Source organism: Nitrospirota bacterium (assembly GCA_016214855.1).
Taxonomy (GTDB): Bacteria; Nitrospirota; Thermodesulfovibrionia; order Thermodesulfovibrionales; family UBA6898; genus UBA6898.
Window position 1 is genome coordinate 1 of the sequence record JACRMT010000012.1, and the last position, 57,671, is coordinate 57,671.

Consider the following 57,671-nt stretch of genomic DNA (forward strand, 5'->3'; position numbering starts at 1 on the left):
ACGTCATACGTTGCTCTTGACTGCTTCTCTGTCTCGGTGATACCCTTCTTCATGGTGGTGGCTCCTTCCTTTGTTGTTTGGTCGCAACTTGAAAGGATACACCGCCTTCTATCTATTTACACACTTTTTGATTGTATCTCAGAAATTTATCAACCTTGGCTGCCGTTGTTGGGTGCGACGAAGAACAGACTAAAGATCATCTTATAGCTATTGGTGCTCGTGGCTCGGAGAAAAATGACGGCAAATGGGGGCTGATTTCTCAGCACCCGCTATCGGAAATCCAACGAAATGATGCATAACAAGCCCAATTACTCGACTATTGAAAAGCGGCGCTCCTTTGTCGTTTTTTTCATCTCTATGATAATTTTGGCGTGCATGTGCTCGGCCAATGTGCATGCCGCCAATATTCAAATTTTCAGGACAAATGAATTCGAGATTTCATATCCTACCTCTTGGCAAAAGCTTGAAGTGCGAAACCCTACAATGGCGGTTCTTATCAGCAATGGTACGTCAACTCTCGACATTAATGCGACCAATTTTTCTGGCAACAAAAATGAGTTTATGTCCGATATGAGAAAAAATGGAAAAGAGCAGATACAACTCCAGATGAGAAAACGCTTTCCAGATGCCTCTGTTGTGGAATTACGGGAGACATTTCTGGGCAGCTTTCCAGCCTACACGTATAAGACAAAATATAGCATCAAAAACTATGATAACGATATTTCCATTGCCAATATTCAGATATTTTGTATAAAAGATAGACGGATTTTCCTTGTCACTTTCGAGTCATTTGATAATGATTACGCCGCAAACCATAGCCAGTTTCTTGCCATTATCGGCAGCTTCAACTTCAGATAATTACCGCCGATATCTTCTGCTGTTATGCAAAACTGCTAAGGACACACAGACTTTGAAATCGCCTCCCAGAGCGAATCGGGTGGTATGCTTTTTTCCCACTCATAGCCAGAATCGTATCGTCTTCCCGCACAATCAATATAAAATTCTTGTTTAATAGCATCACATTTAACCCAACCCTTAATAAAATTTTTGTCTGGTCCGGTTTCAAAGCCAAGTGTTTTTTTTGAGCGCGGATAATTAAGAGTTTCAGTGTCAATGTAGCACCCTCTCCCTTTGTTGTTCATAACAAATTGCCAATTCGAAGCTGAAGCTACCGCAGTCGTCACAATTAAGAAACCTATCACTATTGCTGTCTTCATTGATCTACTCCTCCTTTAGAATAAATATATATATGATCATTTCGCGCACAACTTATATTTTTTATCGCAGCGATAACCAATTGGGCAGTCAGTATTAAAATTGCAGCCATTCTGGTCCATATTAGGTCCTATACTGTTAAGACTATGTGCTCGGTAAGTCGGCAATCCATATTTATCAACCTCTTTCATGCACTCACCCTTGGACTTTAGCGGTGCTTTAACGCATTTGTAGCCCAGTCCACAACTGAAATCACTGCTGCACTCTTTACTACTTTGACTATAAACATCCTGCAAATCTCCAGATTTGTAAGAACTGCCTATGCCAGATGGATTAGTGCTATAGTTATATCTATCTAATGCAGGAAGGCCATTGGACTGTCCAAAGCTTGATATCCCCGGTGTGCTGTTCGGCTTCTGGCATCGTAATTTGTATTGCGCTATTGCCTGATACCTTGCCATTATATCCCCATAGAAACCTTGACCAAGACGTATTTTTTGGCTAAACAACTGTTGTTCAAGACTTTCACACTCAGTGTCGTTACCAAGGGCATTCTGTGCATCAGTCGGATTTCCATATTTAGTCAAATCGGCATCTGAATATGCCGCAATAGTAGAATTTTCACTCTGGGCCGGTTGCTGAGCCAAAGGCTGAATACGATTAGAGGTTTGTTTTTTAATAACACCCTCTTTGATTACAGACCCCGCCATCGGCAGATCATCAATTTTGTTTCCCGCATGTAACCAGCTGTTGCTCCAAAGATCGACAATCTCATTTACAAGTAAGTTATAAAATAATTTCATTCTCTCGGTTTCAGTCTTACCCTCAAACTTCATTGCATGCTCAGCAAAATCGCTATTGGTCAGCTTTGAATAATTGGGCTGCTCATCATAGCCATCATAGATCAGAGCTGCTTCCTTAATTATGCGTACTGCATCACATGAATCGTATGTTCTGATTGGCAAATACTTCAAGAAAGGGTAGATCGTAATGCCGGTTAGCATCCGCTCAAGATAATCATTTCTCTTAGGATCTTGCTCCCTTAGAGTTTCGGTAAGATTCTTAAAATAGTCTTCATAACTTAATCTATCATTTTTCGACTGAGCATGAACCGTCTGAATGCTATCGAGCATTTCACCTTCAAGAGGCTTAATGATAGTTCTGAACCCACTTGGCGATATATTAATGGCATCTGTTATGGCTCGTTTGTGTAAAGCCTTTACGCAGTTAGAAGAGGCAGCATAGGAGTTAGACAAGCCGAATAAAAGTAAACATAGTAGTGATATTAGATTAATTACCGCTCTTTTCGTCTCCATCTATCCCCCCCGCTTTATCCTAAGATCAGCGCTCGATAGCTTCTTGACGTTAATATTATCATCTATGAGGTTCATTTTGGAAATGAACCTCATAGAGAAGTTATAAAAATTCGCTTTTTGATTCCTGCCTTTATGGGGCCGTTTAGAGCCACTCAATAAGCATGAGCGGTTGGCGACACCTGAGCCTGCTGGCAATTCAATGAAAACTCCAGGATAGTATTTGAACTCGGGCGGTTCATAGCTGCCAATTTGGCACAGTCACAGTCGCGAGATTCCCGATTGGTTTTTTCTTTATTTCAATTGCGATGAGATTATTCTCATCATGGCCACGCTTGTGTATGACTATGTCGGGAAAAATACGCCGCCTACCACCTTCAAGTCCTTTTCACAGAAGGATTCCACTCCACAAGGGAGTGCAAGCGGACGCGCCGGAATAACGAAGCATAGGACAATACTTCTGCATCTTTCAATAGCTGCCTAAGCGTCGCGGTGATATTCCTGTATCGACTTGATATTGATCTTCTTTTTCTGGAGCTGTTCGATCGCAGTAACGACTGCCTTTGCCCCTGAGACAGTGGTGGTGTAGGGCACACCATACTGGAGCGCACTTCGTCTGATCGACATGGAGTCCATCTTTGCCTGCGCCCCGCTTACCGTGTTTATGACAAAGACGACCTCTTTGTTCTTTATGAGATCAACGATATGAGGCCTGCCTTCGGTCACTTTATTGATCACCTCAACATCGTGCCCCTTTTCGTTAAGGAACTTAGCCGTGCCTTTGGTTGCAACGACCGTGAAACCTGCGGCATAGAGTCTGGTCACAAGGTCACAGATGCCGGGCTTGTCTTTGTCCCTGATGCTGATCACGATCTTGCCGGAAAGCGGGAGCTTGTTGTTGCTCGCTGCCTGGGCCTTTGCGTAAGCCCTGCCAAAGTCATTGTCTATGCCCATAACCTCGCCGGTTGACTTCATCTCCGGCCCGAGTATGGTGTCAACACCGGGGAACTTATCAAAGGGAAATACAGCCTCTTTTACCGCAACATGTTTTATCTGCACCTCGGTTGTTATGCCGAGTTCTTTCAGGGTCTTGCCGGTCATCACCTTTGCTGCGAGCTTTGCAAGCGGAACGCCGGTTGCCTTTGAGACGAACGGCACGGTCCTTGAACCGCGAGGATTCACTTCAAGGATATAGATCTCATCCTTTTTCACGGCGAACTGCACATTCATAAGGCCGATGACGCCAAGGTCAAGTGCAAGCTCTTTTGATTGTCTCTTTATCTCATCGATGATCTCTTTGCTCAGGGAATAAGGCGGCAATGAGCAGGCAGAGTCTCCTGAGTGGATGCCTGCTTCTTCAATATGCTCCATGACGCCGCCGATGATGACGTCCTTGCCGTCAGAGAGCGCGTCAACATCAACTTCTATGGCATCGTCGAGATATTTATCAACAAGGATCGGGTGCTCAGGCGATGCCTTGACCGTGCGCGCCATATAGTTCCTGATAGAGTCTTCGTCATACACGATCTCCATGGCCCTGCCGCCCAGAACATAGGACGGCCTCACCATGACCGGGTACCCTATGATATTTGCAGCAGCCACTGCCTCTTCGACCGACATGACCGTGTCGCTCTCCGGCTGTTTCAGGTTCAGCTTGTGCAGGAGCGTCTTAAAGCGCTTTCTATCTTCAGCCCTGTCGATCGCATCCGGAGATGTGCCTAATATCTTTATACCCTCTCTTTCAAGGGGCACGGCAAGCTTGAGCGGCGTCTGGCCTCCGAACTGTACGATCACGCCGATCGGTTTTTCCGCATCAATGATATTGAGCACGTCCTCGATCGTAAGCGGCTCAAAATAAAGCCTGTCTGCGGTGTCATAGTCTGTGCTGACAGTCTCAGGATTACAGTTCACCATGATCGTTTCGTATCCGAGCTCCCTGAGCGCGTACACGGCATGCACGCAGCAATAGTCAAATTCTATTCCCTGTCCGATCCTGTTCGGGCCGGAACCGAGGATAACGATCTTCTGTTTGTCTGTAGGCGCGGCCTCTGAATCAAAAAAGCTTGCAGGCTTGCCAGTCTGCAGGCTATCCAGCCTGTAAAACGGTCGTTCATAGGTTGAATACAGATACGGCGTATATGCGGCAAATTCTGCAGCGCAGGTGTCGACCATTTTATACACAGGCCTAATGTTATTATCTCTTCTGAAGTTCCTGATCTCAGCCTCCTGCAGTCCGAGGAGCTGCCCCAGTCTTCTATCAGAAAAACCATACTCCTTCGCCTGCCGCACAAGGTCTGCCTTTGCTGATAGCTGACCGCTGATAGCTGACCGCTTTATCTCTTCTTCCATCTCAATGATCTCTCTCAGATTGTTCAGGAACCAGGGGTCGATCATCGAATGCTCGTAGATCTCCTGAACGGTCATGCCTGTGCGCAGGGCCTGTGCAACATACCACATGCGCTCGGCGCTCGGGATCTTCAGTTTTTTCTTGATCTTCTCGAAATCCCCGGCAACTTCTTCAAGGCCGTAGCTGCCGTTTTCGAGGCTCCGCAGGGCCTTCTGGAGGGACTCCTTAAAAGTCCTGCCTATGGACATCGCCTCTCCGACTGACTTCATCTGCGTGGTCAGCAGCGGATCAGCCTCGGGGAACTTTTCAAAGGCAAACCGTGGGAACTTTGTGACCACATAGTCAATGGTCGGTTCAAAGGATGCAGGGGTTTCGCGTGTGATATCGTTCCTGATCTCATCAAGCGTGAGCCCAACTGCCAACTTTGCCGCTATCTTGGCAATCGGGAAGCCGGTTGCCTTGGACGCAAGCGCAGAACTGCGTGAGACCCGGGGATTCATTTCTATGATGATCATGCGGCCTGTCTCCGGATTGAGCGCAAACTGGATATTCGAGCCGCCGGTGTCAACACCGATCTCGCGGATGATCGCGATCGAGGCGTCACGCATGCGCTGATACTCCTTGTCCGTTAGCGTCTGGGCTGGGGCCACGGTTATCGAATCGCCGGTATGCACACCCATGGGATCAAAGTTCTCGATCGAGCAGATGATGACCACATTGTCCTTTGTGTCGCGCATCACCTCGAGTTCGTATTCTTTCCATCCGAGGCACGATTCTTCAACCAATATCTGACTCACCGGGCTGAGCTTAAGCCCTTTGTCGAGCAGCTCTGCATACTCCTCGATGTTGTACGCAATGCCTCCGCCTGTGCCGCCGAGCGTAAAGGCAGGACGCATGATCGCAGGGAATCCGATCTGGTCGATCGCATCGAGTCCTTGCTTCAGTGTCGAGACGGTCGAACTCTTCGGAAGGTCAAGGCCGATCTTGAGCATGGCCTGTTTGAACAGCTCTCTGTCTTCAGCCTTTTTGATCGCATGAAGTTTTGCGCCGATAAGTTCTACCTTATATTTATCAAGAATGCCGCCTTCTGCAAGTTTTACTGCAAGGTTGAGCGCGGTCTGGCCGCCCATGGTCGGAAGAATGGCATCAGGCCGTTCTTTTTCGATGATCATTTCGAGGACCTCGACGGTCAGCGGCTCGATATAGGTAACATCAGCGGTCTCAGGGTCTGTCATGATCGTGGCAGGATTGGAGTTGACGAGAACCACCTGATATCCTTCGTCACGCAGGGCCTTGCATGCCTGGGTGCCGGAATAGTCAAACTCGCATGCCTGGCCGATCACGATCGGCCCTGAACCGATGAGCAGTATCTTCCTGATGTCTTCTCTCTTGGGCACAATTACCTCTCAGATACTAATAAGTTCATAGGTAAGCTGACACAGTTCAAAAATCTCCCCTCACCCCTCTTTACCAAAGAGGGGCATGATACCTCCCTTTGACAAAGGGAGGATAGGAGGGATTTTCCAGTCGATGTCTTCATGCTTTTGAACTCCTTAGCATATACATTAGATTTTCAGAAATTCCTTTATCTCGTCATACACAGAGATCACGTCCTGCATGCTGCGCTCTGCAAATATTGTTCTGTCTGTTCCGTCAGCACGTTTGAGCTTGAGCGAGTAGAAGACCGTTTCTTCGCCGAACCCGGGTATCGCCGCATTGTGCTGCGCCGAGATCTTCTGAACAAATTCCACACCGTCACGGTTAATAACCTCTGTCTTCTGCGTATCTATCCAGAGGCTCGAAATATCTGCAGTCGGGATCGTCTCCAGGACCTTTTTTCGAATGCCGTACCGCGTTATTTTGGCCTTTGCTTCTTCCCTGTCTATCACGGTCTCAAGGAACTGCTCCCTGAAGACATATTTTCTGAAGAGCGGGAAGGTCCCGATAAACAGAACCATGGCGATCGCGTAAAACAGTATCTCCTTTCCAAAACTCATCACCAGAAAAAAATAGGCTATACCTGCAAGCGTAAAAGATGCGAGCCAGGACGAAAACTCCCTATTGTATACGCCGCTATGCAGCACGCTGCCCTGGCCGGCAATAAAGTTTGCTGTCCTGAAGACAAGCCTTGCTTCGTCCTTTGACAGGCTGTATGGTAACGCCGCAGTCACCGGTGGTAGCCCCTCCTTACCAAGGAGGGGTTGGGGAGGTTTTGGCAGATATTCCAATACCCCACCTAACCTCCCCTTGCAAAGGGGAGGACTTTATTAATCTGTAACAGGGTGTATGTGCCGGTCTGTTTCTCAATCAAGCCGCACCTTTTTCTATCATCTGCCTGAACTGCGTGAATATATGCGTCGAGTCATTGGGGCCGGGCCCAGCCTCCGGGTGGTGCTGGACAGAAAAGACCGGGAGTTCAACATGACGCATGCCCTCCTCAGACCCGTCGAACAGATTCCGGTGCGTCAATTCGACCTTGCCCTTGAGGCTGCTGATGTCAACGCAGTAGTTATGGTTCTGCGAGGTTATTTCGACCTTCCCTGTTGCAAGGTCCTTGACCGGATGGTTGCCGCCGTGATGGCCGAATTTTAATTTATAGGTCCTGCCGCCCAGGGCAAGGCCGAGGATCTGGTGGCCGAGGCAGATGCCGAAGACCGGCAGTTTTCCGATGAGCTTCCGGGCGTTTTCAATGCCGTATGTTATACGCTCGGGATCGCCCGGACCGTTGCTCAGAAGCACTGCATCAGGCTTCATTTCGAACACAGCTTCAGCCGGTGTCTGGGCAGGCACAACCGTAATATTGAACCCTGCATCAGCAAGATTCCTCAGAATGTTCATCTTTATGCCGAAGTCGTAAACGACCATTTTTTTCTGCTGTGCGAGACTGCTGCTGACTGCTGACTGCTGATTGCTGACCGCTGAACATGCCCATTTCCAGCAGCCTTCTTTCCAGTCATAGATCTTTTTTGTGGAGACCTCTTTCACATAGTCAAAGGCAGAGATGCCGGGATGGGCCTTAACCTTCTCCAGAAGCGCAAGCGGGTCTGCGCTGTCTGTAGAGATAATGCCCATCTGGGCCCCATGGTTCCGCAAATGACGCGTGAGCGCCCTGGTGTCAATGGCCTGTATGCCGACGATATTGGATCTTTTCATGTATTCGGTCAGACTTGATGATGACCGCCAGTTCGAGGGGTACTCGCAGGCCTCTTTTACGATAAAGCCTTCTGCCTTGATGCCTCCAACAGATTCGATATCCTCTTCATTGACTCCATAGTTGCCCATCTGCGTATAGGTCATGGTGACGATCTGTCCCTTGTATGAAGGATCAGTCAGGATCTCCTGATACCCGGTCATTGAGGTATTGAAGACCACCTCGCCGATCGTCTCACCTTCTGCGCCAAAGCTTTTCCCTTCGAAGACTGTGCCGTCCGCAAGGACGAGCAGCGTTTTCACTCCCATCGGTATATCCTTCCCTTTGCAATGGTGACGGCGGGCTGTGCCTTCAGGGTCCACCCTTCAAAGGGCGTATTCCTGCCCTTTGACCTGAAGTCCGCTCCACTGACTGTATATTCTTTGTTCGTGTCGATGATCACAATATCTGCGTCTGCCCCGGCTCTGATCGCACCCTTTTTATCCGCTATGCCGAGGATCCTTGCCGGAGCAGCGCTCATCTTTTCGACAAGCTGGCTGAGCGTAAGTATCCTGTCATCCACAAGCCTCATGCTCAGGCCGAGCGAGGTCTCGAGACCGGAAATACCTGAAGGTGCGTTGTCAAATTCTCCGGACTTCTCATCTTTATGGTGCGGAGCATGATCTGTTGCTATGGCATCTATCGTCCCGTCCTGCAGGCCGTCTCTGATCGCGTCCACGTCTTTCTTCCTGCGCAGGGGAGGGTTCACCTTTGCATTTCCGTTATACCCGACGACAGCCTCTTCTGTGATCGAGAAGTAATGGGGGCAGGTCTCTGCTGTGATCTCGGCAACACCCCGCTTCTTTGCCGTTCTGAGAAGTTCGACCGAGCCTGCTGTTGAGACATGGGCAATATGGAGCCTGCCGCCGGTGAGTTCGGCAAGAGCAATGTCCCGGCTGATCATGACCTCTTCTGCCTGGGCAGGGATGCCTTTCAGTCCGAGGGTAATCGAAAGGAGCCCTTCATTCATCACGCCGCCCGCTGCCAGGGACATATCTTCAGCATGGGATATGATGAGGGCCTTTCTGATCCTCGAATACTCGAGGGCCCTTCGCATGAGAAGGCTGTCCATTACCGGCCGCCCGTCATCAGAGAAGGCTACGCAGCCGGCATCGTACATCATGCCAAGTTCTGCCAGTTCCTCACCCTTCTGGCCCTTGGTGATGGCGCCGATCGGGAATATGGTGCAGGAGCCCTCCTGTATCGCCTTTCTGAGGATAAACTCGGTAATACCAGGGTTATCATTCACCGGGTTCGTGTTCGGCATGCAGCAGACCGACGTGATACCTCCCCTGACAGCCGCTTCAGTGCCGGTCTTTATGGTCTCTTTATATTCGAACCCCGGCTCCCTCAGATGCACATGCATGTCAACAAGGCCGGGCATAACGATCATGCCGGATGCATCGATGATCTCCTGTTCAGGGTTCTGGGTTCGAGGTTCTGAACTGTTCGCTTGCCCTTTGCCTCTTGCCTTTAGCCGCTGCAGTTCCTTTATCTTCCCGTCTTCAATGAGGATGTCGCAGATCTCATCTATCTTCCGGGTCGGGTCAATGAGATGTCCGTTCTTTATGAATATCTTCATGCCTTTACTCCTGAGACAAGATAAAGCACTGCCATGCGTACAGCAATGCCGTTGGTCACCTGGTCCAGGATCACGGAACGGCTACTGTCAGCAACCTCTGATGCTATTTCGATGCCGCGGTTCATGGGGCCGGGATGCATGATGATCACATCGTCTTTTGCCCGGGAAACCCTTGCAGCGGTCAGCCCCCAGTTCCTGAAATATTCGTGGGTAGAAGGGAAGAAGCCCCTGCCCTGCCGCTCAAGCTGGATCCTGAGCATCATGATCACATCAGCGCCCTCAAGTCCTGCATTCATATCAAAGTACACGCGCACGCCGAGGTCTTTCAAATAGTCAGGCACAAGCGTCGGAGGACCGATGAGCCGTACCTTTGCGCCCATCTTGATAAGGGCGTAGATATTTGATTTGGCGACCCTGCTGTGGAGGATGTCTCCCACGATGGCGACTTCAAGACCCTGTATTCTGCCCTTCTTCTCTTTCATGGTGAAGAGATCGAGCAGGGCCTGCGTCGGATGCTCATTAGTGCCGTCACCCGCGTTGACCACAGAGGCATCGATATTCCTTGCAAGAAAATGCGGTGTGCCCGAACAGTTATGTCTGATCACGACAATATCCGCGCCAAGCGCCAAAACGGTCTTTGCCGTATCGAGCAGGGTTTCTCCCTTCACAACGCTGCTCGTTGAAGTCGCTATATTGATAACATCGGTGCTGAGCCTTTTTGCCGCAACCTCAAAGGATGTGCGCGTCCGCGTGGAAGGTTCATAAAAAAGATTCACCGTGGTCTTGCCCCTGAGTGCAGGCACCTTCTTGATGTCCCTGCCTAACACATCCTTGAACCCTGCTGCTGTCTCAAGGATAAGTTCGATCTCCTCAGGGCTGATATCCTTGATGCTGATAAGGTCCTTGGAGCTGAGGCTCATTCGAGCACCACCCTGTCTTCCTCTCCGTCCTCGAGCAACTCGACCTTTACGGTCTCATTCATCGAGGTCGGGATATTTTTGCCCACATAATCAGCCTTGATCGGCAGTTCCCTGTGCCCTCTGTCCACCAGCACGGCAAGCTGTATCGCTGCAGGCCTTCCGAGGTCCATGACCGCGTCCATGGCAGCGCGGATCGATCTGCCGGTAAAGAGTACATCGTCCACAAGAACAACTTTCTTGTTATTGATCTCACAGGGGACCTGGGTCCTGCGGACCACAGGCTGGTCCTTCCGGACATTCAGGTCATCGCGGTACAGAGATATGTCAAGGGTGCCGACCGGGAGGTCGCTCCCTTCAATTTCCCTGAGCTTTGCACTCAACCGATGCGCTATGTGCACGCCGCCGCGCTGGATGCCGACAAGGCAGATGGTCTTGATGCCCTTATTCCTTTCTATGATCTCATGGGCCATCCGCGTTACAGCGCGTTCCATATCTTTTTTGTCCAGGAGCTCTTTAGACATGGGAAATACCGTAATGGGTAATGGGTGATGAGTAATGGAAAAGGCAGTGATGAGTTATGAGTAATGCGTGATGAGTTGAGGAAAAAAAGGGAATACGTGCCTGTGGATTTTTCGAGGCGGAAGAGAAGGGTTCTTTGTTGCGAATGCAGCTCACGCTGACTCCTTTGCTTTTAGCCTCACAGGGCTATTCTTAAAGCGTAGCTATTAAACCACAGCTGATAAAACGATGTCAATTACTACAGCATGATCGTGCGCACGGAAAATGCTGCTAATTCAGCCCGAGCTGACCGCCTCACTATCCGTAATGTCCGGCTGACCTGACCGAGCAGTAACACCCTGCTTTATGCTGCCGGCGCTGCAGCTTCTGCCTGTTTCGCCTTCTTTGCAGCGGCTGCTGCGAATACTTCCTGCGCATTGAACGTGCCGTCTATTGCCTGTGTCGGACACTTTGCCGTGCAGATGCCGCAGCCGATGCACTTTACCTGATCGATCGAATGTTTCTTCTTCAATTCTCCGGCAGGGGCATCCACAGGGCACACCTTTGTACAGATCTGGCAGCCGATGCATTTGTCGGTAATAAATGCCTTTGGACGCACAGGCAGAAGATCAACAATAGCCTTGGTCGGGCACTTGGGTACGCAGAGGCCGCAGACCTTGCACTTATTGATATCGATGCGCGAGAAATTATTTTGTATGGACGGAGCGTCGAACGGACAGACCTTTACGCAGGCGCCGCAGGCAATACAGCCAAGGTCGCAGTTCTTTCTTGTCTCTCCGCCTTTGTCCCTTGAGTGGCAGGCAACAAGCACCATCCTGGATGCAGGAAGGACCTCGATGACCTTTTTGGGGCACGCCTGCTCGCATTTTCTGCAGCCGGTGCATTTTGTGATGTCAACGACCGGAAGACCTTCATTGCCCATATGCAGCGCATCAAAAGGACATACCCTCGTGCAGGTGCCGTATCCGAGACAGCCATTGGCGCAGGATTTGTCTCCGCCCCCCGCAAGCACTGCTGCCCTGCAGTCAATAACACCCTCGTAGATAAACTTCCTTCTTGATCTGCTGGTCGAGCCCTGGCACATGATGCGCGCAAATATCGGCTCCCTTAAATCTGCCTTCTTCCCGGTAATCAGCGCGACCGCCTCAGCGCCTTTAGCACCGGCAGGGGTACAAAGATTCGGTGCGACATCCGCGTTTTTGACCACAGCCTCGGCATACTGCTCGCATCCTGCATAGCCGCAGGCTCCGCAATGAGCATGGGCAAGCACGTCCAAAACTTTCTCTACCCGCGGATCGACCTGCACAGCAAATCTCTTCGCGGCAATGGCAAGGCCAGCGCCAAAGACCGTCCCGAGACCTGCCAGGAAGACGAGCGTCCATTTAACGAGCGGTATAATATCGACCGTCTCTTTTGCCTCGATCCCACCGCCGACACCGGCAAAGGCAACAGCAGCAAAAAGCAGAATCAGGAAGATGGCTGTCAGGCCAATCTTCTTGTTATTAAATCCTGTAGACATAATTATTGGCTCCTTCTTTTCCATTGTATCTTGCAGCACTCATTACTCATCACTCTTAACACATCACGGTCTCTTACAGTGTAATGAGACCTGAAAATCCGGTGAATGCAAGGGCTATCAGGCTGGTTACCACGAATGCCATAGGAAGCCCTTTGAATGCTACAGGAACATCCGCAAGCTCGAGTTTCTCACGGATGCTTGCCATAATTACCAGGGCCAATCCGAATCCCAGGCCTGAACCAAGGCCAAAGGCAAGGCTCTGAATAAAGGTATATTTTTCACCCGCGTTTATCAGAGGGACAGCAAGGATGATACAGTTTGTAGAGATCAGGGCAAGATAAATACCGAGCTTGTAGTAAAGACCGGGAGATACCTTTCTCATGATCGTATCCGATGCCTGGACCAATCCGGCGATAATGCCGATAAAAACAATAATCTCCAGGTATGAGATTTCAAGAGGGACCATCACCTTGGTGTACACAACCCAACTGAGTGCTGCACTGATCATCATAACCGCAGTAAAGGTGATGCTCATGCCGACCGCTGTCTCCATCTTCTTCGATACGCCAAAGAAGATGCAGAGGCCGAGGAACCGCGTAAAGACGAAGTTATTAATGAGCGATGCAGAGACGATAAGCTCAAAATATTTAATGAAGTCGCTTTCCATTGTTATCTCCTTCTAATGCGAAACCGCGCCCTTCTTCATATACCGGATATCGATCCAGTTGAAGAGGGCCATGAGTATCCCGACCGCAAGGAACCCGCCTGCAGGCAGGACCATGATCAGGACAGGCTTTGTGTTGATAAAGGTAAAAACATGCTGGGTCGAGAGGCCCGTCGGAACGGTCAGCGTTCCCTTGCCGACCAGTTCCCTGAAGAAACTGATCACCGTAAGCGCGAACAAAAATCCGACACCCATGCCGAGCCCGTCAACCATGGACGGGACAATGCTGTTTTTTGACGCGAACATCTCTGCTCTTGCCAGGATCGACGCAAAAGCAACGATCAGCGCAATGTACAGACCCACCTTGGCATAAACATCCGGGACAAAAGCTGCCATAAGCATCTGGGTTATGGTGACCCAGCCGGAAATGACCAGCATGAAGATCGGCAGCCTTACTTTGGGCTCTATGATCTTTCTCATCAGGGAGATGGTTATATTCACCATGGTCTGGACAAACAGCACTGCCAGTCCCATAAATATCCCGTTCTTCAGATTGTTCGTAACAGCGATCGAAGGGCAGAGGCTCAGTGCGAGCTTGAAGATCGTATTCTCTTTAATGATCCCGTTAAGGAACAGGTCCTTGAGATTAATTGTGCTTGTGCTCGACATCTTTATTGCCTCCTTCCTTGATCGTCTTGATGAGAAATGCTACACCGTTTTTGACAGCGTCCTCAGAGACCGCACGGGTTGAGATCGTAGCACCTGAGATGGCCTGAATATATTCCGTTGTTTCGGTCTTCAGGACTTTCAGGTGATCAATGTCCTTGCCCGCGAACTGGTTCTTGAAGGAATCGGTCTCGATCTCATCTCCGAGTCCCGGCGTCTCACCATGACCGAGTATATTGATCTTCTGCACCTTGAAATCTTTGTCCACAGCAATGAACGTATTGATATAGCTTGAATACCCTTTACCAAAGGATTGGATCACATATCCCGCGATTTCGCCGTCTTTTTGGGCCTCGAAGTATTTGGCGTGCTTGTCATGGATCGTCCAGTCTCCCAGTTTCCTGAAATCAGCGCCGGGGATCAGGAGCTTCAATGCGTCCTGCTCAGCCTTTTCGTTGTTTCTGAATACTTTCGGCGATGCATTCGCATACACAAAGGCGAGAATGAACCCGCCGATGAGATACACGACAACGAGGTTTAAGGTTATCTTGAAAATGTCCTTGCCGGTCATTACTTGCTCTCCTTTGCCTTTTCCTGCTTCACCGCACCGAAGACCTTTGCCTGGAAGCTGCGGTCGATCAGGGGAGCAAAGCAGTTCATGATAAGTATCGCGAACATGACGCCTTCGGGAAACCCGCCTTTCAGCCGGATCAGCATGGTCAGAAAGCCACAGCCGATACCGAAGAGGATCTGTCCATTACGGACAGACGGCGAAGTGACATAGTCTGTTGCCATGAACCAGGCGCCCAGCATCAGGCCGCCGCTCAAAAGGTGAATGACAGGATCGCCGGCCATCAGGATCATCTTGCCGGTCGCAGGGTCCTTGCCGCCAAATACATATGCCATCACCGCAACCGTACCGAGAAATGACACAGGGATATGCCAGGTTATATATTTCTTGTACAGGAGGAAAAGGCCACCGATCAGGATGGCAATGGCCGAGACCTCGCCGATCGAGCCTGCCCTGTTGCCGGTCAGGAGATGCATATACAGGTTCATCTTATCGCCGAACACCTCTATCAGTTTGGCTATGCCTTCTTCCTTTAATATGCCGAGCGGGGTCGCTGTTGTCTTTGCGTCCATGGCAAGAAATGCGACAGCCGGCTCGTTCCAGATGGTCATTGCCTTTGGCCAGGATATGAGCGCAAACGCCCTTCCTATCAGCGCAGGGTTAAAGACGTTGAAACCAAGACCGCCGAAAAGCTGCTTGGTTATGACGATTGCCACAAATGATGCGATGACCGGAACATGGACCGTGAATGGCGAGAACGACCAGAGAGATGCCGGCATGTTCATGCCGAGAAGCAGGCCGGTAAGAAAGGCGCTGCCGTCGCCCACAACCGTCTTCTTGCCGACCATCTTCATGTACCACTGCTCAGAGACCATACAGCTGATGACGCAGAGCGCTGTAACGAAGAGCCCCTTGAGGCCGAAAAAATAGATGCCTGCAAGCATGGCAGGCATAAGCGCTATGCTCACGGTCCACATGATGCGGCTTGTGGTCTCGTCGCTTCTGACATGGGGACTTACCGATACGATCAATTGTTCTTTTTTTGTTGCCTCCATCTATATCTCCTTACGGCTTTACCATAGATTTCGCTAATCTTACGAGCTGAACGATCGGCCTCTTTGAAGGGCAGACATACGCACAGGAGCCGCATTCAAAACAGTCGAACAAATTATATGTCTTTGCCTCTTCATAAAACCCTTTTTCCGAGAGCACGCTCAGCATCGACGGCATCAGCCCCATGGGACAGATGTCAATGCATCTGCCGCACCGGATGCAGGGGCCGTACTCCGCCGTATGCGTAACAATCTCTTCCGGCAGTACAAGGATGCCGGATGTGCCTTTTGTTACAGCCACGTCAAGAGAAGAAAGGGCAAAGCCCATCATCGGGCCGCCTGAAATGACCTTTGCAACGCCATCCCTGAACCCGCCGCATTCTTCCACCAGATCGCCGACCTTGGAACCGATCCTGGCCATGAGGTTCTTCGGCTGCTTTATGCCTTCACCGGTCACGGTCACGACCCTTTCGATCAGGGGCTTGCCATACCGCGCAGCTTCATAAATTGCAAGCGCTGTGCCCACATTCTGGACTACAACACCGACATCCATGGGCAGAGCCCTTGGCGGAACTTCGCGGCCAAGCGCTGCCTTGATAAGCATCTTTTCTGCGCCCTGGGGATATTTCACCTCACAGGTAATAATGCTGATCCCTGATTCACCTGCGGCAGCTTCCTTCATCTTTGCTATGGCATCAGGTTTGTTATCCTCTATGCCGACATAGCCTTTCTGTACACCGCGGATCTTCATCGTGATCTTAAGACCTTCGATTATCTCTTTCGGCTTCTCGAGCATAAGCCGGTAGTCTGCCGTAAGGTAAGGCTCGCACTCTGCGCCGTTCAGCAGGATCGCATCGATCGTCTTTTCCTTGGGTGGGGACAGTTTCACCACGGTCGGGAATGCTGCTCCGCCCATGCCGACAATGCCTGCTGCCTTGACCTTTTCTTTGAGCTCATCAGGAGACAGGCTCATATAATCAGGATTATCTTTGAGCGCTGTCCATTCTTCTTTGCCGTCATTCTCTATGACAATAGAATTGATCATCCTTCCCATGGCATTCGGGAATTCGCCGACCGCCACCACCTTGCCGGAAACAGAGGCATGAACAGGCGATGAGACAAAGGCTGAAGCTTCTCCCACAACCTCTCCCTTCTTCACTTCCTGGCCGATCGATACGACAGCGTTGCAGGGTGCGCCGATATGCTGACTGAGAGGAATAACCACGATCTTGGGGGCTTTTGCATCAATAATAGGTGAGTTGGCCGCTAATTCTTTTTTGTCGGGCGGATGTATCCCGCCTTTAAACGTTGCTGTGCCCATTATGAAGATTTCCTCCTTGGGATTTTGGGAGAACAAAAAACACTATTTGATACCATGAGAAAGAGTGATCTGTCAAGCTGCCGCTTATTTTTTTATAACAATAACTTATGGATCGAGAGATATTTATTTATCACTTTCGACAGCGACTGCTGTATCGCCCTCGATGTCAGGCTGAACCGAAAGCATTCCTTAATCATGGCTCAATAATCTTGATATCTTCCTGTTGTTTCAGCCTCACAAAATCTGCTGCATTCAATGTCAATAAAGTAGCAGCTTTTGATTTTACAGCAGCAAAGAATATAAGGGCATCATAGACAATTCCACCTGAAAAACCCCTTTCTTTTAACCGCAGGATAGTTTCAGTATAATCTGCTGCATCCATGGATATGACTGTTGCCGTCTTTTCTATATTTTCATGAATAAGCCGCCATGCCATATCCGGAGATATCCGGGGGCTCACAGGCAGAGTCGTCAAGACAGCGTAGAGTTCTGCGAGGGTATGAGAGGAGATAGCCATAATCACCTCACCGGTTTTAGCCCGCTTCAGCCACGAAACAGCCCTCTCATGCACTGGATGCGCCTTGACAAGAGCAGCAACCAGAACACTGGTGTCAAACAGGATTGTCATCAGATTAAGCCTGATGAGAATTTCTGCAAGCGTTTCTCCCGTTGAGCGAGAATACCGGAGGAGATATCCCCGATTGCCTTTCCTGCAAAGACCAGCACCCCGTCTTCATCCTGCAGTGGAGATACCTGGTCGGCCTGTTTTAGCACGATCTCCCTGTCATGCTCGTCGATTTCAATTTCAGTGCCGGGCTGAAAACCAAATCTGTCCCTCAATTCCTTTGGCACCACCACTCTGCCGAACCTGTCAATAGTTGTTCTCATGACTATTCTCCCTTTATTGGCATTCTAACATGCCAAATGGCAATTTACAATGCCATAACATTAAGGAAAGGTGAATTTTTGCGGATTAACACCACGGGAGATAAAGAGAATCCTCGATATTGCACGGCTGATACACGAACAGCGGGACGAGTAGGTGATTCTTTGATGCAGGATGCTGATACGAAGACTTTGAACCGCTGCCTGGACCTGGGAAAAGCGTTGAATTGATCAATACCGCTCTTTGACAACCCTCTCTGAGATAACAGCCTCAATCTGCCCTGTATTGAGAAGCTCTAATACCTTGCCTGAATCGCTATCAGGAAACTCAAAGGCATAAATGAAGATGTTGGATCGAGAAAGACCCTATCTAAAGCGTCTTCTGCTTTTTCAATTGTGATAGCTGATGCTCTCACAATAAACACCTCCTTCTTTAAAATATTACCACTTTTGAGAAATTCAACACCTCTTTTTCTTTTTCACAACTACATGCTTGTTAGCTATTTTCTTCACACCACTGTCGGGCATTCTGGAACATCCTGAGCCACGGTGATGCCGTTAATTCCCTTTTCCATTCCTCAGGCATATATGCCCACTGCCATTTCAGGAAGACACGCTCAGGATGCGGCATGATCGCAAGATGCCTTCCGTCCGGAGAACAGAGCGCTGCAATACCTTCCGGCGAGCCGTTGGGATTGAATGGGTAGACCTCGGTGGGATTACCGCTGTCGTCTGCATAGCGCGCAGGAGCAAGGCCTTCGCGAAGGACTCTCTCCTTTATTGAACTGTCCGGGAAATAGGCATGACCTTCGCCATGAGCAACCCAGATACCGAGCACGGAGTTCTCCATGCCCTTCAGCATGATCGACGGACTTTCGAGGATCTTTAAGGATGAGAATCGAGACTCGAATCTGCCGGATGTATTATGGATAAATCGCGGCTGGTCCCTGTTATCGATACCCTGCCATGGCACCCAGCCGAGCAGGGCAGAAAGCTGGCATCCATTGCATACGCCGAGGCTGAAGGTGTCCGGCCTGTTATAAAAGGTCTGGAACTGCTGCCAGATATCCTTATTGAACCGTATGACTCCTGCCCAGCCCTTGGCAGAATCAAGCACGTCCGCATAACTGAACCCGCCGACAAAGACTATGCCTCTGAAATGCTCAAGCCTCACCTTCTGCTCAAGGAGATCGGTCATGGTCACATCCCAGGTCTCGAACCCTGCCCGGAAAAAGGCTGCGGTCATCTCCCTGTCGCCGTTGCTGCCCTCCTCACGGATGATCGCGACCCTGGGCTTATTGCCCCTTTCGAGGATCTCTGCGTGCGTGTCTTCAGGGACAAAGGAAAGCCGGAATGTCTGGCCCTTTCTGTTATAAATGGCCTTCTTTTCTTCCTTTGCAGATGCAGGGTTTCTCTGAAGCCTGTCAAGCTGATGGCTCGTCTCTTCCCAGACCCCCCTGAGGATCTTCATATCCTCCTTCAGCACCTGTTCGTTGTTGACAGAAACAGTGATCGTCTTCTTCCTGGTGGTCCTGCCGATGCATTGATAGGGCAGCCCTTCTCCCTCCAGGATCTTTCTGATCTTTCTTTCATGTTTCTGCTGATATTCGATCACCATGCCGAGTTCTTCAGCAAATAAAAGGTTAATTGTTCCAACATCCGGTCGCTGACTGCTTATATTTATCTCTATCCCGCAATTGCCGGCAAAGGCCATTTCAAGAAGCGTGGTGACGAGACCGCCGTCGCTCCGGTCATGGCCCGACAGGATCAATCCTTCATCGATACATTTCTGGATCGCATGAAAGCCGTTCCTGAGCAGAGCCGTATCATCAACATCAGGCGACTCATTGCCAACCTGGCCATAGCATTGCGCAAGGGCTGATCCGCCGGTCCTGGCCCTGCCATTGCTGATATCAACAAAGATAAGCCTGCTTTTGCCCGGCTGCTTTATATCCGGGGTTATGACCTTATTAATATCCGGACAGGTCGCATACGCAGAGATGACCAGTGTTCCCGGTGACTTCACGATCTCGGTCGTGCCGTCAGCATTCGTGACCTTTGCTGCCATGGAAAGGCTGTCCTTGCCGCCGTCGATCGCAATGCCGAGGCTGATCATGATGTCCCGCATCGCAATGGCAGCGTCATAAAGATCAGCACCCTCACCCGGAAGTTTGGGAGCCCACATCCAGTTGCCTGAGCATTTGATGTCCTCAAGAGCACTTATCTTTGCCCAGATGATATTCGTGACCGCCTCTGCCACAGACATCCTTGCCATTGCAGCCGGATCGATAAGGCCTTTTAACGGCTGCTCGCCGATCGAGATGACAGCACCGGTTGTTCCGAAATGGCTCTGTGCTATGACAGCCACATCAGAGACCGTAAGCTGGAGCGGCCCGACGCACTGTTGTTGCGCAATCAGGCCGGTAACTGAACGGTCTACCTTGCTTGCGAGGAATCTTTTTGAACCAACAGAAATAAGCCTCAGCACGCGGTCAAGGGCGTCCCTTACCGTAAGCCCTTCCGGAAGGACAAGAGGGCTTCTTTGACGTTTTATCCGGTCGAGAACAAACGTCTTTTGCGGCATACTGCCGAGGATCTTTTCGAGGTGCAGGTTAACCGGTGTGCTGCCGTCTGTCTCGTCATGCAGCACAATGTATCCATCGCCCGAGATCTCTCCGATAAATGCACAGGGGACCTTCTCTCTTCTGCAGAGACTCAAAAACTCCTCTGACCTTTCAGGGCTGATAAGCAGGGCATTCTGCTCCTGATACTCTGCGCCCCATATTTCGAGCACGGAAAGCGTAGCATCTCCGAGCTGAATCTTTCTGATTTCTATCTTTGCACCTGCAGGATAGATAATCTCCTTCACCACATTGCAATTGCCGCCTGCTCCCTGGTCATGGATGGACACGATCGGGTTTCGGTCGCCAAGCTCGACACATGCCCGGATCACCCGGTTCATCTTCTGCTCCATCTCTGCATCGCCGCGCTGCACAGCATTGAAATCAAGCTCAGCAACATTCTGTCCCTGAATCATGCTTGACGCTGCGCCGCCGCCCATGCCGATGCGATATGCAGGACCACCTACCTTCGTAACGAGCATGCCCTTTGCCGGTTCGTTCTTTTCCGAATGGCTCGCATCCATCTGACCAACTCCGGCAGTGAACATGATCGGCTTAAGCCATTCTCTCCGCTCATGGTCAGGCAGCCGCAGGCCAAGTGAACGGGTAAACCCCTGGATCATCGGCTCGCCGAACTTGTTGCCGTAATCCGATGCGCCGTCGCTCGCCTGGATCTCGATGGTCAGGGGGCTTGCAAGGTTTGCAGGATAGGCAAAGGAACTGTCTTCCCACGGCAGTTCATACCCGGGGATCTGCAGATTTCCGACACAATAAGCAGCAGTGCCAGCAATAACAAGCGAGCCTGTTCCCGTTGCCTGCACATCCCTGATCCTGCCTCCTGTCCCTGTTTCCGCACCAGGGAAAGGAGCAACGCCAGAGGGAAAGTTATGTGTCTCTGCAGTAAAGATAATGTTATAGGTGCGCTGCACCTTATCGAACCGTGATACATTGCCCGGCTGTTCAGGGATGATCGTTTTGATCTCATATCCTCGGATCGCACTTGAGTTGTCCTTGAACGCAATGACGCTGTTTCCGGGGTTTGCATCAAGCGTCTGTTTGATGATCTTCATCAGATTGCCCGGCACTTCTTCACCATCAACAACAAGCCTGCCCCTGAAAAACCAGTGGCGCGAGTGTTCGCTGTTCGACTGGCTCAGATCAAAACATTCCACATTGGTCGGGTTCCTGCCAATATCCTTCACAAAGAGGTTGTAGTAATAGTCAATGTCCCAGTCATCGAGACCGAGACCCATCTCCCGGTTGACCCTCTCAAGCGCTGCTCTGCCTTCCTCGACCAGGGGGATAGAGCTGACCCGCTCCGGGGTGATGCCTGTTTCAAAGGTCTTGAGCTGCTCAGGGTACACGCACTCGGTCATGCGATCATAAAGAAGTGACGAGTAATGGGTAATGAGTGACGAGTTAAAAGCTGCAAGATCTTTTCCGGAAACATGTTTCTTATCAAATACAAAAAGGAACCGGCGGGACCGCTCTATCCTCGATATCTTGGTAATGCCGCAGGAATGGCAGACAGCAACAGCATTCGTTGACCAGGCAGTGGTAAAGTTCATGCGGGGGCCGATCTCCAAAAGGCAGTGATGAGTGACGGTTGATGGGTGATGGGCAAAAAAACTGTTTTCGGAATACTGGTCAGGCTCGAAGGTCTCGCTCAGGAGCCAGCGAAGGAGTTCCGATTCATCAGAAGTCAACGCAGAAGATGCATCGATATAAAAACAGAACTCTGTCTCGATATTCTTTATCGAGCCGGAGATCGTCTTTTTTGCCCGGGCAAGAAGGTCTTTCTTCTGTGCGTCCGTAACAGCAGGCGATTTATACCGATAGATCAAGGGCATTGCTGTAATTCCTCAGGCCTTACCGAATACTCGCTTGAAGATGTAATCGACATTCCTGAAATAATTCTTCAGATCAAAAATATTGTTCAGCTCTTTTGCTGAGAGGTATTTTTTCACTTCTCTATCTTTTGACAGCAGTGCCTTGAACTGTTTTCTGGTCTTCCAGCTCATCATCGCATTCTTCTGGACCAGTGCGTATGCATCTTCACGGGACATGCCCTTTTCCGTAAGACTGATCAGCACGTTCTGGGAGTTATAAAGGCCATAGCTTCTGTTCAGGTTCTCCATCATCCGCTCCGGGTACACCTGGAGACCTGAAAGGATGCCTGTCAGCCGGTTCAGCATATAGTCAACCAAAATGGTGCTGTCCGGAATGATCACCCGCTCGACAGAGGAGTGCGAAATATCACGTTCATGCCAGAGAGCTACATTTTCCATGGCAGCAAGGGCGTTCGTTCTCACAACGCGCGCTAACCCTGAGAGGTTCTCGCAGCCGACCGGATTGCGCTTATGCGGCATGGCTGATGAGCCCTTCTGGCCTTTTGCAAAAGGCTCCTCTGCCTCTAGTACCTCTGTCCTCTGAAGGTGCCTGATCTCCACAACGATCTTCTCGATAGAGGCTGCAATGATCGCGAGGGTCGAAAGGTATTCAGCATGTCTGTCCCTCTGCACCACCTGGGTCGCGATCGGTTCGGGCTTCAGGCCGAGCTTCTTGCAGACCTTCTCCTCAATCGCAACAGGAATATTCGAGAAGGTCCCGACAGCGCCGGAGAATTTGCCGATGCTGATGGTCTTCCGTGCCCTCTCCATCCGCTCAAGGTTCCTCTTCGCCTCTTCATACCAGAGGGTGAACTTGAGCCCAAAGGTCATCGGCTCTGCATGCACGCCATGGCTCCTGCCAATGCAGACCGTATTTTTATATCTGAACGCCTGCTCCTTCAGAACAGCAATAAGGATCTTGAGGTCCTTGATGATGATGCCTGCAGCCTCTTTCATGAGCAGGGACTGTGCCGTGTCCACAATATCTGAAGAGGTGAGCCCTTTATGCACATACCGCGACTCAGGGCCGACCTTCTCGGCAACAGAGGTGAGAAATGCTATGACATCATGCTTTACGACCGCCTCTATCTCATCAATGCGCGTTACGTCAAAGCCGGCCTTCTGCTTTATCACGCTGAGCGCTGCCCTGGGGATCTTGCCCAGATCAGTCCATGCCTCGCATGCCGCGATCTCGACATCAAGCCACTTCTGAAACCTGTTTTCAGGCTCCCAAAGCCTTCCCATCTCTTTTCGTGTATATCGTTCGATCATTGATCATTACCTCTTCAGTTTATTGTCTGATGCTTATTTGTATTCGTCAAACACAGTTGATGAAGGTCTGTATTTTAACAATATCGGGGATATAATGAAAACTGTTGCTCTGTTCACCTTCGTTCCTGAGCACCATGAGAAATATGTAGTGCGACCAGCTCAATCTAAATTGCGCAGACGGTGTCTGCGTTATCCAGCACTCTCATATACTGGCAACGTGCCTTCCCGCGAAAAGCTGTAGATCAGCTCACCGGCCACAATAACATGATCAACGACCTGGACATTGATTCCGCCAAGCGCCTGCACCAGATTGCGGGTCAGCTTGTGATCATGGACAGATGGCTTAACACTTCCCGCAGGGTGATTATGCGCCAGAATTACTGAGGCCGCCTTATGTCTTACCGCAGCTTCAGCAACATGACGTGGATGCACAAGGGCATCCTTCACTGTGCCTTCGCTTATCAAGGCAGGATAGAGAACTCTGAGTTGAGAATCAAGGCAGATAACATAGAACACCTCTTCAGAACGGCCTGCCATAAGAGGGACAAGATATTCAGCAGCCGACTCAGAATTGTTCAGGGGCTTGCGGGAATGTTTGACACGATCATGAAAATAGCGGCGGGTAACATGAGGAATCATCGAAAGAAAGGCAGCAGCATTTTCGCCGACACCTTCAACAGATGCCAAATCCTTTGGATCGGCCTCAAGCACAGCCGAAAGACTGCCAAATCTCTTCATTAGTCCATGCGCTATAGGGTTTGTATCCAAACGGGGAACGGCCTGAAAGAGAAGCAGTTCGAGCACCTGATGGTCCTCAAAACTATCCAGGCCTTCTTTGAGAAAACGCATACGCAACCGTTTGCGATGACCTGAGTGCAATTGCCCCCCTGAAACTGATTTAGCCATGCGTTATCCCCATTGAGTCAAACAGAAATATTGAAGGTTTTTATTTTAACAATATCGGGGATATAATGAAAACTATCGCTCCATGTTATTTGCCGATCATATCTCATCAAAAAAACACGTTAAATAAAGCGTCTTGCAGGGGTTGGGGAGGTTTTGGTAATTTTATCAATACCCCACCACACCTCCCCTTGGAAAGGAGAGGCTTTTACAACCCATAACTGCAGGTATGAGAAAAAGCACATTGTCCGACTCATCGATAAAGTATCTCCCCCTCGGGAACTTTTTTCTCTCTCCTTCTGTCTAACCCATCAAAGACCATCAGCAGAAAGGAGAAGGACATGAAAACAGCGACAGCAGTTATTTTGGGGATCGTTATGGTATTGATGGCAGTGCCGGTATTTGCGTCGCGGGGAAACAATGTGGACGTAGAGGTTGTCTCAGACAGGGGTGCTGTATTTCAGCTTATACCGCACAAGGAATTCAGCAGCGGATCAACTTATGTATTCAAGCAGTATCTCGAAGCGCGGAAAGGGGAGAACTACAATATCCAGATCAGGAACCATTTATCTGAAAGGATCGGGGTTGTGGTCGCTGTTGACGGCAGAAACATCATCACCGGCAAAAAGTCATATCTGGGCAGCAACGAGATGATGTACATAGTCGAACCCTACGGGCAGGCGCGTCTCGAAGGCTGGAGGACCAGCGACGACAAGGTGAACCGGTTCTATTTCACCAGCAGCGCTGACTCCTATTCTGTCAGGACCTTCAGCGATACCTCTGCCATGGGTGTGATAGCAGTTGCCGTGTTCCGCGAAAAGCAGCGGCCGGTTGTTCTCCATGAACAGGAGCGGTCCCTGGGAAAAGCTCAGGGCGCACCTGCACCTTCGGCGTCAAGAAGCGAGGCGAAAAGAGCTGCAAAGGATGAGGCGGGCACAGGCTTTGGTAATGAGCACTATTCACCGGTTGTAAAGGTCGAGTTCGAACCGGAAGCTATTCCTGTTGAGAAGTTTCTGGTGAAATACGAATGGAGGAATGAACTCTGCAAGAAAGGGATTATCCAGTGCAGGCCTGAAGCAAGGAACCGCTTATGGGACCGCGATGAATATGCCCCCTACCCTCCAGACTATCAGCGCTAAGAAAACATTCGATTCCGAAATTTGTGGGATGATTAGGGGAGTGTTTTAGAACCTCCCCCAAACCCCTCCTTGGTAAGGAGGGGAGGAGAGAATGAACATGTTCGATCTACAGCAGTTTCTTGATCTTGCTGAATGCCTCTTCAATGATCTTCGGTTCCGGCAGGAACGTTGTCCTGAAATAGACGCCATCCTCCTGCCTGCCAAACCCTGAACCAGGCACAAAGACAACACCTTCCTTCAGTGCAGCACGCACGAACTCGATATCCTTCCGCCATTTCGGCGTCTCTATCTTCATGAACGCATAGAAGGCGCCCATCGGCACCGGGAAGGAGAGCGGCAGTTTCTTCGCCATCTTTATGAAGGTATCCCGCCTTTCGACCAGCCTCTTCTTCATATCATCAATATAGGCCGGATATGCACGATCAACAAGCGCAGCTGCAGCAGCCTTCTGGTATTCCCAATTTACAGACAACCTCTGATTGCAGAGCAGGAAAAAAGCATTTTTCACCTCTGCCCATTTGTCACCGTGAAAGGCCACCCATCCGATCCGGGCCCCCGTATAACAGAAGTCCTTTGAGAGCGAGCTCCCGTAAATGAACGGTATCTTGTTTCTGGCGATCTTCCTAAAGTCTATCAGCTTGCCCTCAAGGATAAGCTGGTCGTATGACCCGTCATAGAATATGGGGACATCATACTCGGCACAGAGTTCAACAACCTCGGTAAGGTTCTTTTCAGAATAGACCGAACCGAGCGGATTGTTCGGATTGATGATCACCATCGCCTTGGCGCCCTCGATCTTCTTTGCCAGATATGCCACGTCGATCTGGCCATTCGCATCGTGCCGATAGAAGACACTCTCACCCTCGAACTGTTTTGCTTTGCTCAGATAGAGCGGATATACCGGATTGGGCAGGAGCACCTTTTCTCCAAAGCCTATGAACGAATGGAAGAAAAAATCTATCCCCTCAGTAAGGCCCGCAACAGCAAAGACATCCTCAGGCCGGCATTTCTCGATCTTTGCCACCGTAGTCCTGAACTGTTCGTCACCTTCAGAAGGGGCATAACCCTTCCAGTTCTCGTCAAGCGCGCTCTTTACCCGGTCCGCTATCACCCTGAACGGCTCAAACCCGTACTGGGGCGGATCGCCGATATTCAGATAGATCATCTTCTTGCCTTTGGCCTCTTCGCGCTTTGCCTCCATCACGATATCCCGGATCGGATAGCTCACGACATTCATCCTCTCCGTGGGCCTGTAAGGCAATTGGCGTTTTAGATGTAACATACTTTACTCCTTATCGTTTATAGCTTAATTTCTTGATATCCGGGACACCCATATCTATGAATAAAGCAGATATGCGCTCAATTACACCGGATTGAAAAGAATAACACACGGGAAAAATAAATTGCCCGAATTTGAGATCAATGGTTCTAATACGTCATGCAGGCTGCGTTGATCATGCCTGTCGCGACAGAGACGATCCCGAGGAAGCAGCCTGTTGCCACCTTGTTGGCCGGGATATCAGATACGATCCTGGGCATTGACAGTCGCACCGCCAAAAAGGTAACGATCTGCACAACGAGGGCCACAATGCCCCAGATGACCATGTCGACAAGACTGACGCTGTGGGAGATGGCACTCGAAAGGGGGAATGCAAAACCGAGCAAGGCTCCGCCGTAGCTCAGTGCCGCCGCAATATTGCCGTCAGCAATAAGGGCAAACTCCTTGTACGGCGTGACCCTACCGTACACCACCAGAAAGAGCAGCACCAGCAGGACCGATGCCCCAAAATATGAGAGAAAGGCTGTCATGCCTGCCAGTGATGTGCCTATGGTTCCTGTGATCATTTCTCGTTCTCCTTTTTATGAATAGTACACAATGAAAATATTAGATCCAAAATCCCTCCTAACCTCCCCCCATCCGGGGACAGGCCTTTTTTGAAAGGGAGGAATAACCCCACTTTGGAAAAGGGGGGCAAGGGGGGATTTGTACGAATGAGAAACAAACACTATTTTCGAAACAATGACACCAATAACAAACATCCAAATAATTGACGCACTGCAGCAGAGACTGCAAGGTCTTCATGAATTCGGCCGGAACAGATGCGGCACAAACCGGCTGGTATTCTTTGTGATGGGAGTATCGTCCTCCCGTATGCCGATGCCTGCAGGCAGACCGTTAACCACCCATGACCCGATGATCGCGTAGTTTCCGTCAAAACAGGGAGGCTTGGCGATCTCCTGATAAATATACCCTTCTTCCCCATAGGTGCCGTCTGTCTCTTCATGGTAATGCATGCGCCTGTCCTGCATCAGGATATTCGCGCCCTCCCGGGAAAAGAGCGGTTTGCGCACATAGCCATCCTTCAACCTCTCAGCATCGAAATACGCGGCCAACAGGTTCGGATGATCCGGATACAACTCCCAGAGGATCGGAAGGATTGCCTTGTTCGAAAGCACCATCTTCCATGCAGGCTCAAAGAGGGTTATTGCAGAGGCAGATATATGAGGACCAAAATCCTCTGCCAGAAGCCACTCCCAGGGATAAAGTTTGAAGAGGCAGCGCATCTCGTTTTCCTCGATGTCATAAAACCTGTTCGTCTCACTGCTGAATCCGATATCCTCCATAGAAACATACCGGGCATCGAAGCCTGCCTGAAGCGCAACATCTCTCAGATATTCGACCGTTACGCGGTCCTCTTCATGGTCCCTGACCGAGGAAAAATAGAAGGGCTGCAACGTCCCTCTGGAAGAGGCTACTGCTCCAAAGGCATCCATCAGTTTTTCATGGACCGAATTGAACTGATCCATGTCAGGGAATTGCTCCTGCAGCCAGACCCACTGAACAACTGCTGTCTCAAAAAGAGAGGTCGGCGTATCTGCATTGTATTCAAGAAGCCTCAACTCCTGTTTGCTGTCATAGACCAGATCGAACCGTCCATATAATGAGCGGTCAGCTCTGGACCACGAATCTCTGGCAAGGGCTGCGCCTGCCCCGGTGATGCCCATTTTCAGGAACAGATCATTCCTGACCACATGATCGACAGCCTCAAGACAGATAGCGTGGAGATCTTCAGTGACAGCCTCGAGATGGTCGACCTGATCACTTGAAAATTCGTAGTATGCGTCCTCCTGCCAATAGGTGCTGCCGGGAGTGTGAAAGGTAAAACCGATCTCCTCCATGCGCTCCTGCCAGTTCTTCCGCGGAGCGATCGTCAGCCTCTTCATCACTTATGATCCGGAACCATGGAAAGAGCCGAGCCTGCCGAAGCCGCCCCGGCTGATATGCGTTGAGGTTACGCGGCTTGTTGAATGGCTGGATTTCGCACCTTCGGGTACCCCGGAGAATCTTGCGTTAGTACCCACCGGCACAGGCTCGTCGCCGCCTCGGGGAAAATACAGCGGCCTGCCGCCGCGATAAAAGTAATGCGGGCCGTAATAATACCGGGTATTCTTGTCTTCTTCGCAGTCCTGCTCAGAACCCCAGTCCTCAATGCACTTCTGTTTGGTCTCATACAGCTCTCTGCTCGTGGCCTGCTTATGGCTGCAGCCCTGGAGGCCAAGAGAGAGCGTTGCGATAAGGGACAGGGTTATGGTGCGCGACCGTTTCATGCCCTATTACTGTGCGCAGCACTTTTTGAATTTCTTTCCGCTGCCGCAGGGACATGGATCGTTGCGGCCGGTCTTCGGCGCTTCACGGACAACCGGCTTGACAGACAGCGGCTCTCCGCCCACAAGGAACCATGTACCGTCTTTCTTGCTGAACGTGGCCCGCTCGCGATAATCCTTCCTGGTCCCCTGCTCTGAATAGGATACGGCAAATGCAACCTTCCCTTCACTGTCGTCAGGCCCGCCACCAATGGTTTCGATGATCTCCAGGCCGTGCCACTCAGCGCCCTCTGCCCAGGCACGAGTCGTCTTTTCATTGAAGTCAGCACAGTGATCCGGATGGAGAGAAGTGCGGAGAAAATCTATTTCCTTCATGGCGTAAGCGCTGTACCGGGAACGCATAAGCTGTTCAGCAGTCTCCGCCGGTCTCTCACCTTTTATTATGGCCTGGCAGCATGCTTCATAAGCCAGGGTTGATCCGCAGGGGCATACATTCATATCTGTCTCCTTCTGAAAAATATTGAAATTATATCACATATCGATATGCTCTCTTTGCCATCTGAAGCCGGACAATATAAAAAGGGTGGCAGTATGGAACATTCTGCCACCCTCTATCAGTCCGCTGTCCTTTTGTCTATCGAAGGCCCGGGCCTCCACCTGAACCCGGTTTCTGCTGGCCGCTTTCCTCTGAAGGCTTTGCCCCCGCCTTCTTCTCTTCTGCCTTTTTCTCCTGTTTTTCCTGCTGTTTATCCTGTTTATTGGACGGAGTTATCTGCTGTTTCTGCGGACGTTCCTCCCGCTGTATCTGCCTGTTCTGTGCAGGTGCGCTCTCCCTCTGTTTTATCGGCTGCTGTGCAGGCGCAACTTCGTCAGTTCTCCTGAACTCTCTCTGCTTTGGACGCTCAGGCGGCATAACCTGTTGCGGACGTTGTGCAGGCCCCTGCTGTTCAATCTGACGCTGTTTCATGTTCTGTACAGGCGCGCCCTCCCTCTGTTTTATCGGCTGCTGTGCAGGCGCAACTTCGTCAGTTCTCCTGATCTCTCTCTGCTTTGAACGATCAGGCGGTACAACCTGCTGCTGACGCTGCGCAGGCTTATCCTGCTGTTCAACCTGACGCTGTTTCATGTTCTGGGCAGGGGCGCTCTCCTTTTCTTTTCGCGTCCTTTCCCTGGGGTCCTGTTGAAACATATTTCTTTCAGCCGGCGCCCTCTTTTCAGCAGGCGCTACTGCCCTTCCCTTCTCTCCTGTTTGCGGCCTTTCTGAAGGCCTGAACGTTCTCTCCCGCTCCTTTGCTCTTTCTTCAAATGCATCTCTCTTCCGTTCCCTCGGCGTCTCTATTGCCTTAACCCCCATCTGCTTATCCGCTCTTCCCGGAGAGAACAGGGATCTATCTCTCTCCCTGATCATGGGTCTTGCCTCCCTGATCTCCCTGAGCTTCGTTTCCCTGATCTTCATCGGCGGCTCTTTGGCTCTCGGGATCTCCCTGATAACTGCCATTCTCGATTCTCTTTCCGGCTTTATGTCAGGCCTGCCGACGCTGATCTTCTCCCGGAGAAATGGATTATCATTGACCTTGAAGTCAAGACGTCGTCCCCTTACAAACGTGTCACGATGAAGCGCGGTCACGGCATTATTGATATGAGCATTCCGATAAGTATCTCTCACCACGATGGTGTTGATATTCACATTGATAATGTTCACACTGTGTGATCCAAAGTGGCCGTACCCGTAATAGGTCTCACGGGGAGCAAGAGGTACCCATGCAACATAGGTCGGTGTATTTACCCAGCCGACATAACCCGGGCCCCAATAGACATCTCCTCTTGCAGGCGGAACCCAGAACCAGCCCACAGACGCCGCGTATGCCCATCTGCCGTAATGGTACGGTGCCCATCCCCAGGGCTCATACCCTATCCAGACATAGTCACTGCCGACCCAGCTCCAGCGCCCGTTTCTGAAGGGCGACCAGCCCACAGAGACCTGCACGGTCGGCGTCCAGACATACCCATAATCACTTACCGAGATCCATTTTCCGTTGTCATCGAAGTCGCTTGCATAGGTATCGAGTTCATCAGGCAGATACCGGGTGCTCTGTCTCCGCTCTTCAAATCTGCGGTCCCTCTCCGCGTTCCATCGCTCCCACGCATCAGCACGGCCCAGAGGTGCAAGGTCGGCATAATCATCGCTGATCTCGATGTTGTTCCCGGCAATAACTCTGGTAATGCCTCTTCTGCTCTCTGCATAGACCTGGCCGATATATACCGATACATTGGTGTAGCCGCTGCCGGCCGCATCAATATTAAAGACCGCCCTGTCATAAACCCTGACAGAGGATACCGGTGTATCGACCTGTACAAGACTACCGCTCCTTTTACCCCTGAAGTTTACGTACACGCTGCCTTCAGTCAGATAAAACTGTGAGGAATCTGTGTTGATATTCAGAAGGTCAAGGGATGACCTCTCGTCAAGTCTCACCTGTGTGCCGCCAGCCAACTGTACCTCAGCCCTTGAACCGTCAGGCACCCAAACACTGTCTCCGTCCCGAAGCGGCATATTGACAGAGGCAGGAAACCACTCGGAAGAATCCTCGGATCTGATCTGCACATCGCCGACCAGGTAGCTGAGGCGCGCATTGCCAAGACCTCCGGCATTGGCTGATACAGGGATCATGATCAGAATGATCATGATCGCAAGGCCTATTCTCTTAAAATGTTTCATAACTCTTTCCTCCTTTTTCTGCTCCTGCTGTTTAAACATCGCATGGTTCATCTGGTTTCTCCCTTATTCTTTCAAAGCATATCGTCTTTGAGGTTATTTCACCAGTATTTTGTGAATGCTTTATGAACTTCACAATGTTTCATAATTTCAGGACATGACTGCATTGAAAAACATTGATTGCTGGCGACTGCCGAAACTGAAATCAAGGGGCGCCAGTCGGAAAATTCCAGAAATCGTTCAGATGATCACCTCTTCAATCGCAAGGACAACGTCTCCGCGTGAAGCATCGGGAACAATCCATCGCAATGTCCATCGTGATTCCGGTGTCTGTTCAGGCGCAGCAGAGTCCGGCAAGCGGTATTCGGCCCGGCAGGCAAGATCGAACCTCCAGTTCAGGGCTGCCCGGTACCCGAACATATGTAATTTGCTGGCTGCCCCAGGATGGGCAGTGAGCAGAAGGTCATACAGATCCCATCTGACGATCCCCAAGGGAGGAATTGACGCAGGCACAGAATGAGCGAGTGAATCCGTGATATCCTGAATCGTGCCGCCTTCCTGTCCGAGAGTGGCATGGAGGACAACGTTTGTCAGCTCAACATCGGAAACATTGCGGATCGTCAGAATAGCTCTTTCAAAAGGAATCTCCCTGTTGCCGCTCGCCGGCATTTGAGAAGCCTCGGGCTGCAATGAGATTACAGGGGAACGCTCCCGGCTGTCCTGTCCTGATTTTCCTTGCCCGGTGTTTGTCATGATAAATACCTCCTTATCGCCGATCTTCTGCCTTCAGCATATCACGGTCTGGTGCAAGGGCCAAGCAGGTTATTGGAGGCAATGAAAGAGCCCGGTGCACCAAAGGCAGGCACCGCAGGGCACAGACTCAAGATAACAGTCCTGTTCAAATTCCTCCTCGCTCACATAGTCGCACAGAGCGAATCCGCAGTCAAAGCAGAAGGGGAATTTGTAATCAAGCACGTTATTTCGAAAGGAGCGGGAGGATGCATCGTTCCAGATCGCATGAATATCCCGGTCATGGAGATTGCCAAAAACCCAGGGCTTCACCTTTTTGGCAAGGCCGCCCACATAACAGGCGTACCGGTGCCAGAGGAAATAGCAGGGATGGATATCTCCGTCCCAGGAGACAAAGGCACTGTTTCCCTCGACAAACTCGCACTTTCTTGTGTTACGCGGCGCCATACCAGGCAGCGTCAGTTCAACACCGGCCTCCCGTGCAGCCAGCCTTGCCTCATCAAAGACCTTTTCAGCAGACACCAGCCAGTCCTCGTCCCGCCTGAGCAGACGGTCCAGGTGAAGGGTAATACCCTGCGCCTCTGCGTCGCCCCGCATCTGTGCTACAAGATCAACGATCCGCTCTTCTTCCGACGTTCTTGCCACCTTCGTAAGAGTATCGGTATATTGCCTGAGGTCAAGACCTTTCTGCCGTGCATCTGTTTTCCAACGCTCGTACAGGGCAATGGCATTGGCAGTATTGGTATCGTAAGCAGTCTGTTCGACAAGGTCTTTATGATAAGGCAGCAGGTGAGTGACGATCGCAAAGCTGGCGCCGTTTCTGCCTGCCCAGCGAACAACTTCAGGCAGCTCAGCGAGGTTGCTGCGCATCAGCACGAACTCTATACCAATACGGAGATCACGTCCGCTGCCTCGCGCTTTGGCCTTGTTCAGACTCGAAACTGCGGCCACAATGCCGCTCATCTGCCCGCCGCTCCGGATCGTGCGGAAACTCTCATCTGAAACCGTATCGATCGACAGGCAGATGCGGTCGAGCCCTGCGTCAAGAAGAGAGACAGCACGCTGATCGTTCAGCGCCATGCCATTAGACTGAAATCCGACCCATGCCTTCTCCGGCATGAGGGCCTTTGCCTTGCGTATAAACGTCTCAAGATGCGGATTAAGCAGGGACTCTCCTATCCCGTTCAGCACGAGCGCATCAAGATGAGGGAATGCCGGGGCCAGGGCCTCAAAGGTCTCCGGCGTCATACTGCCTTCAGGAATGCCTCCATTGTCATTCTGCTTCACGCACATGCCGCATTTCAGGTTGCAGCTGGTCGTGAGCTCGACAAAAAGACGGGATGGATAAGTATTGGCTGCCATAGCTTTATTTTATCATTCCGGTCACAAACTGCTATGACGCCTGTCATGTTCGATCCACCTCTGCTTTAAGGCAGCACGCCTGTCTTCAGTGCCAGGGGATCAGATTCGCGAAACTCAAATCATGCCGGCACGTCTGCTATAATAAACTATGCAGGTGAAGATCAAGCTTTTCGCATCATTGCGCAAGTTCGGCCCAGATGAGCAGATCATTGAATTGCCTGACAATGCTACGATCGACGATGCAATAAACTCACTGAACATTCCGAAGACCGCCCTGCTCAGGATCGTCAACGGGGAACACAGACCTGCAGTACACCAGATGAAGGACGGGGATGAACTGGCACTCTTCCCGCCCATAGCGGGCGGATAGACTCCGCTGCCCGGCTTCTGCCTATGCTGGAGATACCGATAGAAGAATCTCGTCCCCTCCTGTCAGACTGTCCTGCAGTTTTCTGAGATCAACAGGCCTGTTGTCAAGCTCGGTCCTTATGCATCCCTTCCAGAAATCCTGAGACAGGCCGGCCATAAAGCTCAGAAGATCTTCCGCCTTCAGGGAAACTCCCCTCTGCAACAGGCAGGGCCCCATTTCTGCCATAAGAAGATTGAAGAGTTTTATTCTCACATACCCCTCTTTTACGCTGCACGTTTCCGCTTTTTCATGATAGGTGATCGCATTGCGAAATGAGGAATATGCACCTCCCCTCCTGAGCGTTGCGCCTACAAGACCGGGCATGGCAGCAGAAAGGGCGAGAACAGAACCGTCCTTTACTATAGCTGTTTCGATATCATCGACCGGTTTGCCGTCAAGGATGATCGACTGTATCTTTGCTATGGTTTCCTCTCCTGCCCTGAGCTCGTCCGTGAGAAATGCAGCTACACTGCAGCAGATACGGCACCTGAGGTCCACGCCCTGCTGAAGCAGCAGGAAGAATTCCGGGAGAAGTGGTTTATCCAGAACAAACTCAAGATGGGGAAGTTGCTGCATCTCAGTAAAATACATTAGGGGCCGGTTTCATGTTTTTTCGCCTCACGCCATGCTCCTTTGGAAGGGCTTTCTTGGTGTTCGGCCATGCCATGTCACAAAAAAGAAGGAGAGACTTTCGCCTCTCCTTCCTCTGACATAGCGGTCCGGTTTACCAGTTGAAAACCTTGTCCAGATCCTCGTCTTTGACATCAAAGGTAACATTATGCGGTGCGAATTTCTCGGTTTTGAAGTAGCTCGGCAGCCGATCGTGCTGCGGGGTGAAGCCGGCAGCCTTGTTGAAGTCCCGTTCCATCTTGAGGACCATTTTGCCCAGATCGGTCACGCCGTCACCGGTCAGATTCAGGCCGTAGAAGGCATTGAGCAGATCGAGCAGTGCCTGGAAGGTATCGGGCTGATCGAGCACCGCAAAGGCAATGAAGAGACACATGCCTGTGGAATCGATCGCCGCAGTCGCGATCTGCAGGTTCCGCGAGAGCTCGACCTGGCCTTCAGGCCTGAGCGCGTTTACATCGCCACCCACCTTCAGGACGTTTGCAGTAACAGCGTACCCTGCAGTGTGGTCCGCGCCCATGGGGCTCGTGGCATAGGTGACGCCAATGCCCTGCACTGCACGGGGATCGTACGCCGGCATGGCCTGTCCCTTGACCACCGGCACACGCTCTACGCCAAAGGCCTTGCCGGTCAGGGCAGCGCCGTTGCCGAGAATCCTGCCGAGGTCTGTTCCCTTGCCAACCTCATGCACCATCTTGATCGCAGCGTCTGCATCGCCGAATTTCGCAAGTCCTGCTTCCATCGCAACGGCTATGGTCGCGCCCATCTCGATCGTATCAATGCCATAGGTGTCATCCAGGAAATCGAGCATCGCGATCTTGTCCATGTCATTGATGCCGCAGTTGCCGCCGTGAGCCCAGACCGTCTCGTATTCCGGCTGTTTGGTCAGGAAATGACCGTCCTTGTCATTATAAGTACCCGAACACTGAATAACACAACCGCGGTGGCAGCCGTGGGTCGGGTTCGCCCCTCGCTTCTTTTCGGTCTCTGCCAGGGTCTCTCCGCTGATCGCAGCAGCTCCGTCAAAGCGGCCCTGTTTAAAGTTATATGTCGGGTACCCGCCGACTTCGTTCAGAATGTTCGTAAGCACGTTCGTGCCATACGCAGGAAGGCCCTGTCCGGTGACCGGGTGCTTCTTAAGACCGTCGACAAACCTCTTGTTGGCATCCTTGAACTTCTCAGGGTCCTTCGGCGGCCGCATCGGCATGCCGGTATCGTCAAGCACAATAACCTTGACGTTCTTGGCGCCCATGACAGCACCGACGCCACCACGGCCGGCATGACGGGTCGGCCGCAATTCCATGTCCGTAAACGCAACAGTCGCTGCGCCCATTTTCATCTCACCGGCAGGCCCGATCGAGATACAGCATATCTTATCGCCGAATTCTGCCTTCATCTTTGCGACAAGATCGTAATTAGTGAGCATTTTGAGGCTGTTATCAGCCGTGATCCTGACCCCGTCCTTGTTGATGAAAACCTTGTGCAGATCATCGCTCTTCGGTTTCCCTTCAAGCACGATCGCACTGTACCCAAGCCGCGCCAAGACCTGTGACGCCTGACCTCCGGAGTTCGCCTCCTTAATGCCGCCCGTAAGCGGACTCTTACAGCCGACAGAGATCCTGCCTGACATGGCACTCGCTGTCCCGCTCAGGAGGCCAGGGGCTATGACCAGCTTATTATCTGCGCCCAGAGGATGGCATAATGGAGGAACTTCCTTCGAAATAATCGCCGAAGTCATCGCCCTGCCGCCAAGACCGGCATAGTCGCCAACCGGAACTTCTGTTGCCTTGGGACCGCCTTCCGCTCCCACATCGATTCTCAGGATCTTGTCCATAACTGCCTCCTTTTCTTTACCGGGTTTTTTGTTGAAGTTATTACCATATCAGGCTGGCTTTCTCATAGTGTCGTTATCTTTCAGGGATATAATTTTATGCGCTTGTATAGACCAAATATTAGGACAATAGCGACCGTTTGTCAAACAAAAAACCGCTTACGGTCAAGCCAATATCAGGATTACATGACTGACATAAGAATAGCCTGGCTGCTGACATTACTGAACCTGTCTCAGCAGACAAAAAAAGAGGGGCAGATCACCTGCCCCTCTTTTGCATTCCCTATTTGCTCCATTTCTTGTCAATTACTCTTTACACATAACTCTTCACGTTTTACTGCCTCTACAACTGGTATCCGTTCTCCTCGTGCTGGCTGAGGTCAAGGCCCATCAGTTCCTCCTCATCAGACACCCTGAGCCCGATTGTCCAGTCTATCGCCTTGAGAAGTATCAGGCTGGCAACAAAGGAAAAGACCGCAACCACCGCTATCGCCATGAGCTGGACCATAAGCTGGTGAGGGTTGCCGAAGAAGAGTCCGTCAGCACCTGCTGCATTGATCGCCTTCTGCGCAAACAGTCCGGCACCGATCGTGCCGAGAATGCCGCCGACACCATGCACGCCAAAGGCATCAAGCGAGTCATCGAATTTGAATTTCGGTTTCAGGGAAAGCGAAAGGTAGCATATCGAGCCTGCTGCAGCGCCGATCATCAGCGCACCCAGAGGTCCTACAAAACCGGACGCAGGCGTGATCGTCGCCAATCCTGCGATCGAACCGGTTGCAGCGCCGAACATGGTCGGCTTGCCCCTGTGGAGCCACTCTATTATTACCCACACTACCGTTGCCGTAACTGCAGCGATATGTGTTGTGACAAAGGCCATGGTGCTGAGACCGCCGGCAGACAGAGCGCTTCCCGCATTAAAGCCGAACCAGCCGAACCAGAGCAGACCGGCGCCTAACACGGTCATCGGAAGGTTGTGCGGCGGCATGGCCTCCCGCAGATAGCCCCTTCTTTTACCGATCACAAGCGCAGCTGCAAGCGCAGATATGCCTGAGGTGATATGCACGACAATGCCGCCTGCGAAATCGAGCGCGCCGAGGTTCCTGAGCCATCCTCCGGTTCCCCATACCCAGTGTGCAACAGGGTCATAGACCAGTGTTGACCAGAGGAGCGTAAAGATCAGGAATGCCGAGAACTTCATCCGCTCGGCAAAGGCTCCGGCGATCAGCGCAGGGGTTATGACCGCAAACATCGCCTGATAGATCATGAAGGCCATATGCGGTATGGTCGCTGCATAATCAGGATTCGGCTCAACGCCGACGCCCCGCAGACCGATCCAGTCCAGACTGCCGATAAGGCCGTTGATATCAGGGCCAAAGGAGATGCTGTAACCGACAAGGATCCACTGGACGCTCACCAGAGCAATGGCAACAAAGCTGTGCATCAACGTGCCGAGCACATTCTTCTTTCTGACCATGCCGCCGTAGAACATGGCAAGGCCGGGTGTCATCAGCATCACCAGCGCAGCAGAAAGGAGAACAAATGCGGTATCTCCGGAATCCACCTTGCTGCCTCCCTCTGCAAAGGCAGACAGCGGCATGAGCAGCAGGGTCATCATGCCAAAGAGTATAAGTGTCTGTTTTTTCAAAGAAAACCTCCCTATGCGAAATATAATCGTATCGATGAGCAGGAGGCGAAAAGCATGCCAGAGTTGATTTCTTTGATTTTAAAGGAAAAAAGGAAGGAAGACCCTGAAACTTCCTACAATTTTGTAGCAAGCCTCAGGGCAATCGCAGCAATTCTCTTGTTAATCAAGCGGTTATGCAGATACTACAGTTTTGTATTAATTACATTTTTGTCGCTAAATCAAATGGCTGTTTCCCCTGTCTCGCCGGTCCTGATCCTGATGATCTGTTCAAGAGATGAGACGAATATCTTGCCGTCGCCGATCTTGCCTGTCCTGGCCTTCTCTACGATCGTTGCTATGGCCTTTTCGACCATGGCTTCGGACACCACTGCCTCTATCTTCACCTTGGGAATGAAAGAGATGTCGTATTCGGCGCCGCGGTAGAGCTCTACATGTCCCTTCTGCCTGCCGAAACCCTTCACCTCGGTGACGGTCATGCCCTGGATGCCCATCGCATTGAGTGCGTCCTTCACCTCATCCAGCTTGAACGGCTTTATGATCGCTTCTATCTTCTTCATGGTGTTTCCTCCTTGATAAGTGTCAGTATCTGTGAATGGTGTCAGTGTCGGGATTACCGACACGGTTCACCAATTACTCATAACCCATCACGCTTTACCGTCTTTTTGTTCACGCGTTACGCATTACTCATCACGCATTACGGTCTCACAGATTGTATGCCTTCTCGCCATGCTGGCTTTCGTCAAGACCGATGAACTCATCTTCTTCATCAACGCGCAGGCCGACTGTGTATTTGATGAGCAGAAAAATGACCGCTGTTACCACTGCGCTGTAAGCAAAGGTTATCAGTGATGCCAGGATTTGGGTCCAGAGCTGGCCGGGATTGCCATACAGCAGCCCCTTGCCGAGTTCGTTGACCGAGGGGTCTGCAAAGACACCGGTCAGTACGGCGCCGATCGTTCCGCCGATGCCATGGATGCCGAAGGCATCGAGCGTGTCGTCATAGCCGAGCTTCGGCTTCAGATATGCCACCGCAAAGAACGGAATGATACCTGCTGCAAGCCCGATACAGATCGCTCCGCTTATGTTCACAAAACCCGCTGCAGGGGTGATCGCAACCAGTCCGCCCACTGCTCCTGATGCCAGGCCGAGAACGGTCGCCTTCTTTGAGTGCATCCATTCGACCACCATCCAGGCCAGGGCTGCAACTGCTGCTGCGGTGTTGGTGTTGATGAAGGCTGCGCCTGCCAGGCCGTTTGCACCAAGGGCAGAGCCGGCATTGAATCCGAACCACCCGAACCAGAGCAGACCGGCTCCGGTAACGACAAGGGTAAGATTACCAGGAAGAAGAGCCTTTTCCTTCCTCTTGCCGAGGATCAGTGCGCCTACCAGCGCAGCAGCTCCGGCATTAATATGCACAACCGTTCCTCCTGCAAAATCGAGAGCGCCCATCTTTGCAAGAAATCCTCCGCCCCAGACCCAATGGGCAACTGGTATATAAGCCGCCACGAACCACAGAATTGTGAAAAGGATCCATGCAGAGAATTTCATCCTCTCAATATAGGCACCGCTTGCCAGGGCGACGGTGATCGCTGCAAAGGTCAGCTGATACACTATAAAGATGTACTCCGGAATCGTCTTGGCCAGATCATTGATGCTATTTGGCCCTACACCGCTCAGAAAGGTCTTGGCGCCATCACCGATGAACCCTGCCATATCTCCGTTAAAGGAAAAACTGAAGCCGAAGATCACCCAGAGCACGCTCACAATGCAGAACGTCACAAAGGACATGGCCATGGTATTGAGCGAGTCTTTCCTCTTGGCCAGACCGCCGTAAAAGAGAGCCAGGCCGGGAATGGTCATAAGCATGACCAGAGCTGTTGCCACGATCATCCAGGCTGTATCGCCTGTGTCAATCTTGGGTGCAGCCGGGGCTGCAACTGCCGGAACTGCAGGGGCTTCTGCTGCCGGGGCTGCCACCGCTGTCGGGGCAGGTGCTTCTGCAGTCTTTGCCTCCTCGGCAAATGCCAGACCCGCAAACATCACTAAGCCGAGTAAAACGGTGATACTGATAAACCTTTTCATGATAAACCTCCTTGATATTTTTTCAGGTGCGCTGTCCTGTTTCATGCCTCTATCCTCAAGCGTATGCCTTGTTGTATATCTCTCATAATGCCGGACCCTCCTCTTTCTTTATTGACCGCGTCTTATTGCCGTCGTAGCAGAATAATGCGAGAACCGTGCCAACACATAACTACTTGAAAAGACATGTTATTTCCTAAATGTCATGATTACAATATTGTAAGCTGCTACAAAGTTGTCACAAATACAATGATGAAGCAGAGACGATTAAGTGGAAGAGAAACGCCATGCCCGTGCCGCATTAAATAAAAGGCCCCGCAAAGCGGGGCCAGATACAGGAACTCTTTGTTGATGTTGCGTTTCTCTTAAATGGCGGTATCCCCTGTCTCGCCGGTTCTTATCCTGACCACCTGCTCAAGGGATGACACAAAGATTTTGCCATCGCCGATCTTGCCGCTCTTTGCCTTGTGCTCTATCGTCTTGATCGCCTTTTCGACCATGGCATCAGAAACAACAGCCTCTATCTTCACCTTCGGGATGAATGAGATGTCATATTCCGCCCCGCGATAGAGTTCAACATGACCCTTCTGCCTGCCGAACCCTTTTACTTCCGTAACCGTAAGACCCTGGATGCCGATCTCATTCAGGGCATCTTTGACTTCATCCAACTTGAATGGTTTTATTATCGCTTCTATCTTTTTCATATCTGTTCTCCTATCTGTGCGTATGACGGGTCTGGAAGTCCGGATAAGCCGTGACTGCAACCTCGGCCTGATCAAGTCCTTCGACTTCAAGTTCAGGATCGACCCTCAGCGGAACGATCATATTCAGCACCTTGAAGAAGACATACATGACCACAAAAACAAAGACCATGTTTGTTGCCGTGCCGATAAGCTGCGCTATGAACTGTGAGGAGTCGCCATAGAAAAGACCCTTCACTGTGCCGGCAACGCCGTTGAACCCGTCGCCGTATACGCCGTCTGCGAAGAGACCGACAGAGATTACGCCCCATGCGCCGTTGACGCCATGCACCGAGATCGCTCCGACAGGATCGTCGATCTTCAGGACACGCTCGATGAAAAAGACGCTTATGCAGACAAGTATCCCTGCAATCGCACCTATGATCACAGCAGAAAGAGAGGTAACAAATGCGCATGGTGCTGTGATCGCTACGAGACCTGCAAGCATGCCATTGGCTGACATCGAGATATCAGGCTTGCCGTATCTGATCCACATATACATCCAGGACGTTAATGACGCTGCTGCGCCTGCCAACATCGTATTTACCGCCACAACACCGATCCTGAAGTCGCTGCCTGCGAGTGTAGAGCCTGCATTAAAGCCGAACCAGCCGAATGCAAGAATAAAACAGCCCACAACAGCCATCGGGATGTGATGTCCGGGTATGGCCCGCGGTTTTCCGTCAGGCCCGAACTTGCCGATCCTCGGGCCGATCACAATGGCGCCTGCAAGCGCCGCCATGCCACCGGTCAGATGCACGACCGAAGATCCTGCAAAATCCACATGCCCATGCCCAAGGCCAAAGTTGGTACCGAGCTTGGCGAGCCAGCCTCCGCCCCATACCCAGTTGGCATAAAGAGGGTACAGGATGCCGGAAATAAACAACGCATAAACAATAAATGATTTCATGGTCCAGCGCTCTGCCATGGAACCGGTCGGAATCGTTGCGGTGGTGTCCATGAATACCATCTGGAACAGGAACATGGTATAGATGGCTGCATCGTAGGCCTCACCGCCGAGCATAAAGCCCTTGGTGCCGAAGAGGCCGAAATTCTTGCCAAAAAGAGAGATGGTGAACTCTCCGTTCATGGTGGCTCCCCCTCCCAATGATGCAAATGGTCCTGCACCGCCCATCTGAAGGGCAAAGCCGGTGAACCAGAAGCCAAGAAGTCCGAGGCCATACACCATGAAGTTCATGGCCATGGTATGCCCAGCATTTTTGGCCTGGGTAAAGCCTGTCTCTGCCATGGCAAAGCCTGCCTGCATGAACATGACAAGAAAGCCGCAAATAAGAGTCCAGACAATATTGATAGCTATCCTGTTCTTGCCGACCGAGTCAGCTACCTTGACGGCAAAAGGTTCTGTCTTCTTTACGTCTTCGATGGTCTTCATGTCGTCTGCCGTCGGACCGGCGCTCGAATAACCGACCATATCGCCGATACCGCCGGCATTCGCACCAATAGGATCAGGCTTGGGCGGCTCCGGAGTAACTGCAGCGGCAAGAGCCGGTGCAGTTACCGGAGCAGGGGCTGCCTGCTCCGCAGTTGGGGCAGCGGGTTTCGCCGGTTCTTCGGCAAAAATGATGCCCGCTGACAATAGCATCGCCATCAGTACCATTATGCTCATGAATTGTTTCATGATGATCTCCTTTTTCTCTCAGACTACCAGGAATACATAACCGCCAAAGCGATCGTGTCCTGACTCTTCTTGTTTGTGAGATCATGGCGGCTGTCAAAGGTCTGCTTATCCGACCAGTCATGCCTGTATTCAGGTCTGATGATTATGCCGTTTGCAAGCCTGATCTCCGGGGTAATGGTGATCTCCTTGACGCTCTGTTTGATGCCGGTCCTTGCACCGTCACTGTCCTTGAAATATTCACCCCGGACTGCGAGGCTGTACCGACCGGTAAAATCATATTTTGCTATAGCGGCAAACCCATGCCATTTAACGTCATCTGCAAGCGGCCCCATATCCTCTGTTGCATAGTCCGCATTCAGGATCAGGCTCAGATTCTTTACGGGCTTTATGGTTGCAACCCAGTCAAAGAGGAATCTGTTGTTTGAGCTGTTGTCGAGCTGCTCAGGACCATAGCAGGTGTTGAAATACATGGAGAGCTGCTCCATCGGCGCATAGCCGACGCTTAATCCTACGGTCTTTCCCTTGTTGTTGTCGCTGGTATTGTCCCAGCCGTTGACAACATGAAGATTTGCGCTCAGGGCGTCCGTAAAGCTATACCCCACCATGAGACCTGTGTGGGTGAAGGGTATGGCGTAGTTGAACAGGAGTGAACGCGAATAATTCGGATTGTCTTTTGCCTCTATCACCTCTGCGCCGAAATAGGTGGCATATTTACCAAACCGGAGCTTGAGCCCCTTGCCGACAGGCGCAAGATAGTCGATGTACGCCTCGGTAAGATCAAAGGCATCGCTCTTTGAAGGATCATCGCCGTCATTGATGCCCAAGCCGCGCGAATGTATCCATTTTGCAGTCTCGCCGGCTGAAAGCTTCAATTTGAAGCCCACTCCGTTCATCGGCGCATCCTTGGCAAAGACGATCTGCGCAAGGTCAAGATTAAAGCTGTTTGCTTCATGATCAAAAACGCGGAGCCTGTTTTCTCCTGAATCAGGATTTCTGAAATTATACGTGTACCCGCCCTGCAGATTGATGCTCAGACCCAAAGCCTTCTTGATCTCGTCTGCATTCAGACCAACAGGCTTTGCCTCTTCCGCAAAACTGCTGAATACCATTGCAAATACAAAAATCAATGTGAACCACATGCTAAAAATAACCCTTTTCATAATCTCCTCCTGGAATAATATTTTTTTACCGCTTAAAGCGATTTCTTTTGCTCCTGACTGTCTTCATGCTCTTCTTCTGCTCCCTCGTTCCAACGCACCTCCTTTATTCTCAAGCCGTATTTGTGGATCTTATATCCGATCATCCTCTCGGTAATGCCAAGACTCTTTGCCGCACGAGCCATTACCCAGTTGCATTCCTTTAAAGCCTTTATGATCTCTTCTTTCTCAAGTTCTTCAATTCTGTTCTTAAGAGAAGTTCCTGCGTTATTCATAATGCAGGTAACATTGCCAAAACCATGCCAGATCAAAACTGTTTGATTTTTCATAATAATTTGCGTGCACATGGCCTACAATATTGTATTTTACTACAAAAATGTCTGTGATATTAAGACAGACCGATCGAGGACGACAGTCATGCAGCGCGAAGCAAACTAATCGCAGAATCAGGGAGAAACAGTGAGGACCCTCTCAGCAATATCCGGATAATTGGCAACAAAGACCAATTCATCGTCAGTCAGGGCCTTCTGCGTGTGAAGGTTGGCATATTGAACCAGATCGAGAACCCGCCTGGCCTCCTGATCACTCTCGAACGATATGCCGAGCTTGTCGTATACATGTCTGAAGCCCTTGATGCCTCCATATTCACCGGTCGTAATGACACGGCCTGTTTCAAGAAGTTCAGGCTCACCCCTGCCGACATCCTCAGGGTCGTAAAGCTCGTAATTCCTCCTGTCTTTCAGCGCTCCGTCCGCATGGATCCCTGACTCATGGGCAAAGGCGTTGGCTCCCACGCCCGGCTGGTTGATCGGAATCGGCAGGCCAAAGGCGTACGAGGCATATTTCGCGATCTTCCAGGACTTTCTGAGGTCCATCTGCCTGTCGCACTGTAACTTCCTGCTGAGCCCGTGAGAAAATTTCAGTGCAAGCATCGAGGATACCAGATCGCAGTTTCCGCACCGCTCTCCGTATCCGTTGAGCGTGGTATTTATGTAACAGTCTATGCCTGCCTCTGCAGCACCCAGAGCACCTGCCACCGAGACAGCCTCGGCCATGCCGAGGTCATTATGGCAATGCATTTCGATCGGGAATTGCGTTGCCTCTCCCAAAGCCCTGATTCGCTCATAGATGGTGATGGGGTCGTCTGCGCCAAGGGTATCGCAATAACGGAGGCGGTCCGCGCCTGCTTCCTTGCCGGCAAGCGCAAAATCGATCAGCCGCTGAAGATCGGTCCGGGAAGCATCCTCGGCATTGATGCCGACCGTCTCGGCGCCAAACTCCCTGGCAAGTCTGACTGCCCTGGTCATTGACTCAGCAATGTCAGACCATGCTGTCCTGCCCTGGAATTTACCGCTGATCATAATGTCAGAGGTAGAGACCGACAGGTTCAGGTGCCGCAGGTCCGGACAGTTCTGAAAGGCAAGTTCAACATCACCGGGTATTGCCCTGCACCAGCCTTCAAGACGGATACGCCTGAAGGCGCCTGCTTTTTCAAGCTGCAGATTGGCATTGATATAGTTTCTTTCGTGCCTGAGCGTAGGGAAGCCGATCTCGCTCTGAAACACGCCCATCTCGTCAAGATAGAGGTTGATCATGGTCTTGGCAAGCTTCGGCAGCAGAATGCGCGAGGTCTGCACACCATCCCGGTTTGTGACATCAATAAAATATATCTCTCTGGTCATAGTCAATTCACTCTTCAATTCATGCTGCTGCAGAGTTTGCGGCTCAGGCTTGGCGCGTAACGCTGCAATTTCCCGGTGAAACGGGACAGTGGCAAGACTTCCTCGCACGATGGCTCCATAAATATCTCCTCAGGAGGACCGGCCTGTATGACCCTGCCTTCTGCATAAACGATCACGCGGTCTGCAAGAGCAAGGGCTTCATCTGCGTCGTGCGTTATCAGCACGACCGGTATATCGAACGTCTGCTGGATCTCCTTCAGGATCGCCCGCATTTCGAATCGGATCGGCATATCCAGCGCAGAAAATGGCTCATCAAGGAGCAGTGCCCCTGGCCGTCTGATCAATGCACGAGCCAGGGCGACCCGCTGCTTCTGTCCGCCAGAAATCTGCGATGGCAGGCGGTCTTCGAGACCTGTTATGCGGAACATCCGAAGCAGTTCTTTGCAGCGCTGCTCCTGTTCGGTCTTATCGATGCCATGGCCGCCATAACGGATATTCTCTCCTGATGTCATATGCGGAAAGAGCGCAAGGTCCTGAAATACATACCCTATCGAACGCCTCTGGGGGCCGACATTCACGCCTTGCCCTGAATCGAACAGAAGCGTCTCTCCCAGAACTATTTTCCCGTTATCAGGCGCCAGCAGCCCGGCGATCATCTGGAGGGTCATCGATTTTCCGGCACCGGAGTAACCGAAGATCGCCGCGAGTTCATTGCCGATCTCCCATGAAGCATCAAGCGTGAATCCGCTGAGCGCTTTTCGTGCTGAGAATGAGATGCCCATCAGACCGCCCTCCTGTTATACAGGTTTGCGATATAGAGGAATGCCCCGGAGACCGCGGTAAAAAAAGCAACCATGGTTCCGGAGCGGGCCCACTCTCCGCTGCTTGCCATGGAATAGATCGCTATCGGCATGGTGTCGGTCCTTCCCGGGATGTTGCCGGCAAGCATCAGAGTCGCTCCGAACTCACCCATGGCCCTCGCAAAAGAGAGCACTGCCCCGGCTATGATCCCCCTCTTTGCAAGCGGCAGTATGACGCGGAGAGCCGTTTCGAATTTCGAGTGGCCAAGCGTGTATGATGCATTGATCAGGTTCCGGTCGACTGACTCGACTGCAGCACGGGCTGTCTTGATCATGAGCGGAAGGGCAACCACAAAAGATGCCAGCACAGCCGCCTGCCAGGTGAACATAATGGACCATCCGGTCAGTTCATAGAGCGGCCTGCCGAGATATCCATTCCTGCCGAAGATGAGAACGAGGAAGAACCCGGTCACGGTCGGCGGCAGTACGAGCGGCAGCGTCAGGAACATGTCCAGCATTTCTTTGCCTCTGAAACTTTTCATGGCAAGCAGATAGGCAAGGGCCACGCCGACGATAACTATCATTGTCGTCGCAAGAAAAGCGACCTGAATTGATAGTTTGAGCGAAAACCATGCTGCGCTGTCCATGAAAATATCCTTCTTTCCCTCACCCTACCCTCTCCCTAAAGGAGAGGGAGAGAAGAAGGTGAACACAAGACTTTTTTTAACCTCGACCTGTCTTTCTCTTATGGTTCTTCCTTCATCGCAAGATACCATTTTACAGTTTCTCATCATGGCCCCCTCTACCTCGGGGAGAGGGCTGGGTGAGGGGCCATCTTAAACCCGTATCTTCTCAGGATATCGCTGCCTTCCCTTGAAATGACTATGGAAATAAAATTCCGTGCTGCAGCCTCGTTCTTTGTCCCTTTTATTGCGGCTATCTCATATTTTACCGGTGAGTGGCTTGATGCCGGAGCCTCTGCAATGACCTTCAGCTCCCTGTCTCTTACGTTGGCATCAGTGAGAAATACCATGCCGGCATCTGCTTCATTGCGTTCCACATAATCCATAACCTGTCGCACATTTTCAGCGTACACCAGTTTTGACTTAAGATCGTTCCAGAGCCCGAGGGTCCTCAGGGTCTCCTCAGCATACTTACCGGCCGGCACTGTAGCCGGGTTGCCTATGGCGAGCCTGACTACATCACTCTTCTTCAGATCGCTGAATGAAGAGATCCTCACTGATGCGTTCTTCGCTGCAATAAGCACGATCTTATTGCCGGAAAAATCAGCCCTGCTGGTTTCCAGAAGCAGACCTGCGGCCTTCAGCGCATCCATCTCCTTCGATGAAGCCGAAGCGAAGACATCTGCAGGCGCACCCGCCTCAATCTGCTTCTGGAGAAGGCCGGAGGCTGCAAAGTTGAAGACAACCTTTGAGCCAGGATGCTTCTTCTCATAAGACCTGCCGATCTCCTCAAAGGGCGCCTTAAGACTGAGCGCTGCAGAGACCGTGATCTCTGTCCCTGCAGCAGCTTCTTCTGCAAAGAGGACTGCAAGCATGCAGCAGAGAAAAAATAAAAGCAGCCTCTCAAACCATTTCACAGTATTCCTCTCCTATGCGGGCATTCAGCACCTCAAGTTCCATGTCTTTATCTTCGCCGAGCACACCGCAGGCGTCAGCGCGGCACTGCTTGCAATGGGTCATCTGCTCGATATGGGGAGCACAGTCACTCCGCATCTTCGCGATCATATCATTCGACGGCCTCTGCAGGGAGGCGAATTCAGCCTGAGGGATCAGCGGCATGATGTTATGGATGTCAGCCCCCTTCATTCCGGCGAACCAGGCGATCATCGGTATTTCGACATCGTTGATCCCGGGTATGTAGACGGTATTCACCTTCACCATAAACCCTGCATCGATGGCATTAATAAGACCTCTCTGCTGATTGATAACCATCTGTTCAGCAGCCTCCCTGCCCCGGAGCGTTCTTCCCCGATAGCTGACCCAGGAATAGACCTTCTCGGCTACCATATGGGTGAGGGCATTGATCGTGATCGTGATACTCCTGACGCCCACTCGCATGAGGTCTTCTATCCTGTCAGGCAGGCAGAGTCCGTTAGTCGAAACGCAGAGCGTCAGATCAGGAAACGCACGGTGAATGGACGCCATGGTCTCAAAGGTCGAGTCATTGGCCAGAGGATCACCCGGGCCGGCTATGCCGACGACGGTCAGATTATCATTTCGGTCGAGCAGTGCCTCGACCCTCTCCAGGGCCTCATACGATTTCAGAACGCGGCTGGTTATGCCGGGCCGTGATTCGTTTGCACAGTCGTATTTACGAATACAATACCGGCACTGTATGTTGCATGCTGGCGCAACCGGCAGATGTATCCTGCCGAACTTGTGATGCGCTTCCTTCGAAAAGCACGGATGGGTCTTCTTTATGTCTCTGCTCTTGAATAATGGCATCCCTGTCATGATCGTCCACCTCTCTTTCGTAATTTAATATATCTATTGCAAGTGAGGTGCCATTCGCTAAGAGGCCGGAAAGACAGGAGGTTTGGGCTTCACACGAGGGGCGCTTTGCGCCAGTGTTGTAGTTGGTCAGACAAAATTGTAGGTTTCAGCGTGCCGACAGGGGCAGAGATCATGATAACGACAGGCGGAGGCGATTAAGATAGCAGAGGCTCTCCTGGCTGATAATAGATAGCGTCAAGAATGTTTCGCACATTTCCCTGTAGTTTACGCCGAGTTCTTCATGATTGTGCAACGTTCTTTATGGAGCAGAATGATCGTCCTTTTACGCTAATGCCTTCTCCGGCACATGTTCAGCCGGAATTTCGATATGGACCAGAATATCAGGTTTGATCCTGATGGCGCCAAAGAGGGCGCTGAAGGGGGTGATGCCAAAATCCGGCAGGTGCAGGCTGACATCAACAACGTACCGGCTCCTGCTCTCTTTCCTGACATTGAGTGATATTTCCCTTGCCTGACCATGCACGATGAGTTGGCCGGTAACAAGATAGTCCCCATCATGCTTTTTGATTGATGAAGAAGTCAGGGCAATCTCGGGGTAGGTTTCAGCTTGCAGCACTTCTCTGATGATATTATTGTTTATGTCATCCTTGTCCCTGAGGCTCAGGAGATCAGGTCTTTCCCTGCCATCTGCCATGGCGCAATCAACGCGCAACGACTGGGTATCGAAACGGGCGCTGATGAAGTGGTCCGCACCGCCAACGTCGATAAAGAAAGAAGTGACATTAATTCGCAGATCATGCGCAAAACGAGACAGCATGCCTTCTTTGAAGGTGAATATCTGACATGCTGCTGTTGACTGGTCAACTCTCTGCATTGAAAATCTCCTGGAACAATGTGCCTTAATTATATCTTATGGAAGCAGAGAGAGGCAGGTGGTTATCTCTTTGCAGAGCTATAGCAACCGCGCAGAACAGAAATAGTGAAAGAGATCAGGATGTAATGAGGTGATTAGTGAAGAGAAGGCAGAACGACACCAATGAGCCGACCGTGCAACCAGCATAAGCCAAAACCAAACAGCGTTTATTCCGGGTCGGCTCGATTGATTTGTTCTAAGTTTTTTCATGTTATTTTGTATCCTGAATATATAAACAGGAAGATGTATGCAATAGTGAATAATGTTGATAAATAGCCAAGGGCGAGCCCGACAAGAATTAGTCTTTTCCCTGTATTATTTGAAAGTCTCTTGAGTCTGGCGAAGGAGATATGACCGCACACAATGGCGGGCAGACCGGTAATGATGCCAAAGAATAGGCTTGAAATACCAAGCCATAGACACCACTTGGAAAGAGGTTGCCTTTCTTGAGTTGAATTTTCTATTGCCGTCATTGTCTTGGACTTTATTGCCGTTAATTGCTGTTATTTGTCTTTATTGACTTAGAACAAGTTATTATCTAGTTTCAGGAAAGCATATAATATTAGATACTTCCAAAGCATATAGCTTTAGATGCTTTTGGATTTTTTACCTGCCCGGCAAAGCATCTAATACTATATGCATTTCCATTTTTATTCTCAGGCCTGGAATTGACGCGGCGGATGGATCTTGTTTCTGAAAGTCCTGATTGTCTCCCCATTCATTTCGGCCCCTCCAAAAGAACTGAGGCTAATATATCAAGCAGGAAATTATGTGTCAATCCAAAAAGGGATGATCGTGAAAGGCGAGGGTTACGGGGTTCTCCAGCCGCTTGGCCGGGTCATCAAATAGAGCTCTGAGATTACAGATTATTGAATTCATCTACTGAAAGGCCTGCCTGAGATATGAGTTTGCGGAGCAGGCCGGGGCCAAGTTCGTCATGCTGGGGAATTGACAGGGTCCACTGAAAGCCGGGTTTTGTCATCATTACATGAGAACCCTTCTGACGGGAGACAGTCCAGCCAGCTTTCTGGAACTTCCTGACCGCCTCCGGACCGGAACAGAGTCTCAGACTGCCTGCCATTAAACCGCGACTTCAACCAAGCCGGAAGAATCATGCTCCTGTTTCGACTCCATTACTTCAAGCCATCCTTCAACAGCTTCCTTTATATTGGAGATAGCTTCTTCATAGGTCTTGCCCTGGGAAAGGCAGCCCGGAAGCGCAGGAACTTCTGCAACATAATAACCCGCCTCATCCTGTTCAATTCTCACATGCAGTTTCATGCACTCTCCTTTATTCACAAGCTTAAATGCAATTTACCACATGGACTATTTAATGTCAAAACGGTCAGGGTGCCGGCCAATATGAAGACTATTCTCTCGACCGAAAGAAGATCGACGCACCAGTCTGCTGACTCAGGCCATCTTCCTCAAACAGATAAGACCGGTCTTTTCCCACCGGAGCCCTGAATAAAAAGCCAATGCCGGAAGGTTATCCTTATCAGCCAGGAGCTGGAGGCGTTTCAGTTTCCGCTCTTGCGCCCATTTCATGACATATTCAAGCAGTCGGGAGCCGATTCCCTTTCCCCTGTGTTCCCGTGCCACCACAACATCCTCGACCAGGCCGACGCGGCCGCCTTCTGCTGTCGAGATGAGCGTCTGGACTGTGGCCATCCCTACGACAGCACTACCTGACTCAGCGACCAGCAGCAGCGAACCACCCGAGGGATCGTTGATCATACAGCCCAACCCACGGGTCTGTTTCCCGGGATCGGGCTTAAAGTCAGCCTCGATGCTGAAGAGCTCAGTGAGCAGGGCGCACATGCCGGAGATGTCATCTGTCCGGGCCGGCCGTATTGTGACTTCCATGCAATGTTAGAGCGAAATATGGGTCTGACATTTTTTTGTGCAGGTGCGTGCACAGGCCTCGCAACCGATGCAGTTATCCGGATGTGCGACAGACATCACCTTGTTGCCCATGTCGTCGCCGTATTCGTCCTCACCCTCAAAGGGCTTTTCTATCAATTCCAGCACGTCTCTGCTGCAGACCTTGTAGCAGCGTCCGCAGCCGATGCATTTGTTCACATCGATTGATTCAATGAATCGCGGCGTCCATGTCAGGCCGCCCCGCGTATAACTTATGGTTGCCATAATTTCCTCCTTTTTGATAAAGCGATCAGCTGTCAGCATTCAGCTTTCAGTTCAAACAAAACAAATCCTCGCCATGCGCTAATCATTTGTTTTGATGATAGTTGATTGCTCTTATCAGCCTTTCTAATTGCTGACGGCTGATCGCTATTTACTTCTTTTGTCTCGCTGATTGCTAACAGCTGATAGCTGAATGCTTTTTTTACGCTATCGCCTCTCCGCCGGTTTCTGATGTCCTGACCCTTATTGCATTTTCAATGGGCGATACAAAGATCTTGCCATCACCTGTCTTACCGGTCTGATTCAGCTTTATCAGTGACTTCACGATCTTGCCAACCAGGTCATCAGGCACCACCATGGTCAGCATCCTCTTGGGAACGAAAAGTGCGACCGTCGGGAGCGCATGCTCAAGGGCATAGGCCGCAGGTGTCGGTTTCAGCTTTGCGGGGGTGCAGAAGCTGTCCGGCAGGTCAGGGTCAAGGTCGTTGTTGCAGACCATTCCCCTCTGCTTGCCTCTGCCGTCAACGCTCTGGATAGAGAGAGAAGGAAAGCCGAGGTCCTCCAGCACCTTCTTGGTCTCCGGAAGCTTGTCTCTCCGAATGATGGCGGTGATCTCTTTCATAGCACCGCCTCCCCGGTCCGAACTGTGTACGCAGTCTCAACAGGGCTTATGAAGATCTTGCCGTCACCGACAAAGCCAGTTCTGGATTTGTCCATCATGAGCTTGACCACCTTGTCTACATCCGTGTCGTTGACGACCATCATGACCAGCATTTTTGGCAGCTCGTCATAATGTATCGGCCCTACCTGCAATCCCTTCTGCTTTCCTCTGCCGAATACCGGCATCTTGGTGAGCGACGGAAAGCCTGCCCCCTCCAGTGCCTGGACCACCTCCTGCTCTTTTTCCGGCCGTATAAACGCTCTGATCATCTTCATGGTTACTTCCTCCTTGGTAGTAGCTGTCAGCTATCAGCCAACAGCTGTCAGTTAAAATAATTTTTAATACGCTGCTATCATCCGCTTTAAGCTGTGCGCTGACAGCTGATGGCTAATCGCTATTCAACGCTTTTCTGAGCCATGGCGGCGGCGAACTTTTTATAGTCTCAGACAGTTTCAGTACAGACTCCTCAATGCTCACCGGCTCTTTCACCTTCACCGGCATGATGCCCTTCCGGGCAAGACGCGCTGCGGAAGGTCCGCCGATCTCCGTCAGATATATGATCTTGCAATCTGATATCCGGTCTACCTTGTTCTCGACACGCTCGTCATGGATCTTGCCCATGCCCTTTGTCTCTTCAACTGCAGTGTCTCTGCCCTCAGAGAACCTTCGGATCTCGACCAGGGAATGTCCGCTGCTATTGAGTTCATAAATGACAAACATGCCGGCCCTTCCGAAATGCTCGTTTACGCTTATCCCGTCTGTTGTCGCAAATGCAACTTTCATGAGTGCACCTCCTTAGCAAATAATGTTGCTGCTTCCTGTATCAGGGACTGAGTCCCGCGATATCCTATAGTGATCCTGTTGGTATTGCCAAAGACCTTGTACACAGGGAAGCCCGTCTGGAGCAGTGAAGTTCCCAATCGCTTCGCAGTCTCTTCTGCATGGGAGTTCGATATGATCAGATCAAACTCCCCATTAATAGAAAAAAGGTCTCCGACTGCGATACTGTCTGCCTGAATCTTTCCTGCAGCAGCAGAGGACTGAGGCACTACTGCAAGAGAAATATCTGCTGCCATCTCTATGACCCATTTCGAGGTCTGGAGCGCATGATCAGGCTCAAGTGCAATGCATATCCGTTTTGAAGCGAAGAAGGCATGTGCGTCTCTCATGCTGTCTGAAAGGATACGCCGCTGCCTTTCATATTGCGTTGGAACCGGTCTTCCGGCAAGCATGCCGAGCATCTCCATGAATCGGGAAGTGTCCTCCAGGCCCGCAAGACTGTCAAACACCCTGTACTCGACGCCGAACCGTTCTTTCAAGGCTTGTGCTGCAGGCTCCAGGCTCATGCCGATTGCTATGGTAAATTCTGAAGAGCCCATTGCTGCGATCTCCTGCAGCGTGGTGCCTCCTGATGCAAGAGGCGAGATGCCCTGCCTGCTTCCGTCAAGACAGGAGAGGTCCGGCAGAATAATCGGTCTCAGGCCGAATGCCTCTGCCATCTCCCGCAGTTCAAGAAAATCGGCAGGAGTGAGATGAGATCCGGCAAGGATATTGACCTGTCCCTTGACGCACAGAGCATGAGGAAATGCGCCTGGGGCAGAGGCAAGGCCCACAAGGGCCTCAACTGCCTTTGTATAACCTGTTTCGAGCCCGCCCTCATAGTCCGGTGTCGGTATATGCAGGACCGTTGACGCTGAACCGTCAACTGTCAACGTCCTTATTACGGCTGCGATATCATCGCCTTTCACCTCGGTCAGGCCTGATGTCAGCACGCCGATCATATCAGGACTGTTCTTCTCAATGAATCCCCCGACTGTCTTTGACAGTGCCTCATCGCTGCCCATCACCACATCCTCAGCAAAGAGCTTGGTCCCTGCAAGGGCTATCGGCTCTCTGAAATGCTTTGTGAGGAGCACCTTGCCGAGAAAGGTGCAGCCCTGTGCCCCGTGTATAACCGGCAGCGCATTGTCTATGCCCTGCAATGCCATGGCCGCGCCGATCGACGCTGAATGCTTCAGGGGATTGATGAGGCAGCTTTCAGCGGTCAGCTTTAGGCTTTCAGCTTTTTCTCCATCATCTGTATCTGATTTATTTTCTTGTCTGCAAGCTGATCGCTGATCGCTGAATGCCGGCTGTCTGCTGTAAAACCTGATGCTGTTGCTGATCTGCTCTGCGATATTGACCAGCCCGTCATATCCTGCATACGCGACATGCCGCTCCTGGTTAACATCGATAAAAGGGTATCCTTCCTTGATCGCGAGATACTGGTTTCTTCCTCCTGCCACAAGAATGTCGGCGCCCCGGTCTCTCAGCAGCTTCTTCAGATTTTTCGGCGTTACGTCTTCAACAAGCAGAGCATCATTGCCAAGGATCTGCTTCATCTTTTCTTCGTCCTCGGCAGTGCTCTTCTTTGTTCCTACAGCAACAATCTCTATGCCAAGGTCCATAAGTGCTGATATGAACGACCAGCTCTTCACCCCGCCCGTATAGAGCACAGCTTTTTTGCCGCGCAGATCTTCATAAGGCCTGAGCTTTTCATGCAGCTTCTGCTCTTCAACAGCAATGACCTCTTCAATCCTATCCGGCAGTTGTGGGCTGACAGCTGACAGCTGATCGCTGATCGCTCTTAGTGCCTTCGCCATTTCGGTTCTGCCGAAGAACGAAACCTCCAGATAGGGAATACCGTATTTCTGCTCCATGCCTTTGGCAATGTTGATCAGAGCCCTGCTGCATACAACCACATTCAGCTTTGCCTGGTGAGCCCGGGTGATCTCCTCAAAGGTCGCATTCCCGGTCATACGGGACAATATCGTAATTCCGGCACGCTTCAGAACAGGTTCGATCAGCCAGAGGTCACCAGCAATGTTATATTCTCCGATCAGGTTGATACTGTTTATGAGACCTGCATCGACATCGCCTTCCTGCCCCACTTTGGCAAAGGGGGGTGAGGGGGGATTTTCTGGCCTTTCACCTGTTCCGATGACATGCTCAAGCAGCACTTCACCGGCAATGCGGTTACCAAGGTTCTTGGGTCCGACAAATCCTGGCGCACTCACCGGTATGACCCTGATGCCGAGTTCTTCCTCAGCCTTTTTGCAGACGGCCACAACGTCTTCTCCGATCAGTCCGGACACGCAGGTTGCATAGACGAATATCGCCTTCGGTTTTACGACATCTGCAGTCTTCAATATCCCACGATAGAGCTTCTCTTCCGAGCCATAGACAATGTCCAGCTCGGTCATATCTGTGGTGAAGCCCATTTTATGGAGGCTGCCCTGTGAAGAGCGTGTGCCCCTGCCTTCCCAGGAATTCCCGCAACAGGCGATGGGGCCGTGGACAAGATGGGCCGTGTCCGCAATGGGCTGAAGCACGATCATTGCACCGTCAAAGGCACAGGACTCGCCGCCACGTGAACGGCAGACCTTGTCGCTCTTCCCTGTGCTGCATCCGTGCTCTGTTAATTTATCTATGTTCGTGATCATAGGTGTACCTTCGTCTTAACCCCACCTGACCTCCCCTTGGTAAGGGGAGGAAATATTTCGTTGGATCTCCCCTTTTCATCTCCCCTCCTTACCAAGGAGGGGCAGGGGGAGGTTATCTTTGTCTTTTCACCCATATTTATTACTCTTAACTGCTATTCCTTACCGAATTACATCAAAGCTCGTCGTATCGATCGTATTCCTGTCCAGCTCGTCCAGAATAGTGTTCACGATCATGGTTATCAGATTGAGCGCGCCCTGGTACCCGATGATCGGATACCGGTGCAGATGGTGCCGGTCAAAGAGCGGGAATCCGATCCTGATGAGCGGTGTCCCTGTGTCGCGCGTCAGGAACTTCGCGTACGAGTTGCCTATCAGGACATCAACAGGCTCGGTGAACAGGAGCGACCGCATATGCCACATATCCTTGCCTATATACACCTTGCCATTGACGCCAAAGGGGCTCGATGCAAGCAGCTCGTTTGCCTCTGCCTCGAAGTGTTTGTCGCCATTCGTGCAGACGATATGCACCGGCTCGCCTCCCATCTCCATGATAAGGCTCATCATGCCGAGCAGTTGATCAGGGTCACCGACCAGGGCAAAACGTTTTCCATGCACGTACGGGTGTGAGTCCACCATTGCGTCCACAACCCTTCCGCGCTCTTCCTCGATCGCAGCAGGGACCGGCTTGCCGGTCAGTTTGCTCAGTTCAGCAAAAAAGGCATCCGTGTTCTTGATGCCGATCATCGGAAGGGTCAGTGCCTTCTGGCCCCATTCTTTCTGGATATAATCCATGGTCTTCATCGTCGAATATCTTTGGAGTGCGATCGTTCCGGTTGCATTCACTGCATCCATGGCATCCGGCAGCGGGGTGCCGCCCGGATAGAGCTTGTATTCACCGGTGTTCGGCGAATCAAAGGTCTCGCTCACATCCGCAAGGAGAGTGGCTTCTACTCCCATCAATGCCATCAGCCGCTTGATCTCATGGTAGTTTCCTGTATAGGTGTCGAACCCTGGAATGATATTCACCTTCCCGTTCGATTCGCCCTTCTTACCTTCAGAAAGAGCCTTAAGAATGCCTTTCAGCATGTTGTCGTACCCAACGATATGGGAGCCGACAAAGCTCGGGGTATGTGCAAAGGGCACGGGCAGGTCGTCGGGTATTACATTCTTTTCGCGTGCTGTCTTGATATACGCGTTCAGGTCGTCGCCGATCACCTCTGCCATGCAGGTTGTCGAGACGGCGATCATCTTCGGTTTATAGAGCGTATAGGTGTTCTCCAGACCTTCGATCATGTTGTTCAGTCCGCCAAAGACCGCTGCGTCCTCGGTCATGGAGGTCGAGATCGCAGCAAACGGCTC

At 51.2% G+C, this 57,671-nt stretch carries 55 protein-coding genes (1 of these 55 running past the window's edge); 3 read left to right on the forward strand and 52 right to left on the reverse strand.

Annotation, left to right across the window (positions count from 1 at the left end; translation table 11 throughout):
- Positions 1 to 288 precede the first annotated feature (288 nt).
- Positions 289 to 858, forward strand: a complete 570-nt coding sequence (locus HZB62_10160) for a hypothetical protein (protein MBI5075509.1) — start codon at positions 289 to 291, stop codon at positions 856 to 858.
- 35 nt (positions 859 to 893) lie between these two features.
- Here the strand turns inward: HZB62_10160 and HZB62_10165 are convergent, their stop codons facing one another.
- The 19 genes from HZB62_10165 to radC all read right to left on the reverse strand — a co-directional run bounded on the left by HZB62_10165 (position 894) and on the right by radC (position 24,452).
- On the reverse strand, positions 894 to 1,217 hold the full coding sequence (locus HZB62_10165; protein ID MBI5075510.1) for a hypothetical protein: 324 nt from the start codon (positions 1,215 to 1,217) through the stop codon (positions 894 to 896).
- A 36-nt stretch (positions 1,218 to 1,253) separates the two neighbouring features.
- Positions 1,254 to 2,531, reverse strand: a complete 1,278-nt coding sequence (locus HZB62_10170; GenBank protein MBI5075511.1) for a hypothetical protein — start codon at positions 2,529 to 2,531, stop codon at positions 1,254 to 1,256.
- Positions 2,532 to 3,008: 477 nt separating this feature from the next.
- The gene (carB, locus tag HZB62_10175; protein MBI5075512.1) at positions 3,009 to 6,272 is read right to left on the reverse strand and encodes a carbamoyl-phosphate synthase large subunit; all 3,264 of its coding nucleotides are present in this window, start codon (positions 6,270 to 6,272) and stop codon (positions 3,009 to 3,011) included.
- Between the two features lie 168 nt (positions 6,273 to 6,440).
- Positions 6,441 to 7,046, reverse strand: a complete 606-nt coding sequence (locus HZB62_10180) for a hypothetical protein (GenBank protein MBI5075513.1) — start codon at positions 7,044 to 7,046, stop codon at positions 6,441 to 6,443.
- 136 nt (positions 7,047 to 7,182) lie between these two features.
- Positions 7,183 to 8,328, reverse strand: coding sequence for a glutamine-hydrolyzing carbamoyl-phosphate synthase small subunit (carA, locus tag HZB62_10185; protein ID MBI5075514.1), 1,146 nt, complete (start codon positions 8,326 to 8,328; stop codon positions 7,183 to 7,185).
- Entirely contained in the window at positions 8,325 to 9,647 is a 1,323-nt protein-coding gene (locus tag HZB62_10190; GenBank protein MBI5075515.1) for a dihydroorotase, read from the reverse strand. The genes carA and HZB62_10190 overlap by 4 nt, the downstream gene beginning before the upstream one ends.
- Entirely contained in the window at positions 9,644 to 10,567 is a 924-nt protein-coding gene (locus tag HZB62_10195; protein MBI5075516.1) for an aspartate carbamoyltransferase catalytic subunit, read from the reverse strand. The genes HZB62_10190 and HZB62_10195 overlap by 4 nt, the downstream gene beginning before the upstream one ends.
- Positions 10,564 to 11,088, reverse strand: coding sequence for a bifunctional pyr operon transcriptional regulator/uracil phosphoribosyltransferase PyrR (pyrR, locus tag HZB62_10200; protein MBI5075517.1), 525 nt, complete (start codon positions 11,086 to 11,088; stop codon positions 10,564 to 10,566). The genes HZB62_10195 and pyrR overlap by 4 nt, the downstream gene beginning before the upstream one ends.
- Positions 11,089 to 11,429: 341 nt before the next feature.
- Complete coding sequence (locus tag HZB62_10205) at positions 11,430 to 12,605, reverse strand: 4Fe-4S binding protein (protein MBI5075518.1); 1,176 nt, start codon at positions 12,603 to 12,605, stop codon at positions 11,430 to 11,432.
- Positions 12,606 to 12,678: 73 nt separating this feature from the next.
- Positions 12,679 to 13,272, reverse strand: coding sequence for an electron transport complex subunit RsxA (locus tag HZB62_10210; protein MBI5075519.1), 594 nt, complete (start codon positions 13,270 to 13,272; stop codon positions 12,679 to 12,681).
- 12 nt (positions 13,273 to 13,284) lie between these two features.
- Entirely contained in the window at positions 13,285 to 13,938 is a 654-nt protein-coding gene (gene rsxE / locus HZB62_10215) for an electron transport complex subunit RsxE (GenBank protein MBI5075520.1), read from the reverse strand.
- Positions 13,916 to 14,506 carry an FMN-binding protein gene (locus HZB62_10220; protein ID MBI5075521.1) on the reverse strand — a complete coding sequence of 197 codons (591 nt, stop codon included), beginning with the start codon at positions 14,504 to 14,506 and terminating at the stop codon, positions 13,916 to 13,918. The genes rsxE and HZB62_10220 overlap by 23 nt, the downstream gene beginning before the upstream one ends.
- Positions 14,506 to 15,561 (reverse strand): RnfABCDGE type electron transport complex subunit D, encoded by a 1,056-nt coding sequence (locus HZB62_10225; GenBank protein MBI5075522.1) that lies wholly within the window; start codon positions 15,559 to 15,561, stop codon positions 14,506 to 14,508. The genes HZB62_10220 and HZB62_10225 overlap by 1 nt, the downstream gene beginning before the upstream one ends.
- Positions 15,562 to 15,571: 10 nt before the next feature.
- A complete protein-coding gene (rsxC, locus tag HZB62_10230; protein ID MBI5075523.1) occupies positions 15,572 to 16,879 on the reverse strand; it encodes an electron transport complex subunit RsxC in 1,308 nt (435 codons plus the stop codon).
- 193 nt (positions 16,880 to 17,072) lie between these two features.
- Entirely contained in the window at positions 17,073 to 17,507 is a 435-nt protein-coding gene (locus HZB62_10235) for a PIN domain-containing protein (protein MBI5075524.1), read from the reverse strand.
- Positions 17,507 to 17,767, reverse strand: a complete 261-nt coding sequence (locus tag HZB62_10240) for an AbrB/MazE/SpoVT family DNA-binding domain-containing protein (GenBank protein MBI5075525.1) — start codon at positions 17,765 to 17,767, stop codon at positions 17,507 to 17,509. The genes HZB62_10235 and HZB62_10240 overlap by 1 nt, the downstream gene beginning before the upstream one ends.
- Before the next feature lie 493 nt (positions 17,768 to 18,260).
- The gene (gene purL, locus HZB62_10245; protein MBI5075526.1) at positions 18,261 to 22,235 is read right to left on the reverse strand and encodes a phosphoribosylformylglycinamidine synthase; all 3,975 of its coding nucleotides are present in this window, start codon (positions 22,233 to 22,235) and stop codon (positions 18,261 to 18,263) included.
- Between the two features lie 12 nt (positions 22,236 to 22,247).
- The gene (locus tag HZB62_10250) at positions 22,248 to 23,546 is read right to left on the reverse strand and encodes an adenylosuccinate lyase (protein ID MBI5075527.1); all 1,299 of its coding nucleotides are present in this window, start codon (positions 23,544 to 23,546) and stop codon (positions 22,248 to 22,250) included.
- Between the two features lie 189 nt (positions 23,547 to 23,735).
- Entirely contained in the window at positions 23,736 to 24,452 is a 717-nt protein-coding gene (gene radC, locus HZB62_10255) for a DNA repair protein RadC (protein ID MBI5075528.1), read from the reverse strand.
- Positions 24,453 to 24,790: 338 nt separating this feature from the next.
- Here radC and HZB62_10260 point away from each other — a divergent pair, with 338 nt between their 5' ends.
- Positions 24,791 to 25,588: a hypothetical protein gene (locus HZB62_10260; protein ID MBI5075529.1), complete on the forward strand. Its 798-nt coding sequence runs from the start codon at positions 24,791 to 24,793 to the stop codon at positions 25,586 to 25,588.
- 106 nt (positions 25,589 to 25,694) lie between these two features.
- Here the strand turns inward: HZB62_10260 and HZB62_10265 are convergent, their stop codons facing one another.
- The 8 genes from HZB62_10265 to HZB62_10300 all read right to left on the reverse strand — a co-directional run bounded on the left by HZB62_10265 (position 25,695) and on the right by HZB62_10300 (position 34,022).
- A complete protein-coding gene (locus HZB62_10265; protein MBI5075530.1) occupies positions 25,695 to 26,816 on the reverse strand; it encodes an aminotransferase class I/II-fold pyridoxal phosphate-dependent enzyme in 1,122 nt (373 codons plus the stop codon).
- A gap of 200 nt (positions 26,817 to 27,016) precedes the next feature.
- Positions 27,017 to 27,433 (reverse strand): DUF350 domain-containing protein, encoded by a 417-nt coding sequence (locus tag HZB62_10270; protein MBI5075531.1) that lies wholly within the window; start codon positions 27,431 to 27,433, stop codon positions 27,017 to 27,019.
- A 234-nt stretch (positions 27,434 to 27,667) separates the two neighbouring features.
- Positions 27,668 to 28,813, reverse strand: coding sequence for a glutathionylspermidine synthase family protein (locus HZB62_10275; GenBank protein ID MBI5075532.1), 1,146 nt, complete (start codon positions 28,811 to 28,813; stop codon positions 27,668 to 27,670).
- Positions 28,814 to 28,816: 3 nt separating this feature from the next.
- Positions 28,817 to 29,197 (reverse strand): hypothetical protein, encoded by a 381-nt coding sequence (locus HZB62_10280; protein ID MBI5075533.1) that lies wholly within the window; start codon positions 29,195 to 29,197, stop codon positions 28,817 to 28,819.
- Between the two features lie 6 nt (positions 29,198 to 29,203).
- Positions 29,204 to 29,692 (reverse strand): SEC-C domain-containing protein, encoded by a 489-nt coding sequence (locus tag HZB62_10285; protein ID MBI5075534.1) that lies wholly within the window; start codon positions 29,690 to 29,692, stop codon positions 29,204 to 29,206.
- 136 nt (positions 29,693 to 29,828) lie between these two features.
- Entirely contained in the window at positions 29,829 to 31,913 is a 2,085-nt protein-coding gene (locus HZB62_10290) for a FecR domain-containing protein (protein MBI5075535.1), read from the reverse strand.
- Positions 31,914 to 32,150: 237 nt separating this feature from the next.
- Positions 32,151 to 32,663 carry a hypothetical protein gene (locus tag HZB62_10295; GenBank protein ID MBI5075536.1) on the reverse strand — a complete coding sequence of 171 codons (513 nt, stop codon included), beginning with the start codon at positions 32,661 to 32,663 and terminating at the stop codon, positions 32,151 to 32,153.
- Between the two features lie 69 nt (positions 32,664 to 32,732).
- The gene (locus tag HZB62_10300) at positions 32,733 to 34,022 is read right to left on the reverse strand and encodes a radical SAM/SPASM family putative metalloenzyme maturase (protein MBI5075537.1); all 1,290 of its coding nucleotides are present in this window, start codon (positions 34,020 to 34,022) and stop codon (positions 32,733 to 32,735) included.
- A 154-nt stretch (positions 34,023 to 34,176) separates the two neighbouring features.
- On the opposite strand from HZB62_10300, the gene HZB62_10305 reads away from it, so the two are divergent.
- On the forward strand, positions 34,177 to 34,392 hold the full coding sequence (locus tag HZB62_10305) for a MoaD/ThiS family protein (GenBank protein MBI5075538.1): 216 nt from the start codon (positions 34,177 to 34,179) through the stop codon (positions 34,390 to 34,392).
- A gap of 21 nt (positions 34,393 to 34,413) precedes the next feature.
- On the opposite strand, the gene HZB62_10310 is transcribed toward HZB62_10305, so the two are convergent.
- The 25 genes from HZB62_10310 to nifK form a co-directional block, all read right to left on the reverse strand.
- On the reverse strand, positions 34,414 to 35,022 hold the full coding sequence (locus HZB62_10310) for a hypothetical protein (GenBank protein ID MBI5075539.1): 609 nt from the start codon (positions 35,020 to 35,022) through the stop codon (positions 34,414 to 34,416).
- Between the two features lie 133 nt (positions 35,023 to 35,155).
- Entirely contained in the window at positions 35,156 to 36,892 is a 1,737-nt protein-coding gene (locus HZB62_10315; protein MBI5075540.1) for an aldehyde ferredoxin oxidoreductase, read from the reverse strand.
- A 340-nt stretch (positions 36,893 to 37,232) separates the two neighbouring features.
- Complete coding sequence (locus HZB62_10320) at positions 37,233 to 38,507, reverse strand: ammonium transporter (protein MBI5075541.1); 1,275 nt, start codon at positions 38,505 to 38,507, stop codon at positions 37,233 to 37,235.
- A gap of 248 nt (positions 38,508 to 38,755) precedes the next feature.
- Positions 38,756 to 39,094 carry a P-II family nitrogen regulator gene (locus HZB62_10325; GenBank protein ID MBI5075542.1) on the reverse strand — a complete coding sequence of 113 codons (339 nt, stop codon included), beginning with the start codon at positions 39,092 to 39,094 and terminating at the stop codon, positions 38,756 to 38,758.
- Between the two features lie 145 nt (positions 39,095 to 39,239).
- Positions 39,240 to 40,619, reverse strand: coding sequence for an ammonium transporter (locus tag HZB62_10330; GenBank protein MBI5075543.1), 1,380 nt, complete (start codon positions 40,617 to 40,619; stop codon positions 39,240 to 39,242).
- 362 nt (positions 40,620 to 40,981) lie between these two features.
- On the reverse strand, positions 40,982 to 41,320 hold the full coding sequence (locus HZB62_10335) for a P-II family nitrogen regulator (GenBank protein ID MBI5075544.1): 339 nt from the start codon (positions 41,318 to 41,320) through the stop codon (positions 40,982 to 40,984).
- A 10-nt stretch (positions 41,321 to 41,330) separates the two neighbouring features.
- A complete protein-coding gene (locus HZB62_10340) occupies positions 41,331 to 42,995 on the reverse strand; it encodes an ammonium transporter (protein MBI5075545.1) in 1,665 nt (554 codons plus the stop codon).
- A gap of 23 nt (positions 42,996 to 43,018) precedes the next feature.
- The gene (locus HZB62_10345; protein MBI5075546.1) at positions 43,019 to 44,155 is read right to left on the reverse strand and encodes a porin; all 1,137 of its coding nucleotides are present in this window, start codon (positions 44,153 to 44,155) and stop codon (positions 43,019 to 43,021) included.
- Positions 44,156 to 44,187: 32 nt separating this feature from the next.
- Positions 44,188 to 44,499 (reverse strand): hypothetical protein, encoded by a 312-nt coding sequence (locus HZB62_10350; GenBank protein MBI5075547.1) that lies wholly within the window; start codon positions 44,497 to 44,499, stop codon positions 44,188 to 44,190.
- A 99-nt stretch (positions 44,500 to 44,598) separates the two neighbouring features.
- Positions 44,599 to 45,834, reverse strand: a complete 1,236-nt coding sequence (locus HZB62_10355) for a homocitrate synthase (GenBank protein MBI5075548.1) — start codon at positions 45,832 to 45,834, stop codon at positions 44,599 to 44,601.
- Between the two features lie 14 nt (positions 45,835 to 45,848).
- Positions 45,849 to 46,616 (reverse strand): ATP-binding cassette domain-containing protein, encoded by a 768-nt coding sequence (locus HZB62_10360; GenBank protein ID MBI5075549.1) that lies wholly within the window; start codon positions 46,614 to 46,616, stop codon positions 45,849 to 45,851.
- Positions 46,616 to 47,281 (reverse strand): molybdate ABC transporter permease subunit, encoded by a 666-nt coding sequence (gene modB / locus HZB62_10365; GenBank protein ID MBI5075550.1) that lies wholly within the window; start codon positions 47,279 to 47,281, stop codon positions 46,616 to 46,618. The genes HZB62_10360 and modB overlap by 1 nt, the downstream gene beginning before the upstream one ends.
- Positions 47,282 to 47,436: 155 nt before the next feature.
- Positions 47,437 to 48,192 (reverse strand): molybdate ABC transporter substrate-binding protein, encoded by a 756-nt coding sequence (gene modA / locus HZB62_10370; GenBank protein ID MBI5075551.1) that lies wholly within the window; start codon positions 48,190 to 48,192, stop codon positions 47,437 to 47,439.
- 28 nt (positions 48,193 to 48,220) lie between these two features.
- Positions 48,221 to 49,102 (reverse strand): radical SAM protein, encoded by an 882-nt coding sequence (locus HZB62_10375; GenBank protein MBI5075552.1) that lies wholly within the window; start codon positions 49,100 to 49,102, stop codon positions 48,221 to 48,223.
- A 331-nt stretch (positions 49,103 to 49,433) separates the two neighbouring features.
- The gene (locus tag HZB62_10380) at positions 49,434 to 49,985 is read right to left on the reverse strand and encodes a YceI family protein (GenBank protein MBI5075553.1); all 552 of its coding nucleotides are present in this window, start codon (positions 49,983 to 49,985) and stop codon (positions 49,434 to 49,436) included.
- A 245-nt stretch (positions 49,986 to 50,230) separates the two neighbouring features.
- Positions 50,231 to 50,497, reverse strand: coding sequence for a DUF4190 domain-containing protein (locus HZB62_10385; GenBank protein MBI5075554.1), 267 nt, complete (start codon positions 50,495 to 50,497; stop codon positions 50,231 to 50,233).
- Positions 50,498 to 50,883: 386 nt separating this feature from the next.
- Complete coding sequence (locus tag HZB62_10390) at positions 50,884 to 51,105, reverse strand: type II toxin-antitoxin system HicA family toxin (protein MBI5075555.1); 222 nt, start codon at positions 51,103 to 51,105, stop codon at positions 50,884 to 50,886.
- Positions 51,105 to 51,305: a type II toxin-antitoxin system HicB family antitoxin gene (locus tag HZB62_10395; protein MBI5075556.1), complete on the reverse strand. Its 201-nt coding sequence runs from the start codon at positions 51,303 to 51,305 to the stop codon at positions 51,105 to 51,107. The genes HZB62_10390 and HZB62_10395 overlap by 1 nt, the downstream gene beginning before the upstream one ends.
- A 132-nt stretch (positions 51,306 to 51,437) precedes the next feature.
- Positions 51,438 to 51,890: a GNAT family N-acetyltransferase gene (locus HZB62_10400; GenBank protein MBI5075557.1), complete on the reverse strand. Its 453-nt coding sequence runs from the start codon at positions 51,888 to 51,890 to the stop codon at positions 51,438 to 51,440.
- Positions 51,891 to 51,896: 6 nt separating this feature from the next.
- Positions 51,897 to 52,172, reverse strand: a complete 276-nt coding sequence (gene fdxB, locus HZB62_10405) for a ferredoxin III, nif-specific (GenBank protein ID MBI5075558.1) — start codon at positions 52,170 to 52,172, stop codon at positions 51,897 to 51,899.
- Positions 52,173 to 52,371: 199 nt separating this feature from the next.
- Positions 52,372 to 52,791 carry a P-II family nitrogen regulator gene (locus HZB62_10410; GenBank protein MBI5075559.1) on the reverse strand — a complete coding sequence of 140 codons (420 nt, stop codon included), beginning with the start codon at positions 52,789 to 52,791 and terminating at the stop codon, positions 52,372 to 52,374.
- Positions 52,788 to 53,105, reverse strand: coding sequence for a P-II family nitrogen regulator (locus tag HZB62_10415; GenBank protein ID MBI5075560.1), 318 nt, complete (start codon positions 53,103 to 53,105; stop codon positions 52,788 to 52,790). The genes HZB62_10410 and HZB62_10415 overlap by 4 nt, the downstream gene beginning before the upstream one ends.
- A gap of 112 nt (positions 53,106 to 53,217) precedes the next feature.
- Positions 53,218 to 53,613 (reverse strand): nitrogen fixation protein NifX, encoded by a 396-nt coding sequence (nifX, locus tag HZB62_10420; protein MBI5075561.1) that lies wholly within the window; start codon positions 53,611 to 53,613, stop codon positions 53,218 to 53,220.
- The gene (gene nifE / locus HZB62_10425; GenBank protein MBI5075562.1) at positions 53,610 to 56,312 is read right to left on the reverse strand and encodes a nitrogenase iron-molybdenum cofactor biosynthesis protein NifE; all 2,703 of its coding nucleotides are present in this window, start codon (positions 56,310 to 56,312) and stop codon (positions 53,610 to 53,612) included. The genes nifX and nifE overlap by 4 nt, the downstream gene beginning before the upstream one ends.
- Before the next feature lie 159 nt (positions 56,313 to 56,471).
- A protein-coding gene (gene nifK, locus HZB62_10430; GenBank protein ID MBI5075563.1) for a nitrogenase molybdenum-iron protein subunit beta crosses the window boundary here: on the reverse strand, positions 56,472 to 57,671 show its 3' portion. It continues 309 nt past the right edge of the window; the window shows 1,200 of its 1,509 coding nt (coding positions 310–1,509); the start codon falls outside the window, past its right edge — the gene reads right to left on this strand; its stop codon occupies positions 56,472 to 56,474.

Bases quoted from the DNA above. Each gene is read 5' to 3' on its own strand.
- HZB62_10160 (MBI5075509.1), top strand. From the start codon at position 289: ATGATGCATAACAAGCCCAATTACTCGACTATTGAAAAGCGGCGCTCC.
- HZB62_10165 (MBI5075510.1), bottom strand. From the start codon at position 1,217: ATGAAGACAGCAATAGTGATAGGTTTCTTAATTGTGACGACTGCGGTA.
- HZB62_10170 (MBI5075511.1), bottom strand. From the start codon at position 2,531: ATGGAGACGAAAAGAGCGGTAATTAATCTAATATCACTACTATGTTTA.
- HZB62_10190 (MBI5075515.1), bottom strand. From the start codon at position 9,647: ATGAAGATATTCATAAAGAACGGACATCTCATTGACCCGACCCGGAAG.
- HZB62_10195 (MBI5075516.1), bottom strand. From the start codon at position 10,567: ATGAGCCTCAGCTCCAAGGACCTTATCAGCATCAAGGATATCAGCCCT.
- pyrR (MBI5075517.1), bottom strand. From the start codon at position 11,088: ATGTCTAAAGAGCTCCTGGACAAAAAAGATATGGAACGCGCTGTAACG.
- HZB62_10205 (MBI5075518.1), bottom strand. From the start codon at position 12,605: ATGTCTACAGGATTTAATAACAAGAAGATTGGCCTGACAGCCATCTTC.
- HZB62_10210 (MBI5075519.1), bottom strand. From the start codon at position 13,272: ATGGAAAGCGACTTCATTAAATATTTTGAGCTTATCGTCTCTGCATCG.
- rsxE (MBI5075520.1), bottom strand. From the start codon at position 13,938: ATGTCGAGCACAAGCACAATTAATCTCAAGGACCTGTTCCTTAACGGG.
- HZB62_10220 (MBI5075521.1), bottom strand. From the start codon at position 14,506: ATGACCGGCAAGGACATTTTCAAGATAACCTTAAACCTCGTTGTCGTG.
- HZB62_10225 (MBI5075522.1), bottom strand. From the start codon at position 15,561: ATGGAGGCAACAAAAAAAGAACAATTGATCGTATCGGTAAGTCCCCAT.
- rsxC (MBI5075523.1), bottom strand. From the start codon at position 16,879: ATGGGCACAGCAACGTTTAAAGGCGGGATACATCCGCCCGACAAAAAA.
- HZB62_10235 (MBI5075524.1), bottom strand. From the start codon at position 17,507: ATGACAATCCTGTTTGACACCAGTGTTCTGGTTGCTGCTCTTGTCAAG.
- HZB62_10240 (MBI5075525.1), bottom strand. From the start codon at position 17,767: ATGAGAACAACTATTGACAGGTTCGGCAGAGTGGTGGTGCCAAAGGAA.
- purL (MBI5075526.1), bottom strand. From the start codon at position 22,235: ATGCCCTTGATCTATCGGTATAAATCGCCTGCTGTTACGGACGCACAG.
- HZB62_10250 (MBI5075527.1), bottom strand. From the start codon at position 23,546: ATGATCGAACGATATACACGAAAAGAGATGGGAAGGCTTTGGGAGCCT.
- radC (MBI5075528.1), bottom strand. From the start codon at position 24,452: ATGGCTAAATCAGTTTCAGGGGGGCAATTGCACTCAGGTCATCGCAAA.
- HZB62_10260 (MBI5075529.1), top strand. From the start codon at position 24,791: ATGAAAACAGCGACAGCAGTTATTTTGGGGATCGTTATGGTATTGATG.
- HZB62_10270 (MBI5075531.1), bottom strand. From the start codon at position 27,433: ATGATCACAGGAACCATAGGCACATCACTGGCAGGCATGACAGCCTTT.
- HZB62_10275 (MBI5075532.1), bottom strand. From the start codon at position 28,813: ATGAAGAGGCTGACGATCGCTCCGCGGAAGAACTGGCAGGAGCGCATG.
- HZB62_10280 (MBI5075533.1), bottom strand. From the start codon at position 29,197: ATGAAACGGTCGCGCACCATAACCCTGTCCCTTATCGCAACGCTCTCT.
- HZB62_10285 (MBI5075534.1), bottom strand. From the start codon at position 29,692: ATGAATGTATGCCCCTGCGGATCAACCCTGGCTTATGAAGCATGCTGC.
- HZB62_10290 (MBI5075535.1), bottom strand. From the start codon at position 31,913: ATGAAACATTTTAAGAGAATAGGCCTTGCGATCATGATCATTCTGATC.
- HZB62_10295 (MBI5075536.1), bottom strand. From the start codon at position 32,663: ATGACAAACACCGGGCAAGGAAAATCAGGACAGGACAGCCGGGAGCGT.
- HZB62_10300 (MBI5075537.1), bottom strand. From the start codon at position 34,022: ATGGCAGCCAATACTTATCCATCCCGTCTTTTTGTCGAGCTCACGACC.
- HZB62_10310 (MBI5075539.1), bottom strand. From the start codon at position 35,022: ATGTATTTTACTGAGATGCAGCAACTTCCCCATCTTGAGTTTGTTCTG.
- HZB62_10315 (MBI5075540.1), bottom strand. From the start codon at position 36,892: ATGGACAAGATCCTGAGAATCGATGTGGGAGCGGAAGGCGGTCCCAAG.
- HZB62_10320 (MBI5075541.1), bottom strand. From the start codon at position 38,507: ATGATGACCCTGCTGCTCATGCCGCTGTCTGCCTTTGCAGAGGGAGGC.
- HZB62_10325 (MBI5075542.1), bottom strand. From the start codon at position 39,094: ATGAAGAAGATAGAAGCGATCATAAAGCCGTTCAAGCTGGATGAGGTG.
- HZB62_10330 (MBI5075543.1), bottom strand. From the start codon at position 40,619: ATGAAAAGGTTTATCAGTATCACCGTTTTACTCGGCTTAGTGATGTTT.
- HZB62_10335 (MBI5075544.1), bottom strand. From the start codon at position 41,320: ATGAAAAAGATAGAAGCGATAATAAAACCATTCAAGTTGGATGAAGTC.
- HZB62_10340 (MBI5075545.1), bottom strand. From the start codon at position 42,995: ATGAAACAATTCATGAGCATAATGGTACTGATGGCGATGCTATTGTCA.
- HZB62_10345 (MBI5075546.1), bottom strand. From the start codon at position 44,155: ATGAAAAGGGTTATTTTTAGCATGTGGTTCACATTGATTTTTGTATTT.
- HZB62_10350 (MBI5075547.1), bottom strand. From the start codon at position 44,499: ATGTGCACGCAAATTATTATGAAAAATCAAACAGTTTTGATCTGGCAT.
- HZB62_10355 (MBI5075548.1), bottom strand. From the start codon at position 45,834: ATGACCAGAGAGATATATTTTATTGATGTCACAAACCGGGATGGTGTG.
- HZB62_10360 (MBI5075549.1), bottom strand. From the start codon at position 46,616: ATGGGCATCTCATTCTCAGCACGAAAAGCGCTCAGCGGATTCACGCTT.
- modB (MBI5075550.1), bottom strand. From the start codon at position 47,281: ATGGACAGCGCAGCATGGTTTTCGCTCAAACTATCAATTCAGGTCGCT.
- modA (MBI5075551.1), bottom strand. From the start codon at position 48,192: ATGCTTGCAGTCCTCTTTGCAGAAGAAGCTGCTGCAGGGACAGAGATC.
- HZB62_10375 (MBI5075552.1), bottom strand. From the start codon at position 49,102: ATGCCATTATTCAAGAGCAGAGACATAAAGAAGACCCATCCGTGCTTT.
- HZB62_10380 (MBI5075553.1), bottom strand. From the start codon at position 49,985: ATGCAGAGAGTTGACCAGTCAACAGCAGCATGTCAGATATTCACCTTC.
- HZB62_10385 (MBI5075554.1), bottom strand. From the start codon at position 50,497: ATGACGGCAATAGAAAATTCAACTCAAGAAAGGCAACCTCTTTCCAAG.
- HZB62_10390 (MBI5075555.1), bottom strand. From the start codon at position 51,105: ATGGCAGGCAGTCTGAGACTCTGTTCCGGTCCGGAGGCGGTCAGGAAG.
- HZB62_10395 (MBI5075556.1), bottom strand. From the start codon at position 51,305: ATGAAACTGCATGTGAGAATTGAACAGGATGAGGCGGGTTATTATGTT.
- HZB62_10400 (MBI5075557.1), bottom strand. From the start codon at position 51,890: ATGGAAGTCACAATACGGCCGGCCCGGACAGATGACATCTCCGGCATG.
- fdxB (MBI5075558.1), bottom strand. From the start codon at position 52,172: ATGGCAACCATAAGTTATACGCGGGGCGGCCTGACATGGACGCCGCGA.
- HZB62_10410 (MBI5075559.1), bottom strand. From the start codon at position 52,791: ATGAAAGAGATCACCGCCATCATTCGGAGAGACAAGCTTCCGGAGACC.
- HZB62_10415 (MBI5075560.1), bottom strand. From the start codon at position 53,105: ATGAAGATGATCAGAGCGTTTATACGGCCGGAAAAAGAGCAGGAGGTG.
- nifX (MBI5075561.1), bottom strand. From the start codon at position 53,613: ATGAAAGTTGCATTTGCGACAACAGACGGGATAAGCGTAAACGAGCAT.
- nifE (MBI5075562.1), bottom strand. From the start codon at position 56,312: ATGATCACGAACATAGATAAATTAACAGAGCACGGATGCAGCACAGGG.